Below are 56,474 nucleotides of genomic sequence, written 5' to 3'. Positions count from 1 at the left end.
TGCAGCGATCCGGCATTCTGGCCGGATGCGCCCGCATTGATGTCGCCCGCCTCCAGCAGCGTGACCTGCGCGCCGGCGCGGGCGAGCCGCCATGCGGTCGCGCAGCCGATCAGCCCGCCACCGATTACCAGCACGTCACTCTTGTGCGTCACGCCGTCGGGTTCCCGTTCACCATCGCTGCCCCGGCGAAGGCCAGGATCCATTGCCACGTTCGCCCGATACCTAGCCGCAGCGGCAATGGATGCTGAAACAGTTTCGGCACGGTCGCCGGATCAGATGCGTCCCAGCCCGACCAGCGTCTCGCGGATGCTGTCCGCATCGGCGGCGGAAACGTCGCGCAGCGGCGGGCGGACATGGCCGCCGGGCAACCCTTGCGCGTTCAGCGCGGCCTTCAGGATCGCGGGGCCCGAACCGAAACGGCCCACCAGATCCTGCGTGTACCATTGGTCCAGCACCACCCGGTCCTTGGCGCCGCATGCCCGCGCGGCATCGATCTCGCCTTTCCACAGATGGTTGTAGAAATCGGGATGAACGCTGCCGAGCACCGCGCCCGCGCCCATCGTGCCGTCGCCGCCGCGCGCTTCCAGCAGTGCCAGCCCATGTTCGTCCATCGAATGGCCGAATACGCGCACCTTGTCCTTCAGGGCGAAGAAGGTGCTGACGAAACGGCGCAGATCGCCGGTCGATTGCTTGATCGCGACGACATTCTCGATGTCGGCAATGCGCTCCAGCAACTCCAGCGGCATGTCGATGCCGGTGCCCGGCGGCCAGTTATAGACGCAGATCGGCAGGCGCGATCCCCGGGATACGTCCTCGTAAAAGCCGACGATCTCGTCGGCGTTCGGCCGGAAATAAGGCGGCGGCGTCACCAGGATGCCGTCGAATCGGGCGTCTGCCGCTACCTCGGCGAATTCCAGCACTTCGCGCGCGGTAAACGCGGTGCAGCCGGCCAGCAGCGGCAGCTTGCCACCCATCTGGTCGCCCACGGCGCGGAACAGCTGCTTGCGCTCGGCGCCGGAAAGGCTGGGCCATTCGCCGGTGGTGCCGGCGATCACCAGCCCGTGCATGCCTTCGCCGTGCAGCCATTCCAGCAACCGGCCCAACCCGTTCAGGTCGAGCGCATGGTTCGCATCGAACGGCGTCGTGATGGCAGGAATATAGCCGCGCCAGTCAACGCGGGATCGCTTGGTCGTCAAAACGCGAACACCCCCTGAAAGCATGTCCGAAGGGCTGGTCCGCCCATCGGTCACACCGTGTTGCGACGAAGCCTGTTTGGCGGCAAGGGCAACGAATGGCGAATATCATTGCGCTTCCCGCAAACATGACGCAGCATGCGATTCATAGAGAGCCATGAAGGCCGGTCAGAAACAATCGGGGGTCACGCACGATGTGGGATAATGCTCTGAATTATTTCTACGAAGCCGCCAATCTCGGGTCCATGCGGCTCGCCAGCGACAAGATTGGGGTCGCGGTTTCGTCGATCAGCCGCCAGATCGCCCAGCTCGAAGCGGAAATGGGAATCGCGTTGATCGAACGTGGCCGCCGTTCGATTCGGCTTACCGAGGCCGGCCGCCTTGCCTTCGAATATCACCGCAACCAGCTCGCCGATCGCGAAGCACTGATGAATCAGCTGCGCGAACTGCGCGAGGTGAAGACCGGGCGGATCGACCTCGCCGTTGGCGAAGGTTTTCTCGGCGCCGCCTTCACCGACATCATCGATGGCTTCCAGCGGCGCAATCCCGGCATCGCGATCACCGTTTCCAGCGGCACGACCAGCGAACTGGTTCGCATGGTGCTGGACGATGAAGCGCATATCGGGATGATCTTCAACACCACCAACGAACCCAAGATCCGCACCCGCGCCACCGTGGGGCAGCCGCTGATGGTGCTCTGCGCGCCGCGTCATCCGGCGGCCGCGCTGCCGTCGCTCACCATCGCCGATCTTGCGCGCTTCGATCTTTGCCTGCCGCCCAAGGGCTTTCGCATCCGCACGATCCTCAACGATGCCGAAAAGCGGGCGCAGACCTGGCTGGAACCGCGGCTCGTCACCAGTTCGCTGCAGATGATGCGCGATGCCGCGCGCGCCGGCCGCGCCGTCACCGTGCTGCCGCGCATCTCGGCGCTGACCGAGATCGAGGAGGGGACGTTGGTTGCCCGCCCGTTGCTCGATGCGGAGCTGGAACATAGCACCGTCAGCCTCGTCCACCGGCTCGGTCGCCAGCTCGATGGCGCCCCGGCCCGGCTGCTCGGCCTGCTCGAAGCCAAACTCAAGACCTGGTCGGAAGCCGATCGTCAGGCCGTCGCGGCCTGACGGATCGGGCGCCGAAGGTTCAGGCTGTCGCGGCGGCCGGCAACGGCCGCCGCGCCGGCAGCAGCAGGCAGGCAAGGATCGTCACCGCCGCGTCCACGCCCATGGCGATCAGGCCATGATCCCATTGCGGCAGGATGTGGTTCCACAAGGCTTGCGCCTGCGGCAGCAGCAGCGCGATATAGCCGGCGACGATCCCGATGAACACGCCCGTCGCATGGGCGCGCGGCCACAGGAAGGCCAGGAACACGCCCGGCGCCAGCATGCCGATCGCGGCATAAGCGGATAGCCCGATTTCGACGAGCGACTTCGATCCGCCCAGCGTCAGCCACACCGCCACGCCCGCGAACGCCACCATCGACAGGCGCGAGACGAGCAGCGTCTGCCGTTCGCTGATGTCGGGCTTCAGCGGCCGTACGACATTGCGGCTGAAGATCGACCCGGCGGTCAGCAGCAGCACCGATCCCGGCACCAGCGCCAGCAGGCAGGCGGTGCCGGCTAACAGCCCGACCGCCCAGGCGGGGTAGCTGTCCGACACGAACTGCAGCAGCACGGCATTGGTATCGCCACCTTCTGGCCGGGTGCCGGCGAGCAGCGCCGCGAAGCCCATCAGGATGATGAAGAAATAGGATAGCGAATAAAGCGGCTGCCAGATCGCGTTGCGGCGGATCGTGGCCTTGCTGCCGGCCGAAAAGCAGAGCTGGAACATGTGCGGCAGGATCCAGTTGCCCAGCGCCACGTTCAGCGCCGACGTCATCAGCCAGGTCGAGCTCAGCCCCGCATCGGGCACCAGCCCGGGGAATTTGCCGATGCCGGGATGGGTATCCTGCGCCAGCCGATAGACGTCGAGCATCGATCCCGCGCCGACCTTGCTGGCGACGGTGGCGCACAGGCCGATCACGATCAGCACCATCAGTACGTCCTTGACGCCGGCGGCGAAGGCGGCGGAACGCAGGCCGGCGACATAGACGAAGGCGAGCATCACGGACGCGGCGATCAGCGCGGCGGTCAGCGGCGCCACGTCCGGCCCCAGCGTCATCCGCACGATCAGGCTGAGCGCCACGATCTGGATTTGCACATAGACGACGAGCGCGCAGATGCCGGATACGCCGACCACCACGCCCAGCCACGTCGCCTTGTAATGCGTCGCGAAGAAATCGGCCTGGGTGACGAGATCATAGCGCCGCCCCGCCTCCCAGATGCGCGGCATCAGCCAATAGCCCAGCGTCGCCGAAAGCGAGACCGAGCAGAAAGCCAGATAGGCCGGCGCGCCATAGGCCCAGGCGAAGCCCGAAATGCCGAGCACCGCGAAGGTGGTGTAGATTTCGCCGGCGTTCAGGAACCAGAAGATCAGCACGCCGAACTTGCGCCCGCCGACGGCCCATTCGGCCATCGTCTTGGCGCGCGCCTGCCGCTGGCCATAGAGCATGGCGCCGGCCATCGTGCCGAGCACGACCGCTAGGGTGAGGGCGAGGATCAATGCAGGTCGCCGCGGGCGGTGGCGGCCACGTCCTCCTGCTCAGGGCCTTCCTGCGCCTGATCGATCTTGAACAGGATGGCGAGGATGATCGAGGTGAGGATGATCCCCGCCATCTGCCACACCATCGGGAAGGGCAGCGAAAAGGGGCGCCAGGCGACATCGTTGACGAAGGGCAGCATGCCCACCTGCCATAAGAAGGGAATCAGCAGCAGCCAGCGATGCGCATAACTGCGCCGGCCCGCGTCCTTGTCGTCATTCATGCGGAAGCCCTTTGCGTACCCGTTGTCGCCAGCTCTGCGGCCAGCTTCTGTCCCTTATCGTCGGCAAGCGCGGCCGCGCGCAACCGCGCCAGTCCGCCGGCATCGACAATATCCACCGCCGCCATCACCGTGGCGAAATTGGCCAGTCCGCGCTCGAACGTATCGCCATAACCCTTCACCAGCCCCTGCGCGCGCGCCACTTCGGTCGCCAGCGCCGTATCGCGCGCCGCCGTTTCGCGGATCGCGGCCAGCCAGCCTTCGATCCGCTCCTGCTCCTCATGGTAACGCAGGCTCGATCGGCGAAAACGCCGCAGCCCCGCCAGCAGGCGCAGCATCAGGAACCAGCGCAGGCTGGTCGTTTCGACATGCCGGCCCTTGCGGAACAGCGGTTCCAGCATCCGCGCAAGGCGCGGGCTTTCCCAGATCCACCGGCCGATCCCGGCGGGCAGCGTTTCGCAAATCTCGCGCAGGCGCGGGTGCATGAACTCGGTCACGCCCAGAATCTGGTCGTCCTTCGCGCGCACTTCCTTGCGCACCCGATCGAACCGGCTGGCGCGCACCTTCAGGTCGGCCACGCGCACCGTGTCCTCATAGCTCATCCACAGCGCCAGATGCCGCGCCGTTTCGGCCGCCAGCTCCGCATCGCCGATCGCGGCGATCGGCGCCAGCCGGTCGAGATAGAGATCGGCATAGGCTGCGTCCTGATAGTCCATCAGCCGGGCCACGCCGTGCAGCGCATTGGCATGGGCGGCGATGGGCAGGGTGCCGACGCGATGGGCAAGCGCGCGGCCCGCCGTGCTGGTCGGCACCGGCGCGTCGGCCGTCGCCACCGGCGGCAGCACGATCTTGCCCGCGCCCGCCGCCTGGAAACCGGCCTCGAAGCCGCGCAGATTGGCCTCCACCGCGATCTTGCTGGCGCGGATCGCATCCTCGAACGCCGCGCGCGGGAAGGGCAGGGCGCCGCTGCCCGCCAGCGCGCCGAACATGATCGAACTGATCACGCTGCCCGAAGCCTCGGTCACGGCATCCATGTCGAAGCCGATGAAGCGCCGGGCACGTTCCTGGCACGCGGCGGCGATCCGCTCGCTCGACGCGCGGCCGTCGCCCATGGCGGACTTTTCGGACACGGCGTAGATGCGGTGCGTCGATCCGATCAGCGTGGTGCGGTCCTTGGTGACGAACCCGCGCAGGATCGCGCGGCCCGCCTCCATCAGTTCGGATGCGATCACGATGTCGACGTCGCCCGGCACCGGCATCAGCGCCAGCACCGGATCGGTAGCCACCGCTTCGGGCACCATCTCGACATAATAGACGGTCGACCCGGTTCGCTGCGCGACGCCGGGAACCGACGTGCCCTGCGCGCGCCAGTCCTGATGCTTGGCGAGGTCGAGAATCCAGTCGGCCAGCACGCCGCCGCCCTGTCCGCCGAGTGCGAGGATGGCGAGGGTGATGCGTTCGCGGCTCATGCGGCCACTCCCTTCGCCACAAGCTTCTCGTCATCCCGGCGAAGGCGGGGATCCATAACCCATGCGCTTTCGATAGAGTCGCAACGTTCGCCAATATGGCTTCCCGCCTTCGCGGGAATGACGGTCGAGGGGGAGAAGCCAACCATCAAAATGCCCTCGCCGCGCGCGCCACATCCATGCGGCGCTGCATCCAGCCGATCAGCGCGCCGCGCACGCGATCCTTGAACCTGTCCCACCCGCTCGGATTGCTGACGATGCTCGCGCGGTAGAAGCTCGGGCACAGCACGGCGGCATGGCTCGCCTCGCCGCACAGGCCGCAGCCGACGCAGCTATTGTCGACATGCGCGATGGGATCGCGGCGCAGCGGATCGGGATTGGGCTTGATCGTCAGCGACGGGCAGCCCGAAAGGCGGATGCAGCTATGGTCGCCGGTGCAGGTGTCGGGGTCGACGCCGAAACGCTCGCGCACCACGCGCTTGCCCTCCTTCATCGCCCTGGCCTTGATCGGCTTTTCGCGCCGCTGGCGGTTCAGCATGCATTCCGACGATGCGACGATGACCTTCGGGCCCTTGGTCTCGGTCGTCAGCGCTTCCTTCAGCGTGTCGCGCATCCGCTCGATGTCATAGGTGCGGTCGATCGTCCGCACCCAATCGGCACCTACGCCGCGCACCGCGCGCTCGATCGGGTGGTTGGTCGTCCGCACCGGATTGGTCGCGCGCGATGAAAGAATGTCCTGCCCGCCGGTGGCCGCCGAATAGCCGTTGTCGACGATCAGCGTAACGGTGTCGTCCTTGTTGAACACGGCATTGCCGATGCCGGACGTCAGGCCGTTATGCCAGAAACCGCCATCGCCCATGATTGCGATGGCGCGCTTGCCCTCCGGTCGGAACGCGGATGCGCCGGCCGGCCCAAGGCCATAGCCCATTGTCGTGTTGCCGATGTTGAAGGGCGGCAGGATCGAAAACAGGTGGCAGCCGATGTCGGCAGACACATGGCTCGGCCCCAGTTCGCGCTCGACCAGCTTCATCGCGGTGAAGATCGGCCGTTCGGGGCAGCCCGTGCAGAAACCGGCGGGGCGCTGCGGGATTTCGCTGGGTGTCACGTTCGGGGTGGGGAGCGCAGCTTCGGGCGGGGCGATGTCCGGCGCCCATGCGCGCAGGAACTTCGCCACCCCGTCGCGCAGCACCGCGCCCGAATATTCGCCGGCACGCGGCAGCACGTCCTTGCCGATGATCCGGGTCTGCAGGTCGGCCTTGCGCAGCATCGTGTTCAGCTCATGCTCGATGAACTCGGGCTGGCCTTCCTCGACGATCAGCACGGCCGATTTGCCACGGCAGAAAGCGGTCACTTCCTCCGGCACCAGCGGGTAGGTGACGTTCAGGCAATAGATCGGAACCTGCGCATTGCCCTCGGCGTCGGACAGGCCGATCAGTTCCAGCGCGCGGTTCAGCGTATTGAACAGTCCGCCCTGCACGATGATGCCCACGTCGCCCGCGGCCGGGCCGAAGCGTTCGTTGAGCCGCCGGTCGCGGACGAAGTTCACCGCCGCCGGCCAGCGTTTCTCGATCTTCTCCACCTCGTGCAGGAAATTGGCGGGCGGCAGCACGATGCGGTCGGTATCGCGATTGGGGTTGTTGGCGGCGTCGGCCACGGTCATCGCCGGGCGCACATTGTCCTTGGCGGTGAACTTGCCGGTGACGTGGCAGGCGCGCACGCGCAATTCCAGCATCACCGGCGTGTTCGATGCTTCCGAAAGCTCGAAGCCCTTTTCCACCATGTCGACGATGCTGGTGAGGTTAGGGCGCGGATCGAGCAGCCACATCTGCGATTTCATCGCAAACGCATGCGTCCGTTCCTGCATGATCGAGGAACCTTCGCCATAATCTTCGCCGACGATCACCAGCGCGCCACCGGTGACGCCGCCCGACGCGACGTTGGACAGCGCATCGGACGCCACGTTGGTGCCGACCACCGATTTCCACGCCACCGCGCCGCGCAGCGGGTAATTCACCGATGCCGCCAGCATCGCCGCCGCCGTCGCCTCACTCGCGCTCGTTTCGAAATGGACGCCGAGTTCCTTCAGCAGCGGATCGGCATCGGCGAACACGTCCATCAAATGGCTGATCGGCGATCCCTGATAACCGCCCACATAGGCGACGCCGGCCTGCAACAGCCCCTTGGTGACGGCCAGGATGCCTTCACCCTCGAACGTGCCGCCGTCGCCGATGCGCAGCTTCTCGACTTCCTTCTTGAACGAACGCTCAGCCATGGCGTGTCACCATTTCCCCCAATCCGTTTGTGGCGAGCGACGTCGAGACACCCCTTCGAGCGTAGTCGAGAAGCCCTCGTCTGCGCTCGGGCGATCTATCGATTTCGCTCGGGATGAACGGAGAGAGAGGATTCATCATCAACCCGCCACCAGCGCGAGGACGCGCAACGGGCTGCCCGAACCGCCCTTGATCTTGAGCGGCGCGGCCACGATCACGGCGCCCGTGGCCGGAAGCTGATCCAGATTTTCCAGGCATTGCAGGCCATAACGGCCGGCCGCGTGGAACAGGGTGTGCGCGGGGTAGGGCGGGTTGAGCAGGTGCGCCTGTCCGGCATCGGTGCCGATCGTTTCGACGCCAAGGCCATGGGCGGCGCGCTCGTCGACCAGGAACTGCACGGCCTCGGTCGACGGGCCGGGCGTGTGGGCGCCATCTTCGCGGCGGTTGGTGTAATCGTCCACCGAACGCTTCGACCAGTCGGTGCGCAGCAGGATCCAGTGGCGCGGCGGGATACGGCCATGCTCCGCTTCCCACGCCTCGATATCGGCCACGGTCAGCAAATAATCGGGATCGGCGGCGCATTTGGCGGAAATGTCGATCACGACGGCCGGCGCCACGAAATCGGCCGGCGCCACGGTGTCCACCGCATTGTTGGGCAAATCCTTGCCCGTCACCCAATGCACCGGCGCGTCGAAATGCGTGCCGGTATGCTCGCTCACCGTGAAGTTGTTCCAGTACCAGGCGACGCCGCGCTCGTCATAGCGGCTGATCTCTTCCACCACGAACGGGCTGCACTGGCCGAACTCCGGCGGCAGCACCAAAGTGGGCGTGTCGGGCGACAGGGTCTGGGTCAGGTCGATCGTGCGGATCGCGCCGTTCGCGATCGCCTGCGTGAAATCCCCTAATGTCTGGCTGGCATTGCTGGCCATTGCGCGCTCTCCGGCTGTTTATGCAGGCCAGAATGTCATATTCACTTGCATATGCAACCATTATATCGTTGCCTGGCCAGCAATGAATTGAGGGGTAATATGGCGGCAAATGACATCGACAACCGCAAGCTGGGCGATCCCGGAACGGGCGCCTTCCAGCTCGACAAATATCCCTTCTACCTGCTCAATCGCGCGGTCAGCCGCTATAACGGCCTGATCGATTCCCGGCTGCGCACCATCGGCCTGGAAGTGCCGGCGTGGCGGGTGCTGATGATCCTCGGCGAAGGTTCGCCCCGCAGCATCGGCCGCATCGCGGATGCCGCCGTGATCAACCTGTCGACGATGATGCGGATCATCGAACGCATGGGGAAGGCGGGGCTCGTCACCACCGCCCCCAATGCCGAGGATGCGCGCGTCACCGATGTGTTCCTGGCACCGGCCGGGGAGGAAATGCTCGCCCAGGCCCGCACCATCACCGCGCCCGTTTATGCGGAGCTGATCCGCGGCTTTTCCGCCCGCGATTTCGATCGCCTGGTCGGCCTGATCGGCCGGCTCCAGGACAATCTTGACGGGATCAGCGCGAAGTAGCGGCCCAGCCGGCCACCGCCTTTTCCAGAACGGCCAGCGGCACCGGGCCCGATTCCAGCACGAGATCGTGGAACTTGCGGACGTCGAACGCGCCGCCCATCGCCTTGCGCGCGGCCTCGCGCGCGGCGACGATGCGGTTGGCGCCAACCTTGAAGCTGCACGCTTGCCCCGGATAGACGGCGTAGCGCGTCACTTCGCGTTCGGTTGCCAGCGGCTGTTCGCCGGCATTTTCGACCATCCACTTCACCGCCTGATCCTTGGTCCAGCGTTCATGGTGGATGCCGGTGTCGACCACGATCCGCGCCGCGCGGAACAGTTCGGACTGGAGATAGCCGATCCGGCCGAACGGATTATTTTCGAACAGGCCCAGTTCGTCCGCGACCTGCTGGGCATAGAGCGCCCAGCCTTCGGTGTAGGCGGAAAAGCGCACCATCCGGCGGAACAGCGGCAATTCGGGCGCATGGGCGAGGACGCTGTACTGGAAATGGTGGCCCGGCACGCCTTCATGGTGGGTCAGCGTCGGCAGCCGCCATGTCGCATGCTCGGCCGGGTTCTTCAGGTTGAGCGAATAGACGCCCGGCTCGCCCGGCGCGCCTTCCGAATAAAAGGCACCCGGCGCGCCCGCCTCGATCGCCGGCGGAATGCGGCGGACGACGATGGGGTTGACCGAAACATTGCCGAACGCCTGCGGCAGCCGGGCAATGACGTCCTTGAGCGAGGATTCGGCGAGCGCCAGCAGCTTGGCGCGGCCGGCATCGTCATCCGAAACCTGGAAGCGCGGATCCTTGTTGAGCGCGGCGATCCGCTGGCCGACGCTGCCCTGGCTCATGCCTTGGGCTTTCAGCAGCGTGTCGATCTCGGCGATCAGTTCCTGGCACTGGGCAAGGCCCACCTTGTGCAGTTCGCCGGGCGCGATGTCGGCCGTGGTGTTCGATCGCACCGAGGCGGCATAATAAGCATCGCCATCGGGCAGGCGCCACACGCCGGCGGTGTCGACGGCCTTGGGCGCCACGGCTTCGAGCGCGGCGATCTGGCGGGAGAGGGCCGGCGCGATCCGATCGCGGAAGATCGCTTCGGCGCGCGCGCCATAATCGCCAAGCCCCTTGGCCGCGATCTTCTTCAGCGCCGGCGCGATCAGGGCGGATTGCAGCGGCGCGCCATCGCGCAGGCCCTTGATCTGGGCGATCGTCTTCTGGATCACGAAGGCGGGTGGAACCACGCCGATGCCGGCATCGTGGCGGATACGATCGCTTTCCTGATCGAGCGCGGTGGCAAGTGCGGCGAGACGGGCGAGCCACGCATCGGCATCGGCCCGCGTTTCGATCGGATGGCGGGAACCGATGAAATCGGGCAGCCAGTAATATGCGCCGTTCATCTGGCTGACGACATAGGGGCTGGGCCGAAGATTGCCGTCGACATAGCCATAGCGGCCAAGCAGATCGGTGAGCGTTTCATAGACGAAACTGGCGACGTCATAATCGAGCGCGGCCCGCTGGCCGAGGGCGGCGCGATTGATGCGCTTCAGATCGGCCAGCGCCTGCGCGATCGCGGCGCGATCCCCGGCGCGGGCGGCGAGCGAGCGATCGTCGAGCAGCGCGCGCAGCCCGGCATTGGCGCCGACATCATAATTGTTGCTGGTCGCTTCTTCGGGCGACCGGTGGAGATAGGCATCGGCATGGCGCTGGAGCAGCGCTTCCAGCGCGGCATCGGCCGAACTTTGCGCGAAAGCGGCGCGCGGGCCGGCCAGGCCCAGCAATGCCCCGGCCGCCGTGGCCTCCAGAAAGCGACGACGGTCGATCATGATATTCTCCGGCATGTCAGGTGATGCGCCATGTTGGTAGGGCGCGGGAAGCATAAGGCAAGGGCGGCCCCCGAAAGGGAGCCGCCCCCACAAGGGACCTGTCAGAACTTGTAGCCGACGTTCACGCCGATGCGGCGATAGGACGGTTCAACCTGCACGCCCGAATAGAACGCCTTGTCATAGGCGTTGGCGTAGTATTTTTCCTTGAACAGGTTCTCGACATAGAAAGTGACGTTGTACACGTCGGTTTCGACGCCAAGACGTGCGTTCACATTGTTGTAGCTGGGCGCCCAGAAGGGCGAGTCCGTGTAGAGATAGCCGAAGGCGTGGGACAGCGTGCGGCTGCGATAGTTCCACTCCAGGCGGCCGAAGCCTTCCAGCGTATCGGTGATCGGCTGGGTGTACTGGGTCTGCGCGCCCAGCGTCCACTTCGGCGCGTTGACCAGCGTCTGGCCCGAAATATCCATCACCGTGCCGTTGATCAGCGCGTTCGGATAGTCCTTGAACTTCGACTTGTTGTAGCCGACCTGGCCCGAAAGCGTCCATTCCGGCGTGATCTTCGCGTCGAAGCTGCCTTCGATGCCGTAGCTTTCGGCGGCCGCCGCGTTGGCGATGCCGCTGATGCTGCGGAACTGGCCGTTGTCGTTGAACTGGAAGTTGATCGTCTGCTGGACGTCCTTCCAATCCATGTAGAAGCCGGTGATGTCGATACGGACGCGGCGATCGAACAGATCGAACTTGGTGCCGAGTTCATAGTTCCACAGCGTTTCCGGCTCGAACTCGTTCTTCAGGAAGGCGCTCGTGCTGGTCTGCGTGCCGCCCGACTTGAAGCCGCGCGACGCCGTCGCGAAGATCATCCAGCTCGGGGTGGCCTGATAGCTGAGCGTGAACTTCGGCGAGACGTCCTCGAAGGATGCCGCACGATCATTGACGCCGGTCACGGCCTCGTTCGAACGGGTTTCCGACAGATTGCTCGTCTTTTCCCACGAATAACGGATGCCCGCCGTGAAGGCCAGGCGATCGGTGAAGTTCAGCGTGCCTTGGCCGAACAGCGCGAAGTAGCGCGTGGTGCTGTCGGAATCGAGGCCGGTCACCTCCAGGCCCTCGCACGGCAGGCCGCCGGGGCAGGCGAAGGTGACCTCGGCGCCGTTATAGGTGCTCTGGTTGGTGAAGCCCGAATCCTTGCCGTAGGCGGTGCCGATGCTCCAATCGAGGAAGTTCTTGCCGTTCGATTGCAGGCGGACTTCACCGCTGGTCGACTTGCGGGTGAGCTTCAGGTCTTCGTAGAAGAAGTCGCGGCTGCCGCCATCGACGTCGCCATAGTTGAACACATCGGCCTTGAGGTGGCCGACGACGGCGGTCAGCGTCGCGAGATCGAGATCCCACTGCAGACGCGACGTCATATAATCATATTTGGTGCCGACCTTCTGGGGCCGGTTGAAGTTCACCTTGTCGTCATTTTCCGGGAAGAAGCCGACGCCGTCCGGATCGCCGACATAGCCGGCCGGCTGGCCGTAATAGGCGCCCGCCCAGGTGCGGGTGACGAAGCCGGTCGGCACGCCGGCGCGCATCCCGACCTTTTCGTTCGAATAATTGTAGAGGAAGTCCCAGGTGATGTTGTCGGTCGGCGTGAAGCGGGCCTGGATGCGGCCGGTGTAGAACTTGCTGTCGTTGCCGCCGCCGATCGGGTTGATATTCTCGATATTGCCGTCGGACTTTTCATACTGGCCCGACGCGCGGACGGCGAGCACGCCGTCGATCACGGGCACGTTCAGAGCACCCTGCACGCGCTTGGTGTCGAAGCTCGAATAATCGAGCTCGATTTCACCCTCGAACTCGTTGACCGGCTTCTTGGTGCTGACGTTGATCGCGCCACCCACCGAGTTGCGGCCGAAATAGGTGCCCTGCGGCCCGCGCAGGATTTCGATCCGTTCGAGATCGACGATCTGCGGGTTGCTGGTCGCGGCCGAGACGTTGAAGTCGTCGATGTAGAGCGCGTAGGTCGCCTGACGGACGTCCGCATAGGGATTGAGCTGGTTGGAAATGCCGCGGATGGCGAGATCCTTGCGGTCGCGCGAGCCGTTGGACTGGAAGCTGACGTTGGGCGTGAGCGCGAAATAGTCTTCGACGCTCTGCACATTCTGCTTCTTCAGCGTGTCCGAGGTGACGGCCGTGATCGAAATCGGCACGCTCTGGATCGATTCCGCGCGGCGCTGCGCGGTGACGACGATATCGTCCGCGGCGGCAGCACCGGCGGTATCCTGCGCGGCGGCCGGCGTCGCGGCGATGCCCGCGGCCAGTGCGATCAGGGCAGTACGGCCAAAAAAGCGGCCCATGCCTTCATGCGTCTTAACACCCATCATTCTACAAACCCCCATCGCGTGCCGCGTGCCCTGGGCCACGGCATTCAAGTTTTCAAAACCTCTCCTGGACGCGCCCTGCCTGGGGCGTGCCCGTCATGCGTTCATTTCGTCCAGCACTGCGGATCGAGCGGCTCCCTGGCCGGATCGAGCGTGTGGCGGACGAGGGTGATCGACGCGATCTTGCCGTCGCGCATCACCGCATGGCCGGCGGCGAGCGCGCAGCTCACTTGGCCATTCCGGCGCGAGCGGATGACATGATAATTGTAGATCATGCCGTCCTTCTCGAAGACTTCCTTGAACGGAACGACGATTTCGACGTCGGCGCCGCTGGCCTGGATCTTCTGGAAATGCGTCGCCCACTGGTCGACGCCGTTGATGACGGTGCGGCCTTCCAGCGTCAGTGTCGCATCCGGCGTGAAATGCCGGGCGAAGTTTTCAGCCGTGTAGGCGCCGGGCGTCTTGAACGCCTGGTTCCACCAGATGAACATCTTGGAAAGCGGATCGGCGGCCGGCTTTTCAGCCAGTGCCGGCGCTGCCAGGCCAAGCGCGGCAGCAGCGGCGCAGGCAAGCAATGTCAGCTTCTTCATCGTCGACACCCCTTTTGGGTTTCTTTGAACCGGCCGCTTGGGCGGCGTCTCTTGAAGGGGAGTGTCCGTTAGTTGCAGTGTTGTTGCAACGGCATTGCAAAGTCATGATCGTTGCGCACGGCGCAAATTATCGGCGGCGCGTTTGCGGGCTGGGGAGGACCGGAAACGCGCCTGACAGGTTCAGCCTGCTTTTTCGCAGTTGATCATCCAGCGGACGCCGAACTTGTCCACCAGCATGCCGAAGCGGTGCGCCCAGAAGGTCTGCTGGAGCGGCATGGTGACGCTGCCGCCAGCGACGAGCGCGTCGAAGAGACGATTGGCCTCCGCCTCGCCCTGCGGGTGGAGCGAGAGCGAGAATCCGCCCAGCTTTTCCTGATGTTCGGGCGGCGAATCCGAACCCATCAGATCCTGCCCGTCAGACAGCACAAGGTGTGCATGCATGATCTTGCCATGCCAATTGGCCGGCACATGTTCGGCCGCCGGCGTTTCGCCGTGCGTCATCATCATCAGGCTCTTCGCGCCGATCGCCTGTTCATAGAAACGGAAGGCATCGGCGCATTCGCCGTTGAACGAGATATAGGGGGTCAGTTGCATGTCGCTCTCCGGGGTTGATCCGCCTTCAAGACGAAAACGCCGCCGCGGTTCCGACACCGCGACGGCGATTTTTTCATGCCGGCTGGCGAATGCGCTTAGCGCACGGCGTCGTCGCGCACCGTCTTGCCGCCTTTCATCACGAAGCTGATCGAGCGCAGCGCGCGAATGTCCTGCGCCGGATCGGCATCGAGCGCGATGATATCGGCCAGATAGCCGGGCTTGAGATCGCCCACTTCCTTGTCGACGCCGAGCATGCGGGCAGGTTCGATCGTCGCGGCGCGCAGCGCCTGTGCCGATGACATGCCGGCCTCTGCATAGAGTTCGGCCTCGCGCACGGTGGCGGTGGTGCCTTCATTGGGTTCGAAGGGATATTGATCGGACCCCAGCGCGATGTTGACGCCGGCCTTGATCGCCGATTTCAGCGTCTCCCAGTGGACCTTGCCGACCGATGCCTGGCGTTCGAGATACCAGGGCGGCGACCCGATCTTCCTGTAGAATTCCAGCGCGCCTTTCTGGCTGACGACGATGGTCGGCACATACCAGGTGCCCTTGGCCTTCATCTTCTGGAGCAGTTCGGGCGTGAACCAATAGCCATGCTCGAAACAGTCGATGCCCTGTTCGAGCGCATATTCGGACGCTTGCGGCGATCCGGTATGGCCGGTCACCTTCAGGCCGTTGCGGTGGGCGACCTCGATCGCGGTCTTCATTTCCGCATCGGTGAAGGGGGAGGCGGCGATATCGCCATGCGTGTCGGAAATGCCGCCCGATATGCCGAGCTTGATCCATGTCGCGCCGCGCTTCGCCTGTTCGCGCACGCCCTTGGCGAAGGCGGCCGGGCCGTCGACCTCCAGCTTGCCATGGCCGCCGGTGGGGACCAGCGATTCCCCGGCGGTGTGGATGCGCGGGCCATCGAAGGTGCCGCCGTCGATCGCCTTCTTCACCGCGAAATCGATGCCGCCATCCTCGCCCGTCAGGCGGATGGTGGTGACGCCGGACTGGAGCGACTTCTGCGCGTTGTCGAGCATGCGAAGCGCCTTCGCCTCGCGGCTTTCATTATAGAGCCGGCCCGCCCCCGGCAGGTTGAGGCCGAGATGGACGTGCATGTTCATCAGCCCGGGTGCGAGCCATTTGCCGCGCATCTGCACGATTTCGGCATCGGCCGGCACCGGCGTGGTCGCGGCCGGGCCGACCGCGACGATGCGATCGCCGTCGACCAGCAGCACGGCATCGCGGATCGGCGCCTTGCCGGACAGATCGACGACATTGCCGCCGACGAGCGCGGTCACGCGGGCGAAGGCGGTGGCGGGCGCGCAGGCGACGGCCACCGCGCCCAGCGATACCAGCGCGCGCCGGATCAGGGAGGCGCAGCTCACCGCGCGATCTCGGCCGGGTTGGCGTCGTCGCGATAGATGGTGCCGCCCTTCATCACGAATCCGATGGTGCGCAGCGCGGCGATGTCCTGCGTCGGATCGGCATCGACGGCCACGATATCGGCATATTGGCCCACCTTGATGCGGCCGACATCCTTGTCCATGCCCAGCATCTTCGCCGGCTGGATGGTTGCTGCCTGCAGCGCCTGCAGCGGGGTCATGCCGGCCTTCACATAAAGCTCGGCCTCGGCCACGGTGGCGGTGGTGCCGCCATTCGGTTCGAACGGGAACTGATCGGTGCCGAGCGCGATGTTGATGTTCATGCGGATCGCCTTTTGCAGCATGGCCCAATGGTCCTTGCCGGTGGAAGCGACGCGATCGAGATACCAGTCGGGCGAGCCGATCTTCTTGTAGAATTCATAGGCGCCGGGCTGGCTGACCACCGCGGTCGGCACCAGCCACACGCCCTTTGCCTTCATCTGCTTCAGCACCTCGTCGTTGAGATGATAGCCATGTTCGAAGCAGTCGATGCCGAACTTCAGGGCCTGCAGCGCGGCCTCGGTCGATCCGTTATGCGCGGTCACCTTCACGCCGTTGCGGTGCGCGACTTCGATCAGCGTGGAAAGCTCGTCGTCGGTCATCGGTGCGGCGGAGATGCTGCCGTGCGTGTCGGAAATGCCGCCCGAAATAGCGATCTTGATCCAGGTGGCGCCACGCTTGATCTGCGTGCGCGCCGCCTTGGAAAACTCCGCCGCGCCATCCGCTTCTAGGAAGCCGTGGCCGCCCGTCGGCACGATCAGTTCGCCGGCGGACTGGATGCGCGGGCCAACGGCCTCGCCCGCCTTGATCGACCGATCGAGCGCGAAATCGATGCCATGATCCTCATGCGTCAGCCGCACGGTGGTGACGCCCGCCTGCAGCGTCTTGCGGGCATTTTCGGCCATGCGCAGCGCTTCTTCGGCGTCGGTTTCGTTGAGCAGCGCGTTGCCGGTGGCGCTCGGCAGCTTGAGGCCGAGATGGACGTGCATGTTCATCAGGCCGGGGATCAGCCACTTGCCCTTCATCGGCACGATCTTCGCGTCGGCCGGCACGGCGACGGAGGCCGAAGGACCAACCTGGACGATGCGTTCGCCGTCGATCAGCACGGTGGCATCGGTGATCGGCGCGCCGCCGTCGATCGCCACGACATTGCCGCCAACAAGCGCCGTCGTCGCCGCAAAGGCCGGCCCGACAAAGCTGACCGACGCGGCAAGAGCGATGGCAAAACGCGAAATCTTCATGCTGACCCCTCGATATGCTGTAGCGGGCATAGCAACCCGCTTCCCCGGCTTCGCCCGGAATGTGCGGGATTGCGCGGCCCGGGCACAATGCGCAACCTGCCCTGATATCGTTGCGATGGGCGCAAATTATTCATGACGTTGTTCCGTAATCGGCAATGCAGGCGCAGGATCGGCATCAGCTTGATGATGATGAGGGGGTAAGATGCGGGACGAACGGGCGCGCCTTTCGCGGCGCCATGCCATGGGGCTGATGGCGGCGGGGGGCTTCGTGGCGGCCATGCCCATGCTACCCGCGCTGGCGCAGGACAATGCCGCGTCCCTGCGCCTGCGCCGCCTGCTCGACGACAGTGCCGCCGCCGATGATGCGCTGGATCCGATCGCGGCGGCCGGCAAGGGCAAGCCGGGGACGGCGGTGTTCGTCGATCCGGTTTCCGAAAGCTATGCCCGCACGCTGCGCGCCAACAAGCAAAGCGAACTGGCCGAACTGGGCAGGATCGACCGGGCCGCGCTGCCGGCGGAAGATCGCATCGCATATGACGTGTTCGATTATCGCACGCGCCAGACGCTGGAACTGTTCGAAAGCGGGCTGTTCGAAGTCCAGCGCAAGGCGCCGCTCGACGCGTCGTTCGGGTTGCAGGTCGAATTTCCCGATTTCGTGTCGGGGGCGGGCGCGCCCTTCGCCAACGCGGCCGATTATGAGCGCGGGCTCCAGCGCCTCGCGGGCTTTGCCGACTTCCTTGAGAATAATGTCGTCCAGCTGAAGCGCGGACTGGCCGAAGGCTATGTCCAGCCGAAGATCATCGTCGCCAACGTGCTGGCGCAGGTGGATGCGATGCTGAAGCTGCCGGTGGAGGAAAGCCCCTTCTACGCCGCGATCAAGCGCATGCCCGCCAGCATCGGCGCGGCCGATCGCCAGCGCTTCGCTGCCGCCTATCGCGCGATGATCGCCGGCAAGGTCTATCCCGGCTATCGGCTCTGGCAATCCTATCTGCGCGACACCTATTTGCCGGCGGCGACCGATGCGCCCGGCCGCTGGGCGATGAAGGATGGCGCGGCGCTCTACGCCCGCGATCTCGCCCGCCATACGACCACGACCCGTTCGGCCGAGGATATTCACGCGCTGGGCCTGAGCGAAGTCGCGCGCATCCGTGGCGAGATGGAAGCGGTGCGCGCCAAGGTTGGCTTCCAGGGTGACCTCAAGGCGTTTTTCGAACATGTCCGCACCGACCCGAAATATTATTATACCCGGCCGGAAGACCTGCTTGCCCGGTTCAAGGCGATCGAGGCGAAGATCTGGCCGGGCATCCCGACCTTGTTCCACGATCGGCCGAAGGCCCCGTTCGAGGTGCGCCCGCTGCCCGCGCTCGGCGATCAGCGCGGCACCGGCTATTATCGGCCTGGCCCACCCGACGGCGTTTCGCCGGGCATCCTGTTCTTCAACATGTCGATGCTCAACACCCGGCCGATCCCGACCCTGGAAACGCTGACTCTGCATGAAGGGATTCCCGGGCATCATTTCCAGCTGACGCTGGCGCAGGAAAACGCCAAGCTGCCGCCGCTGCTGCGCAACGGGCAGGCGACGGCCTATACCGAGGGCTGGGGCCTCTATGCGGAATCGCTGGGGCCGGAACTCGGCATGTTCACCGATCCGATGCAGTGGTTCGGCCATCTCGACATGGAGATGCTGCGCGCCGTCCGCCTCGTCGTCGATACGGGCATCCATGCCAAGCGCTGGGGCCGGCAACAGGCGATCGACTATATGCTCGACAACACGTCGATGGCGCCGCGCGACGTGGCGGTCGAGATCGATCGCTACATCTCCTATCCGGGGCAGGCCTGCGCCTACAAGATCGGCGAACTGAAGTTCCGTGAGTTGCGTGAGCGTTCCGCCAAGGCGCTGGGGGCGAAGTTCGACATTCGCGGCTATCACCATCAGGTGCTCGATACCGGCGCGCTGCCGATGGCGGTGCTGGAAGCGAAGGTCGACGGGTGGATCAAGGCTGGCGGCGGACGGGGCTGACGCCGCCGGAGCGCGGTGGGCTGAGGGGCCGGCTTTCGCTGCCCCTTGTCGTCCGGCTATAGCGGACGACATGATCCGCGCGCTCAAAGCCATTGCGGTGCTTCTGCTTTTTGCGGCGGCCGTGCCCGCCGCGGCCCGCGACGTCGTGTTCTTCCGGGTCAATCTGGTGCCGATGGATCGCGATCATGTGCTGCGCGATCAGACCGTCCTGGTTCGCGATGGCCGGATCGTGGCGATCGGCGCGAAGCTGGTGCCACCGGCCACGGCTGAGCTGGTGAAAGGGGGCGGCCGGCTATGGCTTTCACCGGGGCTGGCCGACATGCACGTCCATTCGGACACGCGTGACGATCTGCCCGTCTATCTCGCCAACGGCGTCACCACGATCGCCAATATGGGTGATGCGCGCGCCGGTTTCGTCGGGCGCACAACGCCGGCGGCGAATCAAGGGCGTCTGGTTGGGCCGCGCGTGTTCAACGCCTTCATCGTCGATGGCTCGCCAGAATATGGCCATTTCACCGTCACCACCCCGGCGGAGGCGCGCGCGGCGGTGGGGCTCGCCAAAACCAACGGCTACCGGCTCATCAAGGTCTATAACAATCTGGCGGCGGACGTGTTCGCGGCCGTGGCGGATGAGGCGCGGCGGCAGGGGCTGCCGGTGGTGGGCCATGGCGTCACCAAGGTCGGCCTCGCCGCGCAGCTTGCGCAGGGGCAGGTGCTCATCGCCCATGCCGAGGAGCTTTTCTACACCTTCTTCGCCCCGCCGGGATCGGAGCAGGGCGATGCGCCGCCGCCGATCGGCCGCATTGGCGATGCGATCGCGCTGGTGCGCCGGCACCATGCCGCGGTGGGGGCGGATCTCATCACCTATGGCAGCATCATGCGCGCCATCGGCCATCCCGAACGGATCGCCGCCTGCCTTGCCGCGCCAGAGGCCGCATTCGTGGCGCCGGCGGAACGCCTGGCCTGGCAGCGCAGCAACTATGTCCGCAAGACCGCCGATCTCAGCGCGCGTTACGCCTTCCTGCAACGGATGCTGAAGGCGATGGCCGATGCCGACGTCGAATTGCTGGCCGGCACCGACGCACCGGCCATCCCCTGCGTCGGCGCGGGATTTTCACTCCACGACAATCTCGCCGCGCTGGAACAGGCGGGGCTCACGCGCTTTCAGGCGCTGTCGACCGCGACGCGGATGCCGGGCGCCTTCCTTGCCCGCACGCTGGGCGAGCCGCAGGGTGGCGTGATCGTGCCGGGCGCACGCGCCGATCTGGTGCTGAGCGCGGCCAATCCGCTCGACGATCTGGCCACGCTCCGCCGCCCGCTGGGGGTGATGGTCGACGGCCGCTGGCACGACGCGGCGGCGCTGAAGGCCATGCTCGACGGTGCCGCGCGGGATTATCGCTGAGGGGACGCGCTCAGGGCAGGACGGCGGTCGCCTCGATCTCGACCAGGGCCTCGTCCTCCATCAGCGCGCGGACCTCGACCACCGACATCACCGGATAGTTGCGCCCCATCACCGTGCGATAGATTTCGCCAACGCGCCGGGCATCCGCCAGATAGGCCTGCTTGTCGGTGATGAACCAGGTGAGGCGGACGATATGTTCCGGCCCGGCCTCCGCTTCGGCCAGCACGGCAAGGATGTTGCGCAGGGCCTGTTCGAACTGGCCGGCAAAATCCTTCGCGTGGAAGGTTTCGGTTTCGTCCCAGCCGATCTGCCCGGCGACGAAGATGGTGCGGCCCGATGCCTCGATGCCGTTGGAATAGCCCTTGGGGCGCGGCCAGCCGGCCGGTTGCAGCGTGCGCATATGTTGTTCCCTTATTTCCCGGCCTGATGGGCGGCGAGCGCCGCGCGGGCGATCACCACCTTCTGAACTTCGCTGGCGCCTTCGTAGATGCGCAGCGCGCGGATCTCGCGATAGAGCCGCTCGACCATGGTGCCGCTTTTCACGCCCATGCCGCCGAAGATCTGGACGGCCTGATCGATGATCTGTTGCGCGCCGTCGGTCGCGTGGAGCTTGGCCATCGCGGCTTCGCGCGTCACGCGCTCCTGCCCGCGATCCTTGGCCCAGGCGGCGCGCAGGATGAGGAGCTGGCTGGCGTCGATGCCCAGCGCCATATCGGCAAGGGCGGCCTGCGTCAGTTGCAGATCGGCAAGCGGCTTGCCGAACAGCTGGCGGGTGGATGCACGCTCCAGCGCCTCGTCCGCTGCGCGGCGGGCGAAGCCGAGCGCGGCGGCGCCCACGGTCGAGCGGAACACGTCCAGCGTCGCCATGGCGATGCGGAAACCATCGCCCTCGCCACCGATCAGATGATTGTCGGGGACGAAGCAATCGGTGAAGCGCAAAGTCGCCAGCGGGTGGGGCGCGATCACGTCGATCCGCTCCACCACCTCGAACCCCGGCGTGTCGGTGGAGAAGGCGAAGGCGGAAAGCCCCTTGGCGCCCGGCGCGCCGCCGGTGCGGGCGAACAGGGTGAGGATGTCCGCGATCCCACCGTTCGAGATCCACGTCTTTTCGCCGTTGATCAGATAGCCGCCATCGACTTTCGTCGCGCTGGTCGCCATCGCGGCGACGTCCGATCCCGCCTCCAGTTCGGACAAGGCGAAGCCCGCGATCAGTTCGCCGCGCGCCACCTTGCGCAGATAGCGTTCCTTGATCGCGTCGGAACCGAACAGGCTGATCGCGCCCGTGCCCAGCCCCTGCATGGCGAAGGCGAAATCGGCGAGGCCCGAATGATAGCCGAGCGTCTGGCGGGCAAGGCAGAGCGAGCGGACGTCGAGCTTCTCGGTCAGGCCGCCATGCGCCGCCGGCACCGCAAGGCGCAGCCAGCCGGCCTTGCCGAGCAGCTTGACGAGCGCGCGGCAGTCAGCCTCCACATCGCCCGTCTCATGGTGGAGCTGGCCGTCATGCGCCACGCACCATGTCGAAAGACGGGCGTGGAGGTCGCGGTGATGCTGGTCGAGGAACGGCCAGTCGAGGAAGCTCGTGTCCGCCATCGTCAGTTTCCTTCGAACACCGGCTGCTGCTTGGCGACGAAGGCGTCGTAGGCGCGGGTGAAATCCTGCGTCTGCATGCAGATCGCCTGCGCCTGCGCCTCCATCTCGATCGCGGTTTCGAGGGAGACGTTCCATTCCATGTTGAGCTGGGTCTTGGTCATGCCATGGGCGAAGGTTGGCCCCGCCGCCAGCGCGCGGGCGGTGGCGAGCGCCTCGTCGAGCAGCGCTTCGGGTTCGACCAGCCGGTTGTGGAAGCCCCAGCGTTCGCCTTCCTCGGCGCCGAGCGCGCGGCCGGTATAGAGCAGGTCGGACGCGCGGCCCTGGCCGATGATGCGCGGCAGGATCGCGCAGGCGCCCATGTCGCAGCCGGCCAGGCCGACGCGGGTGAACAGGAAGGCGGTCCTGGCGCGGGGGGTGGCGATGCGCAGATCGGCGGACATGGCGATGATCGCACCGGCGCCCGCGCACACCCCGTCGATCGCGGCGATCACGGGCTGCGGGCAGCCGCGGATCGCCTTCACCAGATCGCCGGTCATGCGGGTGAAGGCCAACAGTTCGGGCATCGCCATCTTCGTCAGCGGGCCGATGATGTCGTGAACATTGCCGCCCGAGCAGAAATTGCCCTCGGCGCCGGTGATCACGACCACCTTCACCGCCGGCACATAGACGAGCGCGCGGAAGGTATCGCGCAGTTCCGCATAGCTTTCGAAGGTGAGCGGGTTCTTCTGCGATGGCTTGTCGATGGTGACGGTCGCCACGCCGTCGGCAAAGGCCCAGCGGAAGTGCGCGGGCGCAAAGCTGGTGGGATCGAACGTCATGGCTTGTTCCTCTCGACGGATGCGCGCACGCGGTTGAGGCCGTCCAGCAACGCTTCGATATCGGCGTCGCCCAGATCGGCGAGATAGCTTTCGATCCACGCTTCATGCGCGTCGGCCATGGCGCGGAAATCGATGGCGCCACGCTTGGTCAGTCGCACGGTGATGCTGCGGCGATCGGTGGGATTGGCGACGCGCTCCACATATTCGTCCTCGATCAGGCGGGAGACGACGGTCGTGACATTGCCGCCGGAAACGAGCAGCGCCGTGGTCAGTTCGCCCATCGTCATTCCCTCCGGCGCGCGATTGAGCGTCGCCAGCACGTCGAAGCGGGGCAGGGTGGTATCGAATTCGTCGATCAGCCGCTGGCGAATGCGCTTCTCGATCACGGTCGAACAGGACAAGAGGCGCAGCCACAGACGCAGCGACAGCTTGGAATGGGGCGCGTCGTTCACATCACCTCTCCACCGGCGACGGCGATCGCCTGGCCGGTCACCGAACGGGCGGCATCGGAAATCAGCCAGAGCACCGCGCCGGCCACCTCGTCCGGGGCGATCAGCCGGCCCTGCGGATTGGCGGCGGTGAAGCTGGCAAGCGCCTGCGCCTCCGTTCGCCCGGTTTTTTCGACGATGCGGGCCACGGAATCGCGGATGATCTCGGTATCGGCGAAGCCGGGGCAGATCGCGTTGACGGTGATGGCCGAACCCGCCAGTTCGAGCGCGAGCGAACGGGTGAGGCCCAGCAGCGCATGCTTGCTCGCCGCATAGGCGGTGACATAGCCATAGCCCTTCAGCGCGGCGGTGCTGGCCATGTTGATGATCCGCGCCGACGGCAGCGCCTTCATCGGTTCGACGACCTGGCCGATCGCATGGACGGCGCCCATCAGGTTGATGTCGATGCACTGGCGCCAATCGGCGAGGCTGATCCTGCCGAAGGGCGCGGACGGCGCGACCCCGGCATTGTTGACGAGGATGGCGACGGGCCCGGCGGCGGCCACCGCATCGGCGAAGGCGCGCGCCACATCGGCGGGATCGGCGACGTTGCAGGCGATGGCGCGGCCGCCCGGCACGGTGGCGAGCGCCGCGTCGAGCCGCGCGACACTGCGGCCCATGATGGTCACGCTATGCCCGGCGCCGGCCAGCGCCTGCGCGATCGCAAGGCCGATGCCGCTGCCGCCTCCTGTTACAACCGCATGGGTTCCCGCCATTTCCCTCTCCTTATGCCAGCATGGCCATCTGGCCCGCGCGTGCCAGATTGGTGGCGAGCTGGCGATAGCCGCCATCATATTGCGGGGGGACGGGGGCGGCGGCGTAACGCTGTTCGGCGGCGGCGCGCAGCGTCCAGTGCGGATCGATCAGATGCGGGCGCGCCAGCGCGCACAGATCGGCGCGGCCGGCGGCGAGGATCGAGTTGACGTGGTCGACCTCGTATATGTTGCCGACCGCCATCGTCGTGCAGCCAAGCTCGTTGCGGATCAGATCGGAAAATGGCGTCTGGAACATGCGGCCGTAAACCGGCTTCTGCTCGGCCGTCACCTGACCGGCCGACACGTCGACCAGATCGACCCCGGCTTCGACGAAGGCGCGACTGATGTCCACGGCTTCCGCCGGGGTGACGCCGTTTTCGCCCACCCAGTCATGCGCCGAGATACGCACCGACATCGGCTTGTCCGCCGGCCACGCGGCCCGCATCGCGCGGAATATTTCGAGCGGGTAGCGCAGCCGGTTTTCCAGGCTGCCGCCATATTCGTCGGTGCGCCTGTTCTGCGTCGGGCTGATGAAGCCGGAAAGCAGATAGCCGTGCGCGCAATGCAGTTCGATCATGTCGAAGCCGGCATCGTCGGCGCGCCGGGTGGCGGCGACGAACTGGTCGCGCACCTCGTCCATGTCGGCGCGCGTCATCGGCCGGGGCGTGGCGTTGCCGCCTGACCAGGCGACGTCCGACGCCGCGATCAGCGGCCAGTTGCCGTCCGCCAACGGCTGATCCATCCCTTCCCAGCCGATGCGGGTGGAGCCCTTGGAGCCGGAATGACCGAGCTGGAGGCAAAGCCTGGCGCCACTGTTGGCATGAACGAAATCGACGATCTTCGCCCAGCCGGCGGCCTGTTCGTCATTCCACAGGCCGGTGCAGCCGGGCGTGATCCGGCCGGTCGGCGAAACGCAGGTCATTTCGGTATAGACGAGCGCGGCGCCGCCCAGCGCGCGGGCACCATAATGGACCATGTGGAAATCATTGGGCAGCCCGTCGACCGCCGAATAGGTCGCCATCGGTGAGACGACGATGCGGTTCTGCAACGCCATGCCGCGCAGGCTGAGCGGCGCGAACATCGGCGGTGTCGGCACATCACCCGCGACGCCGGCATTGGTTGCGAACCAGCTTTCCAGCTCCGCCAGCCATTCGGGATCGCGCATCCGCAGATTTTCGTGGCTGACGCGCTGGCTGCGGGTCAGCAGCGAATAAGTGAACTGCATGGGGTGGAAGGGGAGATAGCGGTCGAGCGTCTCGAACCATTCGGTCGAGTTGCGCGCGGCGCTCTGCAGCTTCAGCACTTCGAGCTGACGGACCTCGCGATAATGGACGAGGCCGTCGTCCAGCGGGCGGCTGCCGTCGCTTAGCACCTCGGCCAGCTTGATCGCATCCTCCAGCGCCAGCTTGGTGCCCGATCCGATCGAAAAATGCGCGGTATGCGCGGCATCGCCGAGCAGGATGACGTTCTGATAATGCCAATTGTGGCAGATGACGCGCGGGAAGCGGATCCACGCCGATCCGCGGATATGCTTGGCGTTGGTCATCAGCGGATGGCCGCCGAGCCATTGGCCGAAAATCTCCTCGCACAGCCGGCAGGTTTCTTCCTGGCTCAGATGTTCGAAGCCGAAGCGATCATAGGTTTCGGGATCGCATTCGACGATGAAGGTCGAGCAATCGGCCGAGAATTGATAGGCATGCGCCCAGATCCAGCCATGCTCCGTCTTGCGGAACAGGAATTTGAACGCATCGAAACGCTGGTGCGTGCCCAGCCAGATGAAGCGGTTGCGCTTGGTGTCGATATCGACCTGGAAATGATCGGCATAAGCGGTGCGGAAGCGGCTGTTGAGGCCGTCCGACGCGATGATCAGATCGAAATCCTTGAGCAGTTCGGACTTGGGATCGGGATCGACCTCGACGCCGTAGCGCAGTTCGACGCCCAGTTCGGTCGCGCGGTCCTGCAGGATGTTGAGCAGCCGCTTGCGGCCGATGCCGATGAAGCCGTGGCCGCCCGACGTCACCTTGGTCGATTGGTCGCCATTGTCGATCTCGACGTCGATATCGTCCCAATGCGCCAGTTCGGCGATCATCGCCTCGGCGCTGACCGGATCGACCGCCTGGAGATTTTCCATCGTCTGGTCGGAAAAGACCACGCCCCAGCCGAACGTGTCGCCCGGCTGGTTGCGTTCGAGCACGACGATCTCATGGTTGGGATCCTTGAGCTTCATCGCGATGGCGAAATAGAGGCCCGCCGGCCCGCCGCCCACGCACGCAATCCGCATCGTCCGCCTTTCTGGATGGTAGCTGTGGGCGTGAGGATAGGCCGATCGCAATAAACTTCAAGTATGAAATATTTGAGATTGAAATATATCGGTGCGAGCGGAACGGGCGGGCTCGCCAGCCGCGATCAGCGCACCGGGCGGGGCGCCTTTTGCGGGCTGCCGCCGATGCGCGCTTCCTCGCCACGCGAATAGGTGCCGACCAGCAGGCCGGCGGCGAGCACCTTGCCGGCCATCGCCTTCAAGAGCGCGGATCGGCCGGGATGGCCGGCCAGATCGGGAACGTCGGCGAGCGCGAAGAGCTGGAAGGCATAATCGTGGCTGCCATGGCCGGCGGGCGGATCGGGCGGCAGCCAGCCTTCGCCGAAGGCGCTGTTGCGACCGGTATCGCTCCCTTTGCCGGTGCCGCCATTGGCGACCATCGCGCCTTCTTCCAGCCGGTGTTCCGTGGGCGCGATGCCCCAGACGATGGCGTGGACGATCGGGTTGGGGGCCGGCGCGTCGGGATCCTCGACGATCAGCGCCAGGCTGCGCGTGCCCGCCGGCACATCGCCCCAGACGAGCGGCGGCGAGATGCCGGCGCCATCGGCGGTGAAGCGTTCGGGCAGGCGGGCGCCATAAGCGAAAGCGGGGCTCGACAGGTCGATCGGCGTACCGCCGATGGCGAGTTCGGGCTGGACGATGGCGAGCTTGGCATGGCCGGCGCGGACGTTGCGCATCAGCGCCCCGATCCAAAGCGGCAGATGTTCAAGCATCGACGATCCTCCATCGGCTTCGGCGGATTCTGCTGGGCGATTATAGGGCGTCAGGGGCGCGCCGTCGTCAATGGAAATCGCGGGATCGGGGCAGGATGCGGACGTCGCGGGGGTGGGCATGGCCACGCGGCACCTGGGGATGAAGGAATTCGTCGGCCGGCGCCAAGGGGATATGCGGCGGACGATCATTGTTGAGATGGTCGAGCGCGGCGGTGCGATCGACGATGCGCGACGCCATCAGGTGGACCACGCCCTCGCGGCTCTTCTGCACCTCGCCATGCACTTCCATCAGGCGTGACGCCATGACGGCGCGGCGATAGCGTTCGAACAGCCGTGCCCAGATCAGCACATTGGTGATGCCGCTTTCGTCCTCCAGCGTGACGAAGATCGCATTGCCCTTGCCCGGCCGCTGGCGGATCAGCACCACGCCGGCGGCCTTCGCCCGCGCGCCGTTCCGTACCTGGCCGATCTCGGCGCAGCTCAGCACGCCTTCGTTGCGGAACATCGGCCGCAGGAAGGTCATCGGATGGTCCTTCAGCGACAGGCGCGTCATCTGATAATCGGTCATCACCTGCTCGACGAGTGGCATGGCGGGCAGCGCGGCATCGGGCTCGGTGGCCAGTTCGCGGGCGGCGGCGGCAGCGAACAGCGGCAATTCGCCGGGCGGCGTGCGCCGTGCCTCCCACAATGCCTCGCGCCGGTCGAGCGCGATCGAGCGGCAGGCATCGGCATCGGCCAGCAGGCGCAGCGCGCGTGCCGGCAGGCCCGCCATCCGCGCCAATATCTCCAGGCTGGTGATCGGTCCGTCGGCGCGCGCCGCCGCCAGCCGTTCCGCCCATTCCTGTCGGAACCCGTCGATCTGGCGCAGGCCGAGCCGCAGGGCGAGCGTGCCATCGCCGCGCCGTTCCAGATTATTGTCCCACCGGCTGGCGTTGATGTCGATCGGGCGCACCTCCACGCCATGTTCGCGCGCATCGCGGACAAGCTGGGCGGGGGCGTAAAACCCCATTGGCTGCGCGTTGAGCAGCGCACAGGTGAACACCGCCGGATGGTGGCATTTGATCCAGGCCGAAACATAGACCAGCTTGGCGAAGGCCTGGGCATGGCTTTCGGGGAAGCCATAGCTGCCGAAACCCTTGATCTGATCATAGCAGCGGCGCGCGAAATCGGGCTCATAGCCGCGCGCGACCATGCCCTGCACCATCTTGCTTTCATATTCGTGGATCGTGCCGAGGTTGCGGAAAGTGGCCATCGCGCGGCGCAGGCCATTGGCCTCGTCCGGCGTGAAGGCAGCGGCGGTGATGGCGAGCTTCATCGCCTGTTCCTGGAACAAAGGCACCCCGCAGGTGCGGCCGAGCACCTCTTTCAGTTCGTCCGGGTCATGCGGCGGGGCGGGGCTGGGAAAGACCACGGCTTCCTCCCTGTTCCGCCGCCGGAGATAGGGGTGGACCATGTCGCCTTCGATCGGTCCCGGCCGGACGATCGCCACCTGGATGACGAGATCGTAGAAGCGGCGCGGCCTGAGGCGCGGCAGCATGTTGATCTGCGCGCGGCTTTCGACCTGGAACACGCCGATGCTGTCGCCCTTGCACAGCATGCCATAGGTGGCCGGGTCTTCCTGCGGGATCGTCGCGAGTTGCCAGTCGCCCAGGCCATGATCGCGCATGAGATCGAAGCTCTTGCGGATGCAGGTGAGCATGCCGAGCGCCAGCACGTCGACCTTCATCAGGCCGAGCGCGTCGATATCGTCCTTGTCCCATTCGATGAAGGTGCGATCGTCCATCGCGGCATTGTGGATCGGCACGGTTTCGTCGAGCCGGTCCTCGGTCAGCACGAAGCCGCCGACATGCTGGGAAAGATGGCGCGGAAATTCGAGAAGCTGGTCGACCAGCGCCTTCAGCCGCGCCATTTCGGCATTGGCCAGATCGAAACCCGCCTCGCTGAAGCGGCCTTCCTCGACCGGTCCGCCATAGCTGCCCCAGCTCGTATTCGCGAGCCGCGCGGTCACATCCTCGGACAGGCCGAGCGCCTTGCCCACCTCGCGCAACGTGCTGCGCGGGCGATAATGGATCACCGTGGCGGCGATGCCGGCGCGGGCGCGGCCGTAGCGGCGATAGACATATTGCATCACCTCCTCGCGCCGCTCATGTTCGAAATCGACGTCGATATCGGGTGGCTCGTTGCGTTCCTCGGAAAGGAAGCGACTGAACAGCAGGTTGTTTTCCACCGGATCGATCGGGGTGACGCCGAGCAGATAGCAGATCAGCGAATTGGCCGCCGATCCACGCCCCTGGCAAAGGATCGGCGGATCGCATTCCTCCCGCGCATAGCGGACGATATCGTGGACAGTCAGGAAATAGCAGGCATAGTTGAGCCGGCCGACCAGGCCGAGTTCTTCGTCCAATATGTCCTGCATTTTCGGGGGGATGCCATCGGGATGGCGGGCATAAGCGGCTGCCATGACGAGATGTTCGAGCCAGCCTTGCGGCGTCCAGCCCTGGGGCACCGGTTCGTGCGGATATTCATAGGCAAGCTGATCGAGATCGAAATCGATCCGCGCGAGGATGTCGGCGGGGCTGGCCACCGCTTCGGGGCAATCGCGGAACAGCCGCGCCATTTCGACCGGCGGCTTCAGATGGCGTTCGGCATTGGCGGCGAGCAGGCGGCCGGCTTCGGCGATGGCCACGCCCTCGCGGATGCAGGTGACGATGTCGTGGAGCGGGCGCTGTTCCGGCCCGGCATAAAGCGCGTCGCAGGTGGCGATCAGTGGCACGCCGGTTCGCGCCGATAGCCGCATCAGCCGGGCCAGCCGCCGGCGATCGCGGCCGTCGCGTTGCATCGTGGCGCCCAGCCACAGCGCGTCGGGGCGAAGCCGGGCGAGCCGGCGCAGGGGGAATTCATCCGCTTCGTCGGCCATCGCGATCAGCAGCAGATCTTCGCAATGGTCCGCCAGATCGTCGAAGCGGAGGATGCAATCGCCTTTCTCCGCGCGGAGATTGCCGGTGGTGAGCAGGCGGGTGAGGCGGCCCCAGCCGTGGCGCGTCGCCGGATAGGCGATGATGTCCGGCGTGCCATCGGCAAAGACCAGCCGTGCGCCGACGACGAGGCGGAAGCCCGTTTCCGCCATCATCTCGCGCCGGGCGGCGGGCGTCTTGCCCAGCGCCACCCAGGCGCGGACCACGCCCGCCACCGTGTTGCGATCGGCGATGCCGATGCCCGACATGCCAAGGGCGATCGCGCGTGCCACCATGTCGGCCGGATGCGATGCGCCGCGCAGGAAGGAATAATTGGTCGCGGCGGCGAGTTCGGCAAAGACGGGGGCGGCGGTCATGCGAAAATGCCGTGCAGATACCAGCCCGGATCGGGCTTTTCGCTGTAGAGGCCGTGGCGGAAGATCCAGAAGCGCCGGCCACGCACATCTTCCACCCGGTAATAATCGCGGGTCAGGCCGGGCTGGTCGACCGCGCCGTCCTTCCGCCGCCACCATTCGGCGCCGATCCGTTCCGGCCCCTCATAACGGCGCACTTCATGCGCCTCGCGCCGCCAGCGGAAGCGATGCGGCGGGCCATCGGGCACTTCGGCGATCACCTCGATCCTCTGGGGGGGATCGAACAGGTGGATCGGGCGGAGCGGCGGCTCGTCCGGCGCGGGCGGCACCCAGGCGGCGGGCGTTGCGGTGGCGATGGCGGGCAGCGCCAGCTGGGCCTGTTCGGGGATATGCGTGTCGCGGGCGCGGAAACGCCGCACCCGCCCGCGGCCCAGCCGCGTGCTCAGCCGATCGACCAGCGCCGCGATCTCGGCCTCGTGGATCGCGCCGCCTTCCAGCTTGAGCTGCGTCGCCGCCAGCGGCTCGGCCACCGGCACCGCCAGCCGCACCATATCGAAGCCGAAGCCGGGATCGATCGGATCGCGCAAGGTTTCGATCCGTTCGCGCAACAGCCGCATCACCACTGCCGGATCGCGGGTGGGCTGGCCGGTTTCCACCATGATCGCGCGGGCCAGGCCATCGCTGCGGAAGAACAGCGCCTCGAACCGGCGGCCCCCGGCCTTGCGCTCCTCCAGCCGTGCCCTGGCTTCCGTCGCAAGCTCGGTCAGCACGGCCAGCGCATAATCGGTGCTGGCGATCGGTTCGGCGAAGCGGCGCTCGACGCGGATCATCGCTTCCGTCCGGCGCGGTATGATCGGGCTTTCGGCTTCGCCCAGCAATCGGCGCAGCGCGGTGACCGCATCGGCACCGAAACGCGCGGCGATGCCCGCGAGCGGCCGGCAGGCGAGATCGCCCACCGTCTTGAGACCGGCGCGTTTCAGCCCGGTTTCGGCTTCCGGGTCGAGCCGCAGGGCGGCCACCGGCAGGCGCTTGATCGCGGCTGCCTCGTCCGGTGCCGGTGCCGTCTGGAAGCGCGCCAGCGCGTGCGCGCCATCGGCCGTGCCCGCCAGCGCGTGACGCAGCGTCAGGCCGGCCCGGATCAGCCGCGCCTCGGCATCGGCGGCCAGCCCTGTGTCCCCGCCGAACAGGTGCGCGCAGCCAGTGATGTCCAGAAGCAGTCCGTCCGGCGCGTCGATGGCGACCAGCGGCGTATAGCGCCCGCAGCCCGCCGCCAGCGCATCGAGCAAGGTGGCGTCGGCCGCCGGATCATGATCCGCCACGGCAAGATCGGGCACGCGGGCGCGGGCATCGGCCAGCGCCAGCCCGGGCGCCAGCCCCAGCCGCATCGCCACCGGATCGACCGCCGCCAGCCGCAGCGCGCCCTTCACCTTTTCGACAAAGGCGATCGGCGCGTCAGGCGGTGCGGAGAAGCCGTTCGGCTGCCGCCGCAGCCGATCCGCGCTGAGGAAGGGGAACCAGAGCGCCAGATAGCGCCGGTTCGCGGAAGATGCACCGATCACGATCCCACTCCACGCGCCAGGCGTGCCCGCCAGCCCCCATGCGCTGGCGCTGCAATTCGACGGAAAGCGCGGTGTGCCCCGGTGCATTGGCGTCCAGCGCCACCGATGGGGCCGCCGCCACCTGCCAGCGCGTATCCGCGGCACTGGGCATGGCCTGCGCGTCGATGCGCAGCAGCAGCACCGCCACGCCCGATTGCTCGGCGGCCAGCGCCAGCCGGCGCGTCGCCGTCAGATCGAGTATGCGGGGATTGCCCCAGCATTCGGCCAGGATCGCCACCAGCCCGGCGCAGCGCGCCGCATCCGCCGCCGCCCGCAACAGCGCCACCGGATCGGGGGCGAGCGCCAGCAGCAGCGCATCGGGATCGCCGCCCAGTTCGGCAAAGCCCGGCGCATAGAGCCCGCCGGCCCGCCGTTCGGCATCGTCGCAACGCAACCATAACAAAGCCTGTTCCCCGGCGGCATGGCCGGCCCTGAGCGCGAGCATGGCGGCGAAGCCCGCCGCACTGGCCGCTTCATCGGCGCAGGCGGCGAACACCTCATGCAATCGCCCCGCCGCCAGCCCGCCACCCAATGCGGCATCGATGCCGGCATGGCCGGTCGCGATCCGGGATGACGGCGCGGCATCCGGCCCGCTCAATGCGGCGATCCGGTCGCGCAGGCCGGCAAGAGGGGGCCCGGCAGGAGGGTGGGACGACTCGCGCACGCTCAATGTTCCTATTTTGTTCTATAGTGGCTTCCGCTGATCGGATGTCAAGAAGGCGCACGCGTCATCCACGCGCCATCCCCAATGCCCCTTTGTGTCCAACTCCGCTCGACTAAGCGGATTTCAGAAACCGGGAGATTACCGCCCCGTCCGCCGCAGGATGAGCTCGTCGTCGAGCCAGCTTCCCACCCGGAACTGATACCCACCCGCTTTCTCGAAACCGAGCGCCTGATATAGCCGCTGCGCCTTGAGATTGCCGGACCATACGCCGATCCAGATCGCGCCGGGCGCCTGCGCTTCCATCCAGGCGAGCGTGGTTTCGAACAGCCGGCCGCCCAGCCCCAGCCCCTGCACGGCGCGCGTCAGGTAAAGCTGCTTGAGCTCAAGATCGCCGTCGCGGGCATCGGCGTGCGGCAGGCCGTTGGGGCCCGCCACCGCGAAGCCCACCGCTTCGCCATCATGTTCGGCCACCCAGACGCCGAAGGCGGGATCGGCGATCCGCCCGGCAAACACCGCTGCCGCAAGCTTTTCGGCGATATAGGCGTCCCGGTCCGCCGGCGGATAGGGGATGCCGAAGCCATCGACGAAGGTTTCGAAGAAGGTCGTCACCGCCAGCCGCGACAGCGTATCGGCATCGGCGGCGACAGCCCGGCGGATCACGCCTTGTTCCCCTTGTAACGCGCGCGGAAACCATCCGCGAACGCCTTCAACCGCCCTTCAGCGATCGCCGCGCGCAGCTCCGCCATCAACTGCTGATAGAACCACAGATTATGCTCGGTCATCAGCATCGCGCCCAGCATCTCGCCCGATTTGACGAGGTGGTGGAGATAAGCGCGGCTCCATGGCGCGATCGGCGATTCCGGGTCGATCGGGGCCAGATCCTCGGCGAACTTGGCGTTGCGGATGTTGATCGGGCCGTCCCAGGTGAAGGCCTGGCCATTGCGTCCCGAACGCGTCGGCAGCACGCAATCGAACATGTCGATCCCGCGTTCGACCGCGCCGACGATATCGTCGGGCTTGCCCACGCCCATCAGATAACGGGGCTTGTCCGTGGGCAGCATGTCCACCGCGAAATCGAGCACGCGGAACATCTCGTCCTGCCCTTCGCCCACCGCGAGCCCGCCGACGGCATAGCCGTCGAAACCGATGTCGAGCAGCGCCTGGCTCGATTGCCGGCGCAGATCCTCCTCCATCGATCCCTGCTGGATGCCGAACAAGGCGGCGCCCGCCGCATGGTCGACGCCCGAATCGAACCCGTCGCGCGATCGCTTCGCCCAGCGCATCGATCGTTCCATCGACGATGCCGCCCGATCGCGCGTCGCGGGGAAGGGCGTGCATTCGTCGAACGCCATCACGATGTCCGATCCCAGCAGCCGCTGGATTTCCATCGATCGTTCGGGCGTGATCATGTGGCGCGATCCATCGAGATGCGATTTGAACGCGACGCCATCCTCGGTGATCTTGGCGAGATCGGACAGGCTCATCACCTGATAGCCGCCACTGTCCGTCAGGATCGGGCGCTCCCACCGCATGAAGCCGTGCAGCCCGCCCAGCCGCGCCATCCGTTCCGCGCCGGGGCGCAGCATCAGGTGATAGGTGTTGCCCAGAATGATGTCCGCGCCGATCCCGCGCACGTCCGCCGGCTTCATGCCCTTGACGGTGCCGGCGGTGCCGACCGGCATGAAGGCCGGCGTGCGAATGTCGCCACGGCGCATCGATATGGTGCCGGTGCGGGCAGCCCCATCGGTCGCGGCAACGGAAAACTGGAAACGGGGACGATCGGTCATCCCCGCCCCATGCCGTGCAGACGGGCGGGAGTCGAGCCTTGGCGGCCTCGCCGGTGGCCTGTTCCTGTACGCAGCGCACCTGCAGTGGTCAGCAGGCCGAAATCGGCGATTGAACGCCACCGGGCTTGGCATCGGGCCACTGCCCATGCCAAACCGCCTGCCATGCGGGAGAAGGAGTTAAGGCTGGCGCTGGTCTGCTATGGCGGCATCAGCCTCGCCGTTTACATGCACGGCATCACGCTCGAAGTCTGGCGCCTTGCGCGCGCCAGCCGGGCCTTTCATGCCGGCGAGCCATGCGCCGATGGCAGCGAAGCGGTTTATTGCGAACTGCTTGAAACGATCGAGCGGGAAACCGGCGTCCGGCTGCGCGTGCTGGTCGATATCGTGGCGGGGGCGAGTGCCGGCGGCATCAATGGCGTCTTTCTGGCCCAGGCGATCGCGTCCGGCCAGTCGCTGGAGCCGCTGACCGACCTGTGGCTGGAAAAGGCCGATGTCGACGTGCTGGTCGATCCCGATGCACGGCCCTTGTCGCGCGCGACCAAGATGTGGGCGACGCCGATCGCCTGGTGGGCGGCCGGCAAGCGCGGCGGGACGATCGAGCGGACGGTGGACGAGGAAACGCGCGAGGAGGTGCGTACCAAGCTTTCGCGCTTCGTGCGGGCGCGCTGGTTCGCGCCGCCTTTCGGGGGGGAGGGGTTCACCAGCCTGCTGCTCGATGCCCTGGACGCGATGTCGGCATCGCCGGCCGGGCCGCCCTTGCTGCCGCCCGGCCAGCCGCTCGACCTGCTGGTCACGGTGACGGACTTTCACGGCCACCCCCAGCGGCTGGAACTGCATTCGCCGCGGGAAATCGTGGAGACCGAACACCGCCTGAAGATCAGCTTCAGCGATCATGGCGATGCTTCGCGCTGGCTGGGCGATACGCCTGATCTGGCGTTCGCGGCCCGCGCGACGGCGAGCTTTCCCGGCGCCTTCCCGCCCTTCACCGTGGCGGAGCTTGATCGCGCGCTGGACAAGCGCGGGCGCGCATGGCCGGGGCGGGAGGATTTCCTCGCCCGCGTGCTGCCGCGCCACGCGGCGATCGGCGTGGCCGAGGATGCGGTGCTGATCGACGGTTCGGTGCTGGCCAATGCGCCGTTCGGGCCGGCGCTGGAGGCGTTGAAGGATCGGCCGGCGCGCCGCGAGGTCGATCGCCGCATGGTCTATATCGATCCCAAGCCGGGTGTCCGTTCGATCCGCATCGGCGGCGGCAAAGGCGAGTTGCCGGGCTTCTTCGCCACCATCTTCGGCGCGCTTTCGGATATTCCGCGCGAACAGCCGATCGGCGACAATCTCGATGCGATCGAGGCACGGTCGCGCCGCATCCGGCGGATGAGCAAGATCGTCGAGGCGATCCGGCCCGAGGTGGAAGCGGCGATCGACAGCCTGTTCGGGCGCACCTTCTTTCTCGACAGCCCCACGCCCGGCCGGCTCGCCAACTGGCGGGCCAAGGCGCAGGACGCGGCCGCGCGCCAATCCGGCTTCGCCTATCCGGCCTATGGCCATCTCAAGCTTTCGGGCATCGTCGAAGATATGGTCGGCCAGATCGCGACGCTCGCCCGCGCCGATCGCAACCGCCAGGACGCGATTCGCCGGGCGGTATGGGCGGCGGTGCGCGCAACCGGGATCGCCCATAATGGCGCGCTTTCCGCCAATGGCGCGAGCGACGCGGTCGTCGCCTTCTTCCGCGACCATGATCTCGGCTTCCGCATCCGCCGGTTGCGGAGCGTGATCCGTCGCATCGCGGAGATCGAGCAGGCCTCGAGCACCGTCAACCCGGCGATTCAGGGCGCGCGCGATGCCGCTTATGCCGCGCTTGCCCTCTATCTCGATCGGCAGATGGACGATTTCTTCGGCAATGCGGTGGTCGCCGCGGCGCAGGATGCGGTGGAACAGCCGGCCGCCGCGCTTGTCGCCATCGCCGACGCGCGCGATCTGCCCGGTATCGACCAGCGCGCCGATGATGTCATCGCCGCCGCGCTGACCACGCTGCCCAAGGCGGAACGCCGGGCGGTGCTGCTCACCTATCTCGGCTTTCCGTTCTACGACATCGCCACGCTGCCCTTGCTGCATGCCGAGGATACGGACGAGTTCAACGCCGTGCTGGTCGATCGCATCGCGCCCGACGATTGTTCGGCAATCCGCGAAGGTGGCGCCGAAGCGACGTTGAAGGGCATCCAGTTCAACAGCTTCGGTGCCTTCTTCAGCCGCGCCTATCGCGAAAATGATTATCTGTGGGGGCGGCTGCACGGCGCCGAACGGCTGATCGACATCACCGTGTCCGCGCTTCCGGCGGGGATCAGCATGCCGCCCGGCGTCGTCGCAACGCTCAAAAAGCAGGCGTTTCGCGCCATTCTGGCGCGCGAACGGCCCCGGCTGACCACGATCGAGCCGTTGTTCGATCAGCTCGATCGCGAGGTTGGTTGAGCGGAGCTCCCGCTCGTTGCCGAAACAACCCGCACCCCTTTGCCAAAGGCCAGCCTTTCAGCCTAAAAGGGGGGATCAAGGGAGACCGGGCGATGCAATTTCTCCGAACCTTGTTCTGGGTTGTCGTCGCGGTAGTCGCCGTGATCTTCGCGACGCGGAACTGGAACACGGTGACGATCAATCTATGGGGTGGCCTGCGTGCCGATGTGAAGCTGCCGTTGTTGATCTTCGGCGCTTTTTTTGTCGGACTGGTGCCGCTTTGGGTGCTTCATCGCACCACCCGCTGGACGCTTCGTCGCCGGCTCGACAGTGCTGAACGGGCACTGGCCGAAGCCCGCGGCCATGACGCGCCGGCGGTAGCCGCTACCCCCGCCCCGGCCCCGACGGCGCCCAATATCATCGAAGCCGTTCCCGCCCCTTCGTCTGTCCCCGTACCCCCGGCCGTATCATGACCAGCCCGATCTACATTGCCCTCGACACCCCCGATCTGGACAAGGCGAAGGCCATTGCCCAGCGCGTCCGCAACCATGTGGGCGGGATCAAGCTGGGGCTGGAATTCTTCTGCGCCAACGGCCGTGCGGGCGTGAAGGAGATGGCGGCGCTCGACCTGCCGATCTTCCTCGATCTCAAGCTTCACGATATTCCCAACACGGTGGCCAAGGCCGTCCAGGCGCTGCGTCCGCTCGACCCGGCAATCCTGACCGTCCATGCGGCCGGCGGCCGCGCGATGCTGGAAGATGCCAAGGCCGCCGCGCCGCTTGGCACCAAGGTCGTCGCCGTCACCATGCTCACCAGCCTCGACGGTAACGACATGACGTCGATCGGCCTTGCGCCCGATCCCCATGCCCAGGTCGAACGGCTGACGATGCTCGCCCGCGAAGCCGGGATCGATGGCATCGTCTGTTCGGGGAACGAGGTTGCCGCCGCGCGCAAGATTTGGCCCGAAGGCTTTTTCGTCGTGCCGGGCGTGCGGCCCGCCGATGGCGATGTCGGCGATCAGAAGCGGGTGATGACGCCGCGCGCCGCGCTCGATGCCGGTGCGTCGGTTCTCGTCATCGGCCGGCCGATCACCCAGGCGGCCGATCCGGATCAAGCCGCCCGCGCGATCGAAGCGACGCTGTAGAGCGCTTTCCAAGCAGGTGGAATCACCTGCTGACTCGGAAAGCGCGTTAAACAAAGAGCTTAGAGCATTCGAGCCGGCGCAGTCGGATCGGAAACTGTTCTAGGTATTTCGGCTGTCAGTTGAGGACCAGTGGCACGCGGAGCGTCGTGCGGAGATCGGTCGCGTCGTCGGTGGCGCCCATCTCGACCGTCCAGTTGATCGTCGTCGCCGTGTTCACGCGATAGCTGATACCGAACAGGAATCGGCCGATCTGCAGGTCGCGGGTGCGCGTGGTGATCGGATCGCCCAATATCGTCTGGCCGTTGCGGATCGTGATCGGCCGGACGAGGCTCTTGGTCGAAAACACCCAATTATGGGCGTAGGCGAAGCTGATCGACGTGCGTTCGTTGAGGCCAAGGCCCAAGCCCGCCGTCATGTTCGGGCCGGAACCGGGCTCGACATGATCGATCTGCGCGTCGCTGATCCGCGTATCGACATCCTCGCCGAAGTTGAAATTATAGCCGAGCACCGCGAACAGCGTCGCCGGGTCGCTCGGCACGATCGCCGTGACGCTGGGCGCGACGCTCCAAAAGCCGCCGCCGGTTGCGGCCTTGGTGGCGTTACCCAGCGCGCTGCGCGGCAGATCGAACGGGCCTTTGCCGGTGGGCGCGACGACCTGCAGGTTGGCGGTCAGGAAGGGCCAGCCATTGGTGCCATTCGACACCAGATAGCGGGCAAGGAATTCGACATCGCCGATGCCCGATCCCTTGGCTGAGGTGTTGACCGTCCCCGCGCCGGATTGCGGCGGGTTCTGGACGAGCGGGACGAGCACGGCCGAATCCTGTCGATAGACCCAGGGTATGCGGACGCCGATTTCGATATGGTCGCTGATCCCGAACCGGGCGACGCCGGCCAGCGTCAGCACGTCCTGCCGGCTTTCATTGATGTCGAACACGCCGACCAGCACCGATTGGGGAACCTCGATCCCCCGGAAGACGAAGCGATTGCGGTCGGCGCGGCCATATTCCACCGTGGGTTCGACGGTCAGGCGCCCGGCCTTGGTGAGCACGCTGCCGCGATCCGCCAGCACCGCCATTTCCTGCCGTGGGGCAGCGGCAGGCTGTTCGCCAACCTTCTGCACCGGTTCGGCCGGCTTGCTTGCGGCGGCGGCCGGGGCAGGGGGCTGCGCCTGGGATTGGGCCGTGCGCGTCTGGGCGGGAGGCGTCTGGGCCGTGCGCGCGGGCGCGATGGCATGCGCGGGGCCGCCGCTCTGGACGCCGGCGGCGCGCATCTGGCCGAGCAGCGCTTCCTCCAGTTCGATCAGGCGCTTTTCCTGGGCATCAAGCCTGCGGCGCTGTTCCGCGATGGCGCTGCGCTGCAGATCGATCTCGTCCTGCAATGCCTTGAGATCCGCCATCGCCAGTTGCGGCATCGCGGTCGTCTGCTGGGCCGACGCCGCCACCGGCCAAACGGTGACGCAGCAGGCAACAGCCCTCGGTAGCATCCCTTTCATCCACGCCTCCCCCTGACCCGGATTGGCTCAACGGATAATCCGGCTGGCGGCGTCGACCGCGAAGGACTCCAGGCGGAGCAACGCATTACCGGCCAGCATCGACGCATTATGCAAATCGACATTGACAGTAACGATCGTGTCGATCGCCCTGTTGTCCGCCGTATTCGCCACAGCGCTTCCTGTGATGCTGCCTATCATATGTTGCAACTGAAGGGAATTTCCAGCGAGCGTCACTGTCGATCCACGATCGGTCTGGACGAGTTGCACGTCCCCCCATGGTGTCGCGACGCCCGGGCCGTTGGCGACGAGCGTGACGGGCGTCTGATCGGCGCTGCTGATCGGGGAACTCGCACTGCCGTCGTTGATGCGCACGATGCCGCCCGATGGCGTCTGGACGGTGACCCCGCCGGATGCGCCGGAAACCGCGGCGGGACTGGTCGTATCGCCGACATAGACGCTCGGCGTCGCTCCGCTCTCGGGCATTAGCGCGGTCCTCAGCGCCAGCGCGCCATTGACCAGCGTGGTGATCTCGATGCCGACGGAAATCGCCATGCCGTTCGGCAGGTCGAAGCCGCCACGGACGTCTTCAAGGTCATCGTCGGGGACGGTGCGATGTCCCGGGAAGGGCGATGCCATGGCCGCCGTCGGCAGGCTGCCGAGGGCCATCGCGGTGACGATCATTCTGGGGAGCCGGCGGCGGGACGCGCGATCACCTGTCATCATCGCCCCCTACATCTCGACCGGATAGGGCGGCGCGCGGGTCAGCGCCAGCGCCTGCAGGCTTGTCGGTTCCATCATGATCGTGGCGCGGCCGCGCGCGACGAGGCCCCATTCCTCCGGCCGTCCGAAACTGCTCTTGCCACGATCCACCGCGTCGGCGAGCGCGAACAATATGCCGTTCCACATGCCGGAAAAATCGTCGATATCCATCAGGCGGATGCCGAGCGAAGGATCGCCGACCAGCACCTTGCCATCGGCCACGCCCTTGATGACGACGAAATGCTTGTAGCCATTGAGGTCGATCATCGCGATGCCGGGCACGCCGGTTGCGGCGATGTCGGCAAGGGTGACGCGATAGCCGTCGGACTTGATCCCGCGCGCCTGCAGGTAACGCTTCATGTCGAGGAGCGAAAAGCCATAGCGGCGGATCTGCGCTTGATCGCCTTCGTTCCACATGCCGATGAAGATCGTCTTCTCGTTCTGCAGGTCACCATAATGGTAGCGCAGCAAGGTCGCGAGCGCGGCGGAGCCGCAACTGAAATCATATTGCTGGCGGACGACGGTGAGATAGCGTCGTTCCACCATGCTTTTCACCGGCAGCGAAAAATCGCCGGCGGACATGCTGAGATAGCTGCCGGTGGGTGCGACCCGGTCGCCCGCACAGGCAGTTAGTGCCAGCCCCAGCACGCAGATCGACGCGGCCTTGCTACTGGACCGCGACATTGACGTTCATCGACGCGTTGATCGAGACATTGTTGCCGCTATTGGCGTTCAGCAGCGCCAGGCCGTTGAAATTGTCGAACGACGATCCCCCGATCGAAATATTGCCGGTGGCGGAATTGCCGTTGATCGTGTTGCCGGTGACCGTGCCGACATTGCGGGCGTTGATGATCTGCTGCAGCGTTTCGACATCGGCCATGCCGGTGATGGTCGCCAGGCCATCATCCGCGATAACCGACGCGCCGGCGAACGGCGATACCGGTTCCACCACCGGCGGTGGTGCCGCACTGGGCGGGGCAAGTGCGATGGCGCCGATCGCGATCGGTTCATCCACGTCGGACGCCGCAGCGGGCGTCAGCGGGGTGAGGCCGATCAGGGCGATCGCGGCCATCCTGTAAGGCAAGCGGGCCACGGCGGCTCTCCTTCGTTTCGTGCGCAGGCGGAAAAGGGCCGGTTGCCAGGCAACCGGCCCCTCCATCCGCTCACTGACCGAGGTTGAGCGTACCGATATTGGCCGACACGTTGACGCTCGCATTCTGCGAGGCGAACGCGCCGCTGTTGACGTTCATGGCGTTCAGGCCGGCGAAGTTCGAGAAGGCGCCGTTGTCGAACGACACGCCCCACGACATGACCGGAGCACCGCCAGCACCACCGGCACCGCCGGTGCCGCCGCCGCCGCTGCTGCCATTGGTGCCGCCGTCGCCGCTGGTCTGATCGGCATTGCCATCAGCCGAGCCGCCACCGCTGCCACCCGTCGACGGCTGCAGATAGTTGACCTCGCCACCAGTGACCGTGCCGGCGAGCGTCGACGATGCCGTGACCGTCGTATAGCTCACTGTCGCCACGCCGCCATTATTGGCGGAGCCGAGGCCGCTCGCATCGCTTGCGTCGACATCGACGGCGAAGTTCGACGTGCCGCCATTGTTGGCGGAGCCGATGCCGCTCGAGTCACTGTTGTTGCTGTTGTCGCTGTTGTCGCTGTTGTCGCTGGCATCAACATCGACGGCGAAGTTCGACGTGCCACCATTGTTGGCGGAGCCAAGGCCGCTGGAGTCGCTGTTGTTGCTGTTGTCGCTATTGTCGCTGTTGTCGACGGCATAGCTGGACGAGCTGCCATTGTTGGCGGAGCCGTCACCGCTCGATTCATTCGTCGAGGTGCTGCCGTTATTGGCAGAGCCAAGGCCGCTCGAGTCGCTATTGTTGCTGCTGTCCGTCGAATAGCTGGACGAACTGCCATTGTTGGCGGAGCCGTTTCCGCTCGAATCGCTCGTCGAGGTGCTGCCATTATTGGCCGAGCCGTCACCAGCGGAGTCGCTGTTGTTGCTGTTGTCGCTCGCATCGACATCAAGCGCGATGCTCGACGTGCCGCCATTATTGGCGGAGCCGATGCCGGAAGAGTCGCTGTTGTTGTTGGTGCTGCCATTATTGGCCGCGCCCGAGCCGCTGGCATCGCTGCTGTTGCTCGAATCCGCCGCGTCGACCGTGATGTTCGACGTGCCACCATTATTGGCCGATCCCAGGCCGCTGGAATCGCTGCTGTTGCTTGAATCGGCCGCGTTCAGCGTGATCGCCGAGGTGCCGCCGTTATTGGCCGAGCCGGCGCCCGAGGAATCGCTGTTGTTGCTGCTGTCGCTGGCGTCGAGATCGAGCCCGATGGCTGAGGTGCCGCCATTATTGGCGGAGCCGAGGCCGCTGGAGTCGCTGTTGTTGCTGGCGTCGCTCGCATCGACGTCGAGGCCGATGGAGGAGGTGCCACCATTATTGGCGGAGCCGAGCCCGGAGGAATCGCTGGAGTTGGAATTGTCGGTGACAGTGTCGGCCGAACTGTCGGTTGACGTTGATGTGGAGCCGTTGTCGGCGGCGGAAACGCTGCCACCCGAATCCACCGTTTGAGCAAATGCGGAACCGGTCGCCAGGCCCAAGGCACCGATCGAGGCGGTCAGTAGCAGGATGCTTTTCATGACTTTACCCTCTCTTGCATTATTGAACATCACATCGGTTTTAACCTTTGTTTTTGGCGATTCCGTCGCCTTACACCCTATGCTTGGCCGGGTTTTTCACTTAGCCCCAGACGCGTGGTTACTTCGCCCCTGAACGGGCGGAACCATTACCCCCATTTGCGGGGAGCGAGAGGCTGGCCTTGATCGGCACGATCCCGTTGAGGATGACGCGGACGAGATCGGCCTGGCGATGCGTATCGGTCTTGACGAAGACCTGCTTCAGATAGGCGCGCGCGGTCTGGCGCTGGATGCGCATGGCCTGTGCCGCCCCGTCGATCGTCAGCCCTTCGACAAGATGGTGGGCCAGCGTCGCCTCGGTGGGGGTCAGGCCGAAGGCGCGGCACAATTCGCCGACCAGCGGACGCGTTTCGCCATCGGGATCGATGACGTGCAGCACCGTGGCGGCACTGCCGCGCGCGGTGGGTGGCATGCGCGCCAGCGACGCGACAAGCGGGCGGGCATTGGCCCTGCGCAGCAACAGGACGGTCGCGACGCCGGCGTCGGTGGATTTGGTCTGCTCGTCGCTATGGCTCAGATGCTGGATCGCGGTCTGGAGCCGGACGGCATCGTCGAAATCGGTGGCCGTGATGGAATGACCCGCCCTGCGAAGGCCGTCGCCGACGTCCAGTAACGCGTGGGCCTGTTCGTTCGCGAACAGGATATTGCCGTCGGCGGCAAGCACGATGACGGTGAAGTCGAACAGGTTGAGCGTGTGCTCCAGGCTGCCCACGCGCCCGCGATCGCGATGGGATCGCCATAACAGTCGGAGGTGCGCGTCGACCCATGCGTCGATCGCTTCGCGCCGGTCGCGCCATTCGTCCGGGGCCGATCCATCCTGCCAGCAAACCGAAAGGGCGAGCAGGACGGTGGGGTCTGCCCGGCAATAATAGGTCAGGCCGCAAAACCGGTCCTGCCCGTCGTCGCCTTCATAATCGAAGCTGACCGCTTGATTGGACTTCTCTGGAATCCAGGCGTCGATCTGAATGGATTTGTCTATGTCTATCGCCAGCCTGTTTGCCAAATAATCCGGCATGTTGAACATGTCGACAATATCATATTCAGCATGATGGGTGTCGTGGATAGTCAGTGTGCACATTGTGCATTGCAGCTGATCGATAACTAGCCGAAACAATCTGCCTGTTTCGGGGTGCCAGGAGTGTCCATTCGGGGCATTCACCACGATTCTCCTTTGGTCCCATTTACACGGGGCGGCGCTGATTAGTCATCCGTTTCTTGGGGAGTGCGCGGGGATTAATCCGAAATTGACCTGCCATTTGCGCAGTTCCGTCGCGGCGCCGTGGCCGATAGACGAAATATCCCAATGGAAATGCAGATAGTTGGATGGCGCCGCTCGAAACTGCGATCGTTTCGGAATGGGCTGGTGCCGGCTACAGGATTCGAACCCGTGGCCCCCTGATTACAAATCAGGTGCTCTACCAACTGAGCTAAGCCGGCGTCTTGCGCTCCATGCTTCACGGAACGCCGAAGGTCCAGCCCTCCTTTGCGGCAAGTGTCGGGGAAAAAGGTGGTGCGGGTTGCCAAAGTTCGGGCCGCGCGGCGGCGCGGCGTAGCCATGCTGCGGTGATGATCGCGTCCGTGCTGTGATCGTCGCATCGCGCCAGTGGCGGCGGCGTGGCGGAGTCCAGCGCGGCCAGCGCGCGGGCGAGGGTGGCGGTGTCGCGAACCTTGGTGCGGTTGCGTGGCAGGCCGGCGGCCATTGCGGCGATGCCGGTATAGATTTCGACTAGCACGGGGCCGCTGGCCGGCACGGGATCGAAGGGCCAGACGGGAATCCGGCCGTCCAGCTGGCGCAGCAGGCGCATGCCCGTCAGGCTCGCTTTGCCGACTTGCTTTGCGCCGACAAGGTTGAAGCAGGATGCCGGTGTCGCAGCGGTGCGGCTTTCCACGATGCGCATGCGGCCGGTCCCGCCGCCGAAGGCATGCCCTTCGCGCCCGCCATGCCGGCGGAAATGGGGTGCGGCGTCGGCATGATCGACGAAGCTGTTGGCGGCGAGATGCGGTTCGGCCGAGGCAATCGTGTCGACCAGCGCCCATAAGGCGCGGGCATCGGCCGGTGAGCTTGCCCATCCCGGAAAGAAGGCGCCAGCGTCGGCAAAGGGGAAGCTGCCGGAAAAATCCATGCCGATCAGCATGTCGGCGCCCTCATCAGCCAGCGCCAGCAGCCAATCGCGCACATCCACCCGCGACCATCGGCCGGGCGTGCCGACCAGTTGCGGTGCGGCGTCGCCCGTGGGGCAGGCGGCGATCGCGATCCCCTTTTGCCGTTCGCCGGCCGCGCCCGACCAGTCGATGCAGGCGAAGCGCGCGAATGCCCGCATCAGGGCGTTTTGCGGGGGCGAGGGCGGGGCCGTGACAAGGCCCAGTCATGCGCCCGCCCGATCATCGCGCGGACGCGTTCGGGATCGGCGCTGTCGTGCCGCACCAGCACCGCCGGCCAGCCCTGATAATGCGGGCTTTGCCAATAGGTGCCGGGATCGGTTTCGATCAGCATCGCCACCGTGTCGAGATCGAGCTGGATGCAGAAGGACCCGGCCTCGTGTCCCGGGGTCAGGAAGGCCCGGCCGTTCGCGGCCTTGACCGCCGGCGCCCCATAATAAGTGGAAAGTTCCGCCCCCGGCAGGCCGAGCGCGAAGGCGACGGCATCTTCCCAGATCATTCGCCCTCCCGGATCAGTCGCTCTGGCGTTCGCGGCGCAAGCGGTCCCAATAAGCGATGCGTTCGGCGATCTTCGCTTCGAAGCCGCGCGGGCTGGGCCTGTAGAAGTTCTGCGCCGTCATTTCCTCCGGCCAGTAATCCGCGCCGGAAAAGGCGTCGTCGGCGTCATGGTCATAGGCATAGCCCTTGCCGTAGCCGACATCCTTCATCAGCCGGGTAGGGGCGTTGAGGATCGATTTGGGCGGCATCAGCGATCCGGTTTCGCGGGCTGAGCGGAATGCGGCCTTCTGCGCGCTATAGGCCGCGTTCGATTTGGGTGCGGTGGCCAGATAGAGGCAGGCCTGAACGATCGCCAGTTCGCCTTCGGGTGATCCCAGAAAATCATAGGCGTCCTTGGCGGCCAGGCACTGCACCAGCGCCTGCGGATCGGCGAGCCCGACATCTTCCGACGCGAAGCGCACCAGCCGGCGCAGCACATAAAGCGGTTCTTCGCCTGCGGTGAGCATTCGCGCCAGATAATAGAGCGCGGCCTGCGGGTCCGATCCGCGCAGGCTTTTGTGCAGCGCCGAGATCAGGTTGTAATGGCCTTCGCGATCCTTGTCGTAAACCGCGACGCGGCGATGCAGCAGGCTGGCGAGCCCGGCGGGATCGAGCGGTTCGGCCAGATCAACCGAAAACAGCGTTTCGGCCTGATTGAGCAGGAAGCGGCCGTCGCCATCGGCCGACGCGATCAGCGCGGCGCGGGCGGGCGGCGTGAGTGGCAGCGGCCGTTCCTCCACCGCCTCGCCCCGGGCGAGCAGCGTATCGAGCGCGGCGGTATCGAGCCGGTTGAGGATCAGCACCTGTGCGCGGCTCAACAAGGCGGCGTTCAGTTCGAAGCTCGGATTTTCGGTGGTCGCGCCGACCAGAATGACGGTGCCGTCTTCGACATAAGGCAGGAAGCCATCCTGCTGGGCGCGGTTGAAGCGGTGGATCTCGTCCACGAACAGCAGGGTGCGCGTGCCCATGCGGGCATGTTCGCGCGCCTCGGCAAAGATCTTCTTGAGATCCGCCACACCGGAAAACACGGCCGAGACCGACGCGAAGCGCAGGCCGACGGCATCGGCCAGCAGGCGCGATATCGTCGTCTTGCCGGTGCCCGGCGGCCCCCACAGGATCATCGATGAAAGGCGCCCGGCCGCCACCATCCGCCCGATTGCGCCTTCCGGGCCGGTCAGATGTTCCTGCCCAACGACATCCGCCAGCGAATGCGGCCGCAGCCGATCGGCCAGCGGAGCGGCCGTGGGGGCGACGGTGGAAGGCGCGGCTGGAGCGAAGAGATCGGCCATGCCGCCGATATAGGCATGTCGCAAAAAAAGGGCCACGGGCTCCTTGACGAGATGCAATCAAGATATATCTTAGAGCCATCTTATGGAGATTGAACGAATGAGATTTGGATTTCACCATCATCGCCACGAGCGCGGCTGCGGGCCGCGCCATGGCGGCATGCGCGGGCGCGGCTTTGCCGCGATGGCGTGGAACATGGAGGAAGGCGAAGGTGGCCGGCGCCGCCGGCGCGTATTCGACGGCGGCGAACTGCGGCTCGTGCTGCTGAAGCTGATCGCCGATCAGCCCCGCCATGGCTATGACCTGATCCGCGCGATCGAGGAACTGACCGGCGGCGCTTATGCCCCCAGCCCGGGCATGGTCTATCCCACGGTGACGCTGCTCGCCGACATGGACCTGATCGAGGAAACGCCAGGCCAGGGTGGGCGCAAGGCCTATGCCGCCACCGATGCCGGCCGCGCGCATCTCGACGCGCACAAGGAAGATGTGGAGGCGTTGTTTGCCCGGCTCGCCGCGCTGGCGGAAGTCCGCGAACGGACCGATGCCATGCCCGTCAAGCGCGCCATGCACAATCTGCGCAACGTGCTTCGCTACCGGCTGGGCGGGGAAGATGTGTCGAACGAAACCATCCACGAGGTGGTGGCGTTGCTCGACGAAGCCGCGCGCAAGATCGAGCGGCTGTGAGGACCACCCGGCTGGCCATGCTGCGCCGGCGCATCGGGAGCGATCCCGGCGCCGGCGACAGCCATGACGAAGGAAAGAACATGACGAACAGCGCATCGGCCGCCGTGCCGACGGATCAGGCAAGCCGCTATTTGCAGCAGTTGTGCAAGCATTGGTCGCACAATCTGAAGGTCGAATTCACGCCCGAGCACGGCACGATCGTGTTCCCGAAGGACGCGCGTGGCGCCGATTTTCCGGCGGACGCGATCGTGACGTTCGATGCGCGGCCGGCGGCGCTGGATGTGCGGATCGACGCCAGTTCGGCCGATCAGCTCGACACGCTGAAGGGCGTGGTCGCCAGCCATCTCGATCGCTTCGCCTTCCGCGAGGCGCCGCTGCCGTTCGACTGGGCCTGAAGGCTTGACGTGGGTGGGGGCGACGAACCCGTCGCCGCCCCGCCGGGATCAGGCCGCCGGCTTTTCGAAGGCGACGCTGATCTTCAGTTCCACCTCGTCCGGCACCATCGGGATGCCGTAGCTGACGCCGAAATCGCTGCGCTTGATCTTGGTTTCGGCTTCGAAGCCGATCGTGTCCTTCTTCGTCATCGCGAACAGGCCGGCGCCCTGGAATTCGGCATCGAGCACGACCTGCTTGGTGACGCCCTTGATCGTCAGATTGCCGGTGATCTTGGCATCATCGCCATCCACGACGACGCTGGTCGACTTGAACGTCGCGGTCGGGAATTTGGTGGCCTCGAAGAAATCGCTGCCGAGCAGATGCTGGGTCAGGCCGTTGCTGTTGGTGACGACCTGGTTGATCGGGATCTGGATATCGACGCTGGCCGCCGAAAGATTGGCCGGATCGATCTTCAGCGTGCCCGTCGGGTTGCCGAAGATGCCGAAATAATCGTTGAAACCGAGATGGTTCACTTCCCACAGGATCTGCGTGTGGGCGCTATCCACGGTATAGGTGCCGGCCTTCACGCGGCTTGCATCCTTGGCGCCGGGCTGGGTGGGTGGCATCTGGGCGATGACCGGGATGGCGACGGCGGCACTGGTTGCGAGCGCCACGGCGATCACGATTTTGCGCATATCAGGCTCCGAAAAAGGAATAGCGGCGAAAAGCTGACCCCGCCGCTATTGCTTGTCAAACACTGATCCCGAAACGAATTGTTTCGGGATATGGGCTTCGTCGCTTTCGCCGCTGCCCGTCGCTATCCTTGCTGTAGCCGGGCTAAAGCAGCTTTTCGATCGCGCGGCGCATGTCTTCCGGCTTGGTGGTGGGCGCGAAGCGATCGACCACCTGGCCCTGGCGATCGACCAGGAACTTGGTGAAGTTCCACTTGATGCCTTCGGTGCCCAGCAGGCCCTTCTGCTGCTTCTTCAGATATTTGTAGAGCGGATGGGCGTGATTGCCGTTGACGTCGATCTTGGCGAACATCGGGAATTTCACGTCGTAGCGCAGCGTGCAGAAATTCGCGATCTCGGCCGCGTCGCCCGGTTCCTGCGCGCCGAACTGGTTGCAGGGAAAACCCAGCACCGCCAGCCCGCGATCCGCATAGGCCTCGTGCAGCTTTTCCAGCCCTTCATATTGCGGGGTGAAGCCGCATTTGCTGGCGGTGTTGACGATCAGCAGCACCTTGCCGCGATAATCGCCGAGCGACGCATCCGCGCCGTCGATCGTCTTGGCTGTGAAATCGTAGATGTCGCCCATCGATTCGCCCCCTCCGCATTCGGGGGCAGGATGGACGCTCCGTTCAGCGTTGCAAGTCCGCGACGCGGGCGCGCTCATCCGGCGCGATCAGATTTTCCAGCACCGTCCAGAAACCGGCCACCGAACCCTGGCCGGCTTCGGCATAAGCGGAAGACAGCTTCGATCGCAGCGCTTCGAACAATTCGGCTTCCAGCGTCGCGCCCTCGGGCGTCAGGCGCAGCAGCCGCTGGCGGCGATCCTCGCGGCCGGTGCGGCTTTCGACGAGACCGCGGTCGCTCAACTCGTTGAGCACACGGCCGAGCGATTGCTTGGTGATGCCGAGGATGCGGAGCAGATCGCTGACCGTCATGTCCGGCCGGCGTGCGATGAAATAGAGCGCGCGATGATGGGCGCGGCCAAGCCCTTGCCGTGCAAGCCCTTCGTCGATGCCGCGATAGAGATGGCTGTAGCCGAAATAGAGCAGTTCGACACCGCGCCGGATCTCGGATTCGCGCAGGAAAAGAGGGGATGCGGATTGGACAGCCATGTTGACGTATATAGGGGTGGGGACTAAGCGTGCGCAACCACCCTTCCAACGACTCAAATATCGGTGAGGACAATGCTCGACGAACGCACCTATGACGACCGCGACGGCTGGATCTGGCTGGACGGCAAGCTGGTGCCGTGGCGCGAGGCGAACGTCCATGTGCTCACCCACGCGCTGCATTATGCCTCGGCCGTGTTCGAAGGGCAGCGGGCCTATAATGGCGAAATCTTCGCGCTGACGCAGCATAGCGAGCGTCTTGTGCAATCGGCCAAGATGCTCGGTTTCGATCTGCCCTGGTCGGTCGCCGAGATCGATGCGGCGTGCCGCGAAACGCTGAAGGCGAACAACCTGACCGACGGCTATGTCCGTCCCGTCGCGTGGCGCGGTTCGGAACAGATGGGTGTCGCCGCCCAGCGCACCAAGCCGCATCTCGCCGTGGCCTGCTGGGATTGGGGTGCCTATTTCGGCGCGGCTTCGGAACAGGGGTTGCGGCTGGATATCGCGCCGTGGCGCCGTCCGGCGCCCTATACCGCACCGGTCCACGCCAAGGCCGCCGGCCTCTACATGATCTGCACCATGTCGAAGCACCACGCCGCCGCGCGTGGCTATGACGACGCGCTGATGCTCGACTGGCGCGGCCAGGTGGCCGAAGCGACCGGGGCCAACGCCTTCTTCATCAAGGATGGCGTGATCCACACGCCGACGCCGGATTGCTTCCTTGACGGCATCACCCGTCGCACGGTGATCGGCCTTGCCAAGAAGCGCGGCATCGAAGTGATCGAACGCGCGATCTGGCCGGAAGAGCTGGAAAGCTTCGAGCAGATGTTCGTGACGGGTAGCGCCGCCGAGGTGACGCCGGTGCGCGAGGTTGGCCCGTGGAGCTTCGAGATCGGCGAACTCACCCGCCAGCTGCAGAAGGATTATGCCGATCTGGTGCGCGGGCGCCTCGGCAAATAAGCGGTTTCCTCGCAAACCCGCATAAAAGCGCGTGATTTCATATAAGTGTCACGCAAACCTTACGCCCTGTTTACCCTTCGCCGGCTAATTCCACCGCCGACGAAGGGGCGGGGTGGACGTGACCAGGCAGCGATCGAACGATGATGGAATGGCGGGCGCCGGAACGGCGCGGATCGCCGTGGGCCATGTTTCGATCGCCGCCGATGCCCGGCTGGCCGAAGTGGTGGATATCTTCCGCGCGCGGCCTGACCTGCGGCTGTTGCCCGTGGTCGACGCGGATCGCCGGCCGGTTGGCGCGATCTTCGAAACCGATCTCAAGCGCATCCTGTTCAACCCCTTCGGCCATGCGCTGCTCAACAATCCCGGTATCGGCATGGCGCTGGCGCATCATGTGCGGCCGTGCCCGGTTGTCCCGCACGACATGGCGACGGGCGCGATGCTCGATGCCTATGCCGTAAGCGGCGGCACCGAAGGGCTGATCGTGACGCGCGACGGCGCCTATGAAGGGGTGATCGCCAACCGCACCTTGCTGCGCCTGGCCGCCGATCGCGAAGCCGAACGCGCCCGGGCGGCGGCGGCCCGGCTGGCGGTGGTGGATCGCGCCAGCACGCGCTTCCGGGGCGAGGCGGCGGGGCTGGCCGACGAACTCAGCAGGCTGTCCGAAGCGGTGTTGCGCACCGCGAACGACATCGCCGAGCGCGCGGCGCAAAATGGCGTGCGCGCCGGCGCGGTGGCGAGTGCGGCGAGCCAGGCCGCGACCAACATGACCGAGATCGCCGCGCGGGGGCGCGGGCTGGCGGACTCGCTGGATCATGCCAATGATACGATGCGCACCGCGCGGGCATCCACCGCCGATGCCGTCGGCATCGTCGCCGACGGTGGCGAACGGGCGCAGGAATTGTCGCAGGCGGCCGGCCAGATCGGCGGCGTGGTGACGCTGATCGAGGAAATCGCCGGCAAGGTGAACCTGCTGGCGATCAACGCCACGATCGAAGCGGCGCGCGCGGGGGAATCCGGGCGCGGCTTCGCCGTCGTGGCGCATGAGGTGAAGACGCTGGCTTTGCAGACGCAGGCCGCCGCCGCCGGCATCCACGATCATGTGGCGCATATCCGCACGGCGGTGACGGCGGTGCATGCCGGCCATGGCGATATCGAGACGATCGTCGCCCGTGTCGATGAATTTGCCAGTGCGATGGAGCAGGCGGTGGCGCGCCAGAGCGAGGCGACCCACACCATCGCCGCCAATGTTGGAGAGGCGGTCGCCGCCTCCCAGCATATCCATCGCAACGCTGCCGCGATCAACGAAGCCACGGTTGCCGCAGCGGCAAGCGCGCGGACGATGCAGACCATGGCGGAATCGCTGGCCGAACGCTCGGTGCAGTTGCGCGGCCGCGTCGCGACCTATGTCGACGAGATTTGCGCGGCCTGATTGGCGCAATTTTCTTGCGAAACTGACGTCATGATGTCGGTAAAGTTTACAATCGCCAATCATGGTTAACGTGAAACGGCGATTTTTGGCCAATGGCATGAATCCTGCTGACGAAGCGGCGCTGGATCGGAGCGATCTATCCGGTCCGTGTAAGGAGTATGTTATGCGGCTTAAGCATCTTGTTCTCGGCACCGCGCTGGCTTTTCTGTCAGCGCAGGCCTCCATCGCGGCACCGATCGCCTCGGGATTCGACAGCGGATCGCTCGGCGCGTGTGATGATTGCTTCTCGAACGCGCATGCGCTCGGGTTCAGCGCCAACTTCTTCGGCACGACCTATTCCGACATTTACATTAGCAATAATGGCTATCTGACGTTCGGCAGCGGGCAGGGCGATTATACGCCCGACGGCCTGGGCGCCGCTTATGCGGGCCTGCCGATCATCGCCGCCTTCTTCGGCGACGTCGACACGCGCGGCGCGGGTTCCGCGCTGGCGACTTTCGGCACCGGCACCTATGCGGGCCGCGCCGCCTTTGGCGCCACCTGGGATGGTGTCGGCTATTATGACAGCGCGACCGACAAGCTGAACAATTTCCAGATCGTCCTGACCGATCGTTCGGACACTGGCGCGGGCAATTTCGACATCTATCTGAACTATGCCCAGATCCAGTGGGAAACCGGCAACGCCGATGATGGCCAGGGCGGCCTGGGCGGCTTTTCGGCCTCGGCGGGTTTCAATGCGGGGACGGGCGGCCAGCCCGGCACCTTCTTTGAAATCCCGGGTTCGCGCACGCCGGGCAGCTTCGTCGATGGCGGCACCGCGCCGCTGATCAACGCCACCAACAATGGCACGCCCGGCCAGTTCCTGTTCACGGTTCGCAATGGCGTGGTTGCGCCGGCGGTGCCGGAGCCGGCGACCTGGGCGATGATGATCGCGGGCTTCGGCCTTGTCGGCGGGGCGATGCGCCGCCGGCCGCGCGTGAACGTCAGCTTCGCGGCCTGACGCCGTAGCCCGGCTTCGGGGTTGAGACGCCGCCGGCCTCCGTGGCCGGCGGCGTTTTCATTGCGAGCGTTTGTTCAGGCGGTCTGTTTTTCGGTGCAGGTGGCCAGTGTCTTTTCGTCCTCGGCCCGATCGCCTTCCTTGCCTTCGAACAGCGTCGCCTCATGCCCCTTGGTCCACCAGACCAGCATCCTGTTATCGGCACGGCCATCATCGGTGGCATAACGCGCGCCCGATGCCGATGGCGTGAGATCAAGATCATAAGCCGTGCCGTCGATCGTCAGTTTCACTTCCGGGTCGGTGGCGTCGCTATTGTCGTAGCGCGCGGTGATCGCCATCGCCGGCGTGCAGCTATAGCCGACCTCGCGGATCGCGCCGGCGGCCGGCATGGCGGCGTTGGCGCCGGGCGCGCGCGCATCCACCGGGGCGACATCGCCCGCCGCGCTTTCCCTCGTAACGCTCTCGGCAGGCGTGGGCGTGGCGGATTGTCCGCATGCCGCCAGCAGCGCAAACAGCGCGATCGGCAGGGTGTGAGCGGGACCATGGGCCATCATGTCGTCCTCCCTTTGCATCATCGAATGGCTGGCGTGGCCGATGGTTCCCGCCACAAGAGCGGCACTGCGGTTCAGATCGGGGCTTTGCAGCCGCGCGCCTGATAAGTTCCGCGCAGGAAGCCGCGCCGGGCATAGCCGGCGTCGATCGCCGCGTTCAGCCGGCGCTGGGCGGGTGCCGCGCCGCTCACCTCGCGCACGATGCCGCGAAAGGGGATCAGCGAATTGATGACGGAGGCGCTGCCGGCTTCGGCCAGCTTGCCGGCCTTGCTCTCCTTCTTCCGCCCGCCCACGGCGAAATCCGGCCCAAGCACGCCGTTGAGTTCGCGGATCGCGGCCGCAAGCTGATCGCAATTGTTGATGCCCGACAGGCTGTAGGGATCCTGACCCGCCTTCACGAGCAGTGGCGGAATTTCGGTCTTGGCGACGCCGACATCCTTGGCCGGCTGGCTGGCGATATCGCCGGCCTTTTTCACCGTATCGCCAATCGGATCGCCTTCATTCTGTGTCTGGGCGGCGGCGGGGAGGGACAGTGCCAGCAACAGGCCGGCGCAACCAATCAGGTGCAACTTCCGGTTCATGCCCATCCCTATGCGCGCGCCGGCTGCGGAGCGCAAATGCCGGAAGGATGACGATGTTTAGGGAAAGGCTGGTGGCTTTCGGGGAGGCTGGTGGGTCCGCCGCCTACCATATTGATCTTATTAATCGGCAGAAATGCGGGCCATAGGCCGTTTCGATCTGCTCAAATGCCCCCGTCAGTGCCCCCAGATTGTTCCGGCGATATGGCGAACGGCCGTCCGATTAACAGTCGGGTAGTTCTCGTTATTTTTCAAAGCATTTTATGACATTTTCCCTGTCTGTTCACCGATGGATATCTGCGGCGGCGCAGGGTCAGTCATAATGACCAAACGTCGGATGCCCGGTAGTACAATGCCCCGAATCGGTTGCGGTGATGTTCTCATTGTGTTCGCATGCCTGTATGCTCAACACCCCCAGCCTCGACGCCCTCATGGCGATAGCCGAGCGCGACCCGCGCTTCTCGATCCACTGGCGGACTAGCCCCCACGAGGGGCGATGGAAGGGCGAGGTGTTCACCCAGCATGACGGGGGCGCGAACCCCTGGCATCTCTCCATCAGGGATGCCGAGGCGGCGGCGCTTGAAGACGCGGCCGCCTCGGCGCTGCATTATTGGGCTGGCGTGTCGACTGAGTTTCGGGCGGTTGCCGAAAGCGTCGCCATCCACGCCGCCGGGCAATTTGATCCGAATCGGCCGTAGTTGCTAATGTCGGGATGAGCGGTGGGATAACCGTGGGATAGCCCCTGAGACACGGAGGTCGCGATGTTCGAAGACCGCGCGTATTTGGAGCGCCGTCTGGTAGAGGAACTGGCAGCGGCAGATACAGCCGTGACCGGCCCCCGCCGAGTGGCCCGCTGGGATTGTTAGTGCATTGAAGCCTCCATCGCCAGTGTCGGCCGTAGGTGGAGCGAAGCGGAACCGGAGGGCGACACTGGCGATGGAACGGCCTCGGGCGCCGGTGGTCGATACCCGAGCGAGCTGTGCGGCCGGACGGTGTTGTAATGTCGGCGCCACGCCTCGATCAGGATCCGGGCCTCGGCGAGCGAGTAGAAGATTTCGCCGTTGAGCAGTTCATCGCGCAGCGACCCGTTGAAGCTTTCGCAATAGCCATTCTCCCACGGGCTACCCGGCGTGATGTAGAGCGTCTTCACGCCGATCTGGGCGAGCCATTGCTGCACCGCCGTTGCGATAAACTCCGGGCCATTGTCCGATCGTATATGCGCCGGCGGCCCACGCGTGACGAACAGCTCGGCCAGTGCCGCGAGCACGTCGTCGCTCTTGAGCTTACGCGCCACCGGCAACGCCAGGCACTCCCGGCTCGCCTCGTCGATGATCGACAGGATCCGGTATTTGCGCCCGTCATGGGTGCGGCCCTCGACGAAGTCGTAGGACCAGACATGCCCGGGATATTCCGGCCGGAGCCGGATGCATGATCCGTCGTTCAGCCACAGCCGCCCGCGCTTCGGCTGCCTTTGCGGCACTTTGAGCCCCTCGCGACGCCAGATGCGCTCGACCCGCTTGCGGTTCACATGCCACCCCGCATCGCGCAGCAACGCCGTCACCCGGCGATAGCCATAGCGACCATATTGTCGGGCCAGCGCGATGATATCCTCGGTCAGAGCTGCTTCGTCATCCGCCCCGCGGGGCGCCTTGCGCTGTGTCGATCGGTGCTGCCCGAGCACGCGGCAGAGCCGCCGCTCGGACACCGGCATCATCATTCTGATGTGGTCGATACAGCGCCTTCGGCGCGCGGGGCTCAGAA

At 65.7% G+C, this 56,474-nt stretch carries 53 protein-coding genes and 1 tRNA gene (1 of these 54 running past the window's edge); 13 read left to right on the top strand and 41 right to left on the bottom strand.

The features are described 5' to 3' along the window. Together CHB74_RS07435 and CHB74_RS07430 are read right to left on the bottom strand one after the other, a co-directional pair. On the bottom strand, positions 1 to 203 hold the 5' portion of the coding sequence (locus CHB74_RS07435) for an NAD(P)/FAD-dependent oxidoreductase (protein ID WP_089218998.1). It extends 1,027 nt beyond the left edge of the window; 203 of the gene's 1,230 nt are visible here — the first part of the coding sequence; it begins with the start codon at positions 201 to 203; the stop codon falls past the left edge of the window. A gap of 69 nt (positions 204 to 272) precedes the next feature. After that, complete coding sequence (locus CHB74_RS07430; RefSeq protein WP_245842724.1) at positions 273 to 1,196, bottom strand: dihydrodipicolinate synthase family protein; 924 nt, start codon at positions 1,194 to 1,196, stop codon at positions 273 to 275. A 191-nt stretch (positions 1,197 to 1,387) separates the two neighbouring features. Here CHB74_RS07430 and CHB74_RS07425 point away from each other — a divergent pair, with 191 nt between their 5' ends. After that, complete coding sequence (locus tag CHB74_RS07425; RefSeq protein ID WP_089218996.1) at positions 1,388 to 2,311, top strand: LysR family transcriptional regulator; 924 nt, start codon at positions 1,388 to 1,390, stop codon at positions 2,309 to 2,311. Positions 2,312 to 2,330: 19 nt separating this feature from the next. Here CHB74_RS07425 and CHB74_RS07420 read toward each other — a convergent pair whose 3' ends face one another. The 5 genes from CHB74_RS07420 to CHB74_RS07400 all read right to left on the bottom strand — a co-directional run bounded on the left by CHB74_RS07420 (position 2,331) and on the right by CHB74_RS07400 (position 8,710). Next, positions 2,331 to 3,788, bottom strand: coding sequence for a sodium:solute symporter family protein (locus tag CHB74_RS07420; RefSeq protein WP_179220749.1), 1,458 nt, complete (start codon positions 3,786 to 3,788; stop codon positions 2,331 to 2,333). Continuing rightward, complete coding sequence (locus CHB74_RS07415; RefSeq protein ID WP_089218995.1) at positions 3,785 to 4,048, bottom strand: DUF3311 domain-containing protein; 264 nt, start codon at positions 4,046 to 4,048, stop codon at positions 3,785 to 3,787. The genes CHB74_RS07420 and CHB74_RS07415 overlap by 4 nt, the downstream gene beginning before the upstream one ends. Beyond that, positions 4,045 to 5,514 (bottom strand): indolepyruvate oxidoreductase subunit beta family protein, encoded by a 1,470-nt coding sequence (locus CHB74_RS07410; protein ID WP_089218994.1) that lies wholly within the window; start codon positions 5,512 to 5,514, stop codon positions 4,045 to 4,047. Before CHB74_RS07410 ends, CHB74_RS07415 begins: the two co-directional genes overlap by 4 nt. 145 nt (positions 5,515 to 5,659) lie before the next feature. Continuing rightward, positions 5,660 to 7,783, bottom strand: a complete 2,124-nt coding sequence (locus CHB74_RS07405) for a ferredoxin family protein (protein WP_089218993.1) — start codon at positions 7,781 to 7,783, stop codon at positions 5,660 to 5,662. Between the two features lie 138 nt (positions 7,784 to 7,921). Then, positions 7,922 to 8,710 (bottom strand): cyclase family protein, encoded by a 789-nt coding sequence (locus CHB74_RS07400; protein ID WP_089218992.1) that lies wholly within the window; start codon positions 8,708 to 8,710, stop codon positions 7,922 to 7,924. A gap of 99 nt (positions 8,711 to 8,809) precedes the next feature. Between CHB74_RS07400 and CHB74_RS07395 the strand changes: the two genes are divergently transcribed. Next, the gene (locus CHB74_RS07395) at positions 8,810 to 9,298 is read left to right on the top strand and encodes a MarR family winged helix-turn-helix transcriptional regulator (protein ID WP_089218991.1); all 489 of its coding nucleotides are present in this window, start codon (positions 8,810 to 8,812) and stop codon (positions 9,296 to 9,298) included. Here the strand turns inward: CHB74_RS07395 and CHB74_RS07390 are convergent. The 6 genes from CHB74_RS07390 to CHB74_RS07365 all read right to left on the bottom strand — a co-directional run bounded on the left by CHB74_RS07390 (position 9,285) and on the right by CHB74_RS07365 (position 17,293). Next, positions 9,285 to 11,099 carry a DUF885 domain-containing protein gene (locus tag CHB74_RS07390; RefSeq protein ID WP_245842722.1) on the bottom strand — a complete coding sequence of 605 codons (1,815 nt, stop codon included), beginning with the start codon at positions 11,097 to 11,099 and terminating at the stop codon, positions 9,285 to 9,287. The genes CHB74_RS07395 and CHB74_RS07390 overlap by 14 nt on opposite strands. A 101-nt stretch (positions 11,100 to 11,200) precedes the next feature. Further along, complete coding sequence (locus CHB74_RS07385; RefSeq protein ID WP_179220748.1) at positions 11,201 to 13,462, bottom strand: TonB-dependent receptor; 2,262 nt, start codon at positions 13,460 to 13,462, stop codon at positions 11,201 to 11,203. Between the two features lie 101 nt (positions 13,463 to 13,563). Beyond that, positions 13,564 to 14,049, bottom strand: a complete 486-nt coding sequence (locus CHB74_RS07380; protein ID WP_089218988.1) for a hypothetical protein — start codon at positions 14,047 to 14,049, stop codon at positions 13,564 to 13,566. Positions 14,050 to 14,229: 180 nt separating this feature from the next. Further along, positions 14,230 to 14,643 carry a VOC family protein gene (locus CHB74_RS07375; RefSeq protein ID WP_089218987.1) on the bottom strand — a complete coding sequence of 138 codons (414 nt, stop codon included), beginning with the start codon at positions 14,641 to 14,643 and terminating at the stop codon, positions 14,230 to 14,232. Between the two features lie 95 nt (positions 14,644 to 14,738). Beyond that, positions 14,739 to 16,016, bottom strand: coding sequence for an amidohydrolase family protein (locus tag CHB74_RS07370; RefSeq protein ID WP_144033744.1), 1,278 nt, complete (start codon positions 16,014 to 16,016; stop codon positions 14,739 to 14,741). Further along, positions 16,013 to 17,293: an amidohydrolase family protein gene (locus tag CHB74_RS07365; protein WP_089218986.1), complete on the bottom strand. Its 1,281-nt coding sequence runs from the start codon at positions 17,291 to 17,293 to the stop codon at positions 16,013 to 16,015. The genes CHB74_RS07370 and CHB74_RS07365 overlap by 4 nt, the downstream gene beginning before the upstream one ends. Before the next feature lie 202 nt (positions 17,294 to 17,495). Between CHB74_RS07365 and CHB74_RS07360 the strand changes: the two genes are divergently transcribed. Then, complete coding sequence (locus CHB74_RS07360) at positions 17,496 to 19,313, top strand: DUF885 domain-containing protein (protein WP_089218985.1); 1,818 nt, start codon at positions 17,496 to 17,498, stop codon at positions 19,311 to 19,313. A gap of 70 nt (positions 19,314 to 19,383) precedes the next feature. Continuing rightward, positions 19,384 to 20,715, top strand: coding sequence for an amidohydrolase family protein (locus CHB74_RS07355; protein ID WP_089218984.1), 1,332 nt, complete (start codon positions 19,384 to 19,386; stop codon positions 20,713 to 20,715). Positions 20,716 to 20,725: 10 nt separating this feature from the next. On the opposite strand, the gene CHB74_RS07350 is transcribed toward CHB74_RS07355, so the two are convergent. From CHB74_RS07350 to tgt, 12 genes are all read right to left on the bottom strand, one after another. Then, positions 20,726 to 21,115: a RidA family protein gene (locus tag CHB74_RS07350; RefSeq protein WP_089218983.1), complete on the bottom strand. Its 390-nt coding sequence runs from the start codon at positions 21,113 to 21,115 to the stop codon at positions 20,726 to 20,728. Positions 21,116 to 21,126: 11 nt separating this feature from the next. Further along, positions 21,127 to 22,305, bottom strand: coding sequence for an acyl-CoA dehydrogenase family protein (locus tag CHB74_RS07345; RefSeq protein WP_089218982.1), 1,179 nt, complete (start codon positions 22,303 to 22,305; stop codon positions 21,127 to 21,129). 2 nt (positions 22,306 to 22,307) lie between these two features. Continuing rightward, a complete protein-coding gene (locus CHB74_RS07340) occupies positions 22,308 to 23,123 on the bottom strand; it encodes an enoyl-CoA hydratase family protein (protein ID WP_089218981.1) in 816 nt (271 codons plus the stop codon). Next, positions 23,120 to 23,575, bottom strand: coding sequence for a MarR family winged helix-turn-helix transcriptional regulator (locus tag CHB74_RS07335; RefSeq protein ID WP_089218980.1), 456 nt, complete (start codon positions 23,573 to 23,575; stop codon positions 23,120 to 23,122). The genes CHB74_RS07340 and CHB74_RS07335 overlap by 4 nt, the downstream gene beginning before the upstream one ends. Continuing rightward, complete coding sequence (locus tag CHB74_RS07330; protein ID WP_089218979.1) at positions 23,572 to 24,327, bottom strand: SDR family NAD(P)-dependent oxidoreductase; 756 nt, start codon at positions 24,325 to 24,327, stop codon at positions 23,572 to 23,574. Before CHB74_RS07330 ends, CHB74_RS07335 begins: the two co-directional genes overlap by 4 nt. Before the next feature lie 10 nt (positions 24,328 to 24,337). Next, complete coding sequence (locus CHB74_RS07325; protein ID WP_089218978.1) at positions 24,338 to 26,647, bottom strand: bifunctional salicylyl-CoA 5-hydroxylase/oxidoreductase; 2,310 nt, start codon at positions 26,645 to 26,647, stop codon at positions 24,338 to 24,340. A 125-nt stretch (positions 26,648 to 26,772) separates the two neighbouring features. Further along, positions 26,773 to 27,399 carry a YbhB/YbcL family Raf kinase inhibitor-like protein gene (locus CHB74_RS07320; RefSeq protein ID WP_089219110.1) on the bottom strand — a complete coding sequence of 209 codons (627 nt, stop codon included), beginning with the start codon at positions 27,397 to 27,399 and terminating at the stop codon, positions 26,773 to 26,775. A gap of 67 nt (positions 27,400 to 27,466) precedes the next feature. Beyond that, a complete protein-coding gene (locus CHB74_RS07315) occupies positions 27,467 to 30,730 on the bottom strand; it encodes an error-prone DNA polymerase (RefSeq protein WP_089218977.1) in 3,264 nt (1,087 codons plus the stop codon). Then, the gene (locus tag CHB74_RS07310) at positions 30,727 to 32,286 is read right to left on the bottom strand and encodes a Y-family DNA polymerase (protein ID WP_245842719.1); all 1,560 of its coding nucleotides are present in this window, start codon (positions 32,284 to 32,286) and stop codon (positions 30,727 to 30,729) included. Before CHB74_RS07310 ends, CHB74_RS07315 begins: the two co-directional genes overlap by 4 nt. Further along, positions 32,180 to 32,989: an ImuA family protein gene (locus CHB74_RS07305; RefSeq protein WP_089219109.1), complete on the bottom strand. Its 810-nt coding sequence runs from the start codon at positions 32,987 to 32,989 to the stop codon at positions 32,180 to 32,182. The genes CHB74_RS07310 and CHB74_RS07305 overlap by 107 nt, the downstream gene beginning before the upstream one ends. Positions 32,990 to 33,127: 138 nt before the next feature. Continuing rightward, on the bottom strand, positions 33,128 to 33,649 hold the full coding sequence (locus CHB74_RS07300; protein ID WP_089218976.1) for a GNAT family N-acetyltransferase: 522 nt from the start codon (positions 33,647 to 33,649) through the stop codon (positions 33,128 to 33,130). Then, positions 33,646 to 34,776 carry a tRNA guanosine(34) transglycosylase Tgt gene (tgt, locus tag CHB74_RS07295; protein ID WP_089218975.1) on the bottom strand — a complete coding sequence of 377 codons (1,131 nt, stop codon included), beginning with the start codon at positions 34,774 to 34,776 and terminating at the stop codon, positions 33,646 to 33,648. Before tgt ends, CHB74_RS07300 begins: the two co-directional genes overlap by 4 nt. Positions 34,777 to 34,938: 162 nt before the next feature. On the opposite strand from tgt, the gene CHB74_RS07290 reads away from it, so the two are divergent. The 3 genes from CHB74_RS07290 (at position 34,939) to pyrF (ending at position 38,365) form a co-directional block, all read left to right on the top strand. Then, the gene (locus tag CHB74_RS07290) at positions 34,939 to 37,242 is read left to right on the top strand and encodes a patatin-like protein (RefSeq protein WP_089218974.1); all 2,304 of its coding nucleotides are present in this window, start codon (positions 34,939 to 34,941) and stop codon (positions 37,240 to 37,242) included. 92 nt (positions 37,243 to 37,334) lie between these two features. Next, on the top strand, positions 37,335 to 37,694 hold the full coding sequence (locus CHB74_RS07285; protein WP_089218973.1) for a lipopolysaccharide assembly protein LapA domain-containing protein: 360 nt from the start codon (positions 37,335 to 37,337) through the stop codon (positions 37,692 to 37,694). After that, positions 37,691 to 38,365 carry an orotidine-5'-phosphate decarboxylase gene (pyrF, locus tag CHB74_RS07280; RefSeq protein WP_089218972.1) on the top strand — a complete coding sequence of 225 codons (675 nt, stop codon included), beginning with the start codon at positions 37,691 to 37,693 and terminating at the stop codon, positions 38,363 to 38,365. The genes CHB74_RS07285 and pyrF overlap by 4 nt, the downstream gene beginning before the upstream one ends. A 115-nt stretch (positions 38,366 to 38,480) precedes the next feature. On the opposite strand, the gene CHB74_RS22405 is transcribed toward pyrF, so the two are convergent. From CHB74_RS22405 to CHB74_RS07230, 10 genes are all read right to left on the bottom strand, one after another. After that, positions 38,481 to 39,857 carry a transporter family protein gene (locus CHB74_RS22405; RefSeq protein WP_144033743.1) on the bottom strand — a complete coding sequence of 459 codons (1,377 nt, stop codon included), beginning with the start codon at positions 39,855 to 39,857 and terminating at the stop codon, positions 38,481 to 38,483. A 27-nt stretch (positions 39,858 to 39,884) separates the two neighbouring features. Further along, entirely contained in the window at positions 39,885 to 40,538 is a 654-nt protein-coding gene (locus CHB74_RS07270; RefSeq protein WP_089218970.1) for a hypothetical protein, read from the bottom strand. Positions 40,539 to 40,586: 48 nt separating this feature from the next. Continuing rightward, positions 40,587 to 41,300 (bottom strand): C39 family peptidase, encoded by a 714-nt coding sequence (locus CHB74_RS07265; RefSeq protein WP_089218969.1) that lies wholly within the window; start codon positions 41,298 to 41,300, stop codon positions 40,587 to 40,589. Continuing rightward, entirely contained in the window at positions 41,284 to 41,709 is a 426-nt protein-coding gene (locus tag CHB74_RS07260; protein WP_144033742.1) for a hypothetical protein, read from the bottom strand. The genes CHB74_RS07265 and CHB74_RS07260 overlap by 17 nt, the downstream gene beginning before the upstream one ends. 70 nt (positions 41,710 to 41,779) lie before the next feature. After that, entirely contained in the window at positions 41,780 to 43,258 is a 1,479-nt protein-coding gene (locus CHB74_RS07255) for a beta strand repeat-containing protein (protein ID WP_089218967.1), read from the bottom strand. A 118-nt stretch (positions 43,259 to 43,376) separates the two neighbouring features. Continuing rightward, positions 43,377 to 44,393, bottom strand: a complete 1,017-nt coding sequence (locus tag CHB74_RS07250) for a helix-turn-helix transcriptional regulator (protein WP_089218966.1) — start codon at positions 44,391 to 44,393, stop codon at positions 43,377 to 43,379. Between the two features lie 283 nt (positions 44,394 to 44,676). Continuing rightward, positions 44,677 to 44,752, bottom strand: a tRNA-Thr gene (locus CHB74_RS07245). Positions 44,753 to 44,769: 17 nt separating this feature from the next. After that, positions 44,770 to 45,636 (bottom strand): hypothetical protein, encoded by an 867-nt coding sequence (locus tag CHB74_RS07240; protein ID WP_089218965.1) that lies wholly within the window; start codon positions 45,634 to 45,636, stop codon positions 44,770 to 44,772. Continuing rightward, positions 45,636 to 45,974 (bottom strand): MmcQ/YjbR family DNA-binding protein, encoded by a 339-nt coding sequence (locus CHB74_RS07235; protein ID WP_089218964.1) that lies wholly within the window; start codon positions 45,972 to 45,974, stop codon positions 45,636 to 45,638. The genes CHB74_RS07240 and CHB74_RS07235 overlap by 1 nt, the downstream gene beginning before the upstream one ends. Positions 45,975 to 45,987: 13 nt before the next feature. Beyond that, a complete protein-coding gene (locus tag CHB74_RS07230; protein WP_089219107.1) occupies positions 45,988 to 47,301 on the bottom strand; it encodes a replication-associated recombination protein A in 1,314 nt (437 codons plus the stop codon). 97 nt (positions 47,302 to 47,398) lie between these two features. On the opposite strand from CHB74_RS07230, the gene CHB74_RS07225 reads away from it, so the two are divergent. Continuing rightward, on the top strand, positions 47,399 to 47,983 hold the full coding sequence (locus CHB74_RS07225; protein WP_089218963.1) for a PadR family transcriptional regulator: 585 nt from the start codon (positions 47,399 to 47,401) through the stop codon (positions 47,981 to 47,983). 80 nt (positions 47,984 to 48,063) lie between these two features. After that, positions 48,064 to 48,378 carry a DUF2218 domain-containing protein gene (locus CHB74_RS07220; protein ID WP_089219106.1) on the top strand — a complete coding sequence of 105 codons (315 nt, stop codon included), beginning with the start codon at positions 48,064 to 48,066 and terminating at the stop codon, positions 48,376 to 48,378. A 48-nt stretch (positions 48,379 to 48,426) separates the two neighbouring features. Here the strand turns inward: CHB74_RS07220 and CHB74_RS07215 are convergent, their stop codons facing one another. The 3 genes from CHB74_RS07215 to CHB74_RS07205 all read right to left on the bottom strand — a co-directional run bounded on the left by CHB74_RS07215 (position 48,427) and on the right by CHB74_RS07205 (position 50,201). Then, a complete protein-coding gene (locus CHB74_RS07215; protein ID WP_089218962.1) occupies positions 48,427 to 49,053 on the bottom strand; it encodes a YceI family protein in 627 nt (208 codons plus the stop codon). 142 nt (positions 49,054 to 49,195) lie between these two features. Beyond that, entirely contained in the window at positions 49,196 to 49,675 is a 480-nt protein-coding gene (locus CHB74_RS07210) for a glutathione peroxidase (RefSeq protein WP_089218961.1), read from the bottom strand. A gap of 43 nt (positions 49,676 to 49,718) precedes the next feature. Next, positions 49,719 to 50,201, bottom strand: coding sequence for a MarR family winged helix-turn-helix transcriptional regulator (locus CHB74_RS07205; protein WP_089218960.1), 483 nt, complete (start codon positions 50,199 to 50,201; stop codon positions 49,719 to 49,721). Positions 50,202 to 50,273: 72 nt separating this feature from the next. Here CHB74_RS07205 and CHB74_RS07200 point away from each other — a divergent pair, with 72 nt between their 5' ends. The 3 genes from CHB74_RS07200 to CHB74_RS07190 all read left to right on the top strand — a co-directional run bounded on the left by CHB74_RS07200 (position 50,274) and on the right by CHB74_RS07190 (position 53,587). After that, complete coding sequence (locus tag CHB74_RS07200) at positions 50,274 to 51,158, top strand: branched-chain amino acid aminotransferase (protein ID WP_089218959.1); 885 nt, start codon at positions 50,274 to 50,276, stop codon at positions 51,156 to 51,158. Positions 51,159 to 51,306: 148 nt separating this feature from the next. Continuing rightward, positions 51,307 to 52,587 carry a methyl-accepting chemotaxis protein gene (locus CHB74_RS07195; RefSeq protein ID WP_089218958.1) on the top strand — a complete coding sequence of 427 codons (1,281 nt, stop codon included), beginning with the start codon at positions 51,307 to 51,309 and terminating at the stop codon, positions 52,585 to 52,587. Between the two features lie 163 nt (positions 52,588 to 52,750). After that, entirely contained in the window at positions 52,751 to 53,587 is an 837-nt protein-coding gene (locus tag CHB74_RS07190; protein WP_089218957.1) for a nidogen-like domain-containing protein, read from the top strand. A 74-nt stretch (positions 53,588 to 53,661) separates the two neighbouring features. On the opposite strand, the gene CHB74_RS07185 is transcribed toward CHB74_RS07190, so the two are convergent. Both CHB74_RS07185 and CHB74_RS07180 read right to left on the bottom strand, forming a co-directional pair. After that, positions 53,662 to 54,159 (bottom strand): MliC family protein, encoded by a 498-nt coding sequence (locus CHB74_RS07185; protein ID WP_218821399.1) that lies wholly within the window; start codon positions 54,157 to 54,159, stop codon positions 53,662 to 53,664. A 50-nt stretch (positions 54,160 to 54,209) separates the two neighbouring features. Further along, positions 54,210 to 54,716, bottom strand: coding sequence for a hypothetical protein (locus tag CHB74_RS07180; protein ID WP_179220746.1), 507 nt, complete (start codon positions 54,714 to 54,716; stop codon positions 54,210 to 54,212). Between the two features lie 398 nt (positions 54,717 to 55,114). On the opposite strand from CHB74_RS07180, the gene CHB74_RS07175 reads away from it, so the two are divergent. Next, positions 55,115 to 55,411: a hypothetical protein gene (locus tag CHB74_RS07175; protein WP_089218955.1), complete on the top strand. Its 297-nt coding sequence runs from the start codon at positions 55,115 to 55,117 to the stop codon at positions 55,409 to 55,411. 164 nt (positions 55,412 to 55,575) lie between these two features. On the opposite strand, the gene CHB74_RS07170 is transcribed toward CHB74_RS07175, so the two are convergent. Beyond that, a partial coding sequence (locus CHB74_RS07170; RefSeq protein WP_144033741.1) for an IS3 family transposase occupies positions 55,576 to 56,474 on the bottom strand: 899 nt, incomplete at its 5' end.

Source organism: Edaphosphingomonas laterariae (assembly GCF_900188165.1).
Taxonomy (GTDB): Bacteria; Pseudomonadota; Alphaproteobacteria; order Sphingomonadales; family Sphingomonadaceae; genus Sphingomonas_E; species Sphingomonas_E laterariae.
This window is presented reverse-complemented; position numbering and strand designations above follow the sequence as displayed.

Excerpts from the sequence above, each read along its gene's own strand:
- CHB74_RS07425 (WP_089218996.1), top strand. The coding sequence starts at position 1,388 with ATGTGGGATAATGCTCTGAATTATTTCTACGAAGCCGCCAATCTCGGG.
- CHB74_RS07415 (WP_089218995.1), bottom strand. The coding sequence starts at position 4,048 with ATGAATGACGACAAGGACGCGGGCCGGCGCAGTTATGCGCATCGCTGG.
- CHB74_RS07410 (WP_089218994.1), bottom strand. The coding sequence starts at position 5,514 with ATGAGCCGCGAACGCATCACCCTCGCCATCCTCGCACTCGGCGGACAG.
- CHB74_RS07405 (WP_089218993.1), bottom strand. The coding sequence starts at position 7,783 with ATGGCTGAGCGTTCGTTCAAGAAGGAAGTCGAGAAGCTGCGCATCGGC.
- CHB74_RS07400 (WP_089218992.1), bottom strand. The coding sequence starts at position 8,710 with ATGGCCAGCAATGCCAGCCAGACATTAGGGGATTTCACGCAGGCGATC.
- CHB74_RS07395 (WP_089218991.1), top strand. The coding sequence starts at position 8,810 with ATGGCGGCAAATGACATCGACAACCGCAAGCTGGGCGATCCCGGAACG.
- CHB74_RS07390 (WP_245842722.1), bottom strand. The coding sequence starts at position 11,099 with ATGATCGACCGTCGTCGCTTTCTGGAGGCCACGGCGGCCGGGGCATTG.
- CHB74_RS07385 (WP_179220748.1), bottom strand. The coding sequence starts at position 13,462 with ATGATGGGTGTTAAGACGCATGAAGGCATGGGCCGCTTTTTTGGCCGT.
- CHB74_RS07380 (WP_089218988.1), bottom strand. The coding sequence starts at position 14,049 with ATGAAGAAGCTGACATTGCTTGCCTGCGCCGCTGCTGCCGCGCTTGGC.
- CHB74_RS07375 (WP_089218987.1), bottom strand. The coding sequence starts at position 14,643 with ATGCAACTGACCCCCTATATCTCGTTCAACGGCGAATGCGCCGATGCC.
- CHB74_RS07365 (WP_089218986.1), bottom strand. The coding sequence starts at position 17,293 with ATGAAGATTTCGCGTTTTGCCATCGCTCTTGCCGCGTCGGTCAGCTTT.
- CHB74_RS07360 (WP_089218985.1), top strand. The coding sequence starts at position 17,496 with ATGCGGGACGAACGGGCGCGCCTTTCGCGGCGCCATGCCATGGGGCTG.
- CHB74_RS07355 (WP_089218984.1), top strand. The coding sequence starts at position 19,384 with ATGATCCGCGCGCTCAAAGCCATTGCGGTGCTTCTGCTTTTTGCGGCG.
- CHB74_RS07350 (WP_089218983.1), bottom strand. The coding sequence starts at position 21,115 with ATGCGCACGCTGCAACCGGCCGGCTGGCCGCGCCCCAAGGGCTATTCC.
- CHB74_RS07345 (WP_089218982.1), bottom strand. The coding sequence starts at position 22,305 with ATGGCGGACACGAGCTTCCTCGACTGGCCGTTCCTCGACCAGCATCAC.
- CHB74_RS07340 (WP_089218981.1), bottom strand. The coding sequence starts at position 23,123 with ATGACGTTCGATCCCACCAGCTTTGCGCCCGCGCACTTCCGCTGGGCC.
- CHB74_RS07330 (WP_089218979.1), bottom strand. The coding sequence starts at position 24,327 with ATGGCGGGAACCCATGCGGTTGTAACAGGAGGCGGCAGCGGCATCGGC.
- CHB74_RS07325 (WP_089218978.1), bottom strand. The coding sequence starts at position 26,647 with ATGCGGATTGCGTGCGTGGGCGGCGGGCCGGCGGGCCTCTATTTCGCC.
- CHB74_RS07320 (WP_089219110.1), bottom strand. The coding sequence starts at position 27,399 with ATGCTTGAACATCTGCCGCTTTGGATCGGGGCGCTGATGCGCAACGTC.
- CHB74_RS07315 (WP_089218977.1), bottom strand. The coding sequence starts at position 30,730 with ATGACCGCCGCCCCCGTCTTTGCCGAACTCGCCGCCGCGACCAATTAT.
- tgt (WP_089218975.1), bottom strand. The coding sequence starts at position 34,776 with ATGACCGATCGTCCCCGTTTCCAGTTTTCCGTTGCCGCGACCGATGGG.
- CHB74_RS07290 (WP_089218974.1), top strand. The coding sequence starts at position 34,939 with ATGCGGGAGAAGGAGTTAAGGCTGGCGCTGGTCTGCTATGGCGGCATC.
- CHB74_RS07285 (WP_089218973.1), top strand. The coding sequence starts at position 37,335 with ATGCAATTTCTCCGAACCTTGTTCTGGGTTGTCGTCGCGGTAGTCGCC.
- pyrF (WP_089218972.1), top strand. The coding sequence starts at position 37,691 with ATGACCAGCCCGATCTACATTGCCCTCGACACCCCCGATCTGGACAAG.
- CHB74_RS22405 (WP_144033743.1), bottom strand. The coding sequence starts at position 39,857 with ATGAAAGGGATGCTACCGAGGGCTGTTGCCTGCTGCGTCACCGTTTGG.
- CHB74_RS07270 (WP_089218970.1), bottom strand. The coding sequence starts at position 40,538 with ATGATCGTCACCGCGATGGCCCTCGGCAGCCTGCCGACGGCGGCCATG.
- CHB74_RS07265 (WP_089218969.1), bottom strand. The coding sequence starts at position 41,300 with ATGTCGCGGTCCAGTAGCAAGGCCGCGTCGATCTGCGTGCTGGGGCTG.
- CHB74_RS07255 (WP_089218967.1), bottom strand. The coding sequence starts at position 43,258 with ATGAAAAGCATCCTGCTACTGACCGCCTCGATCGGTGCCTTGGGCCTG.
- CHB74_RS07250 (WP_089218966.1), bottom strand. The coding sequence starts at position 44,393 with ATGTGCACACTGACTATCCACGACACCCATCATGCTGAATATGATATT.
- CHB74_RS07240 (WP_089218965.1), bottom strand. The coding sequence starts at position 45,636 with ATGCGGGCATTCGCGCGCTTCGCCTGCATCGACTGGTCGGGCGCGGCC.
- CHB74_RS07235 (WP_089218964.1), bottom strand. The coding sequence starts at position 45,974 with ATGATCTGGGAAGATGCCGTCGCCTTCGCGCTCGGCCTGCCGGGGGCG.
- CHB74_RS07230 (WP_089219107.1), bottom strand. The coding sequence starts at position 47,301 with ATGGCCGATCTCTTCGCTCCAGCCGCGCCTTCCACCGTCGCCCCCACG.
- CHB74_RS07225 (WP_089218963.1), top strand. The coding sequence starts at position 47,399 with ATGAGATTTGGATTTCACCATCATCGCCACGAGCGCGGCTGCGGGCCG.
- CHB74_RS07220 (WP_089219106.1), top strand. The coding sequence starts at position 48,064 with ATGACGAACAGCGCATCGGCCGCCGTGCCGACGGATCAGGCAAGCCGC.
- CHB74_RS07215 (WP_089218962.1), bottom strand. The coding sequence starts at position 49,053 with ATGCGCAAAATCGTGATCGCCGTGGCGCTCGCAACCAGTGCCGCCGTC.
- CHB74_RS07210 (WP_089218961.1), bottom strand. The coding sequence starts at position 49,675 with ATGGGCGACATCTACGATTTCACAGCCAAGACGATCGACGGCGCGGAT.
- CHB74_RS07205 (WP_089218960.1), bottom strand. The coding sequence starts at position 50,201 with ATGGCTGTCCAATCCGCATCCCCTCTTTTCCTGCGCGAATCCGAGATC.
- CHB74_RS07200 (WP_089218959.1), top strand. The coding sequence starts at position 50,274 with ATGCTCGACGAACGCACCTATGACGACCGCGACGGCTGGATCTGGCTG.
- CHB74_RS07195 (WP_089218958.1), top strand. The coding sequence starts at position 51,307 with ATGGCGGGCGCCGGAACGGCGCGGATCGCCGTGGGCCATGTTTCGATC.
- CHB74_RS07190 (WP_089218957.1), top strand. The coding sequence starts at position 52,751 with ATGCGGCTTAAGCATCTTGTTCTCGGCACCGCGCTGGCTTTTCTGTCA.
- CHB74_RS07185 (WP_218821399.1), bottom strand. The coding sequence starts at position 54,159 with ATGATGCAAAGGGAGGACGACATGATGGCCCATGGTCCCGCTCACACC.
- CHB74_RS07180 (WP_179220746.1), bottom strand. The coding sequence starts at position 54,716 with ATGAACCGGAAGTTGCACCTGATTGGTTGCGCCGGCCTGTTGCTGGCA.
- CHB74_RS07175 (WP_089218955.1), top strand. The coding sequence starts at position 55,115 with ATGCTCAACACCCCCAGCCTCGACGCCCTCATGGCGATAGCCGAGCGC.